The sequence below is a fragment of the Trichococcus flocculiformis genome (genome assembly GCF_900113645.1).
In the GTDB taxonomy this organism is placed as follows: Bacteria; Bacillota; Bacilli; order Lactobacillales; family Aerococcaceae; genus Trichococcus; species Trichococcus flocculiformis.
The window spans coordinates 1-55,660 of the sequence record NZ_FOQC01000010.1 but is presented as its reverse complement, the minus strand read 5'-3'; the positions used below and the strand labels follow the sequence as shown (position 1 = coordinate 55,660).

Annotated in this window: 68 protein-coding genes and 1 pseudogene; 64 read left to right on the top strand and 5 right to left on the bottom strand. The window is 45.1% G+C overall.

Annotated elements, in window-relative coordinates; translation table 11 throughout:
• The first annotated feature begins 84 nt into the window (after positions 1-84).
• From dapD to BMZ71_RS05910, 10 genes and pseudogenes are all read left to right on the top strand, one after another.
• Positions 85-798 (top strand): 2,3,4,5-tetrahydropyridine-2,6-dicarboxylate N-acetyltransferase, encoded by a 714-nt coding sequence (gene dapD, locus BMZ71_RS05960; protein WP_068561102.1) that lies wholly within the window; start codon positions 85-87, stop codon positions 796-798.
• A gap of 31 nt (positions 799-829) precedes the next feature.
• Positions 830-1,972 (top strand): M20 metallopeptidase family protein, encoded by a 1,143-nt coding sequence (locus tag BMZ71_RS05955; RefSeq protein ID WP_086988265.1) that lies wholly within the window; start codon positions 830-832, stop codon positions 1,970-1,972.
• 394 nt (positions 1,973-2,366) lie between these two features.
• On the top strand, positions 2,367-2,885 hold the full coding sequence (locus BMZ71_RS05950; RefSeq protein WP_086988167.1) for a hypothetical protein: 519 nt from the start codon (positions 2,367-2,369) through the stop codon (positions 2,883-2,885).
• A 34-nt stretch (positions 2,886-2,919) separates the two neighbouring features.
• Positions 2,920-3,450 (top strand): DUF2179 domain-containing protein, encoded by a 531-nt coding sequence (locus BMZ71_RS05945; protein WP_086988166.1) that lies wholly within the window; start codon positions 2,920-2,922, stop codon positions 3,448-3,450.
• A 15-nt stretch (positions 3,451-3,465) separates the two neighbouring features.
• Positions 3,466-4,437: pseudogene (locus tag BMZ71_RS15285) on the top strand (aldo/keto reductase).
• A 351-nt stretch (positions 4,438-4,788) separates the two neighbouring features.
• A complete protein-coding gene (locus tag BMZ71_RS05935) occupies positions 4,789-5,829 on the top strand; it encodes a branched-chain amino acid aminotransferase (RefSeq protein WP_086988264.1) in 1,041 nt (346 codons plus the stop codon).
• A 749-nt stretch (positions 5,830-6,578) separates the two neighbouring features.
• Positions 6,579-7,568 (top strand): YihY/virulence factor BrkB family protein, encoded by a 990-nt coding sequence (locus BMZ71_RS05925; protein ID WP_086988164.1) that lies wholly within the window; start codon positions 6,579-6,581, stop codon positions 7,566-7,568.
• A gap of 127 nt (positions 7,569-7,695) precedes the next feature.
• On the top strand, positions 7,696-8,892 hold the full coding sequence (locus BMZ71_RS05920; protein ID WP_086988163.1) for an FtsW/RodA/SpoVE family cell cycle protein: 1,197 nt from the start codon (positions 7,696-7,698) through the stop codon (positions 8,890-8,892).
• 24 nt (positions 8,893-8,916) lie between these two features.
• Entirely contained in the window at positions 8,917-9,270 is a 354-nt protein-coding gene (locus BMZ71_RS05915) for an arsenate reductase family protein (RefSeq protein ID WP_086988162.1), read from the top strand.
• 17 nt (positions 9,271-9,287) lie between these two features.
• Positions 9,288-9,644, top strand: a complete 357-nt coding sequence (locus BMZ71_RS05910; protein WP_086988161.1) for a glycine cleavage system H family protein — start codon at positions 9,288-9,290, stop codon at positions 9,642-9,644.
• 312 nt (positions 9,645-9,956) lie between these two features.
• Here BMZ71_RS05910 and BMZ71_RS05905 read toward each other — a convergent pair whose 3' ends face one another.
• A complete protein-coding gene (locus BMZ71_RS05905) occupies positions 9,957-10,682 on the bottom strand; it encodes a gamma-glutamyl-gamma-aminobutyrate hydrolase family protein (protein ID WP_086988160.1) in 726 nt (241 codons plus the stop codon).
• A 255-nt stretch (positions 10,683-10,937) separates the two neighbouring features.
• On the opposite strand from BMZ71_RS05905, the gene sufC reads away from it, so the two are divergent.
• From sufC to sufB, 5 genes are read left to right on the top strand one after another with little or no spacing between them, the layout of a single operon-like run.
• Positions 10,938-11,711, top strand: a complete 774-nt coding sequence (sufC, locus tag BMZ71_RS05900; RefSeq protein ID WP_068561111.1) for a Fe-S cluster assembly ATPase SufC — start codon at positions 10,938-10,940, stop codon at positions 11,709-11,711.
• Between the two features lie 11 nt (positions 11,712-11,722).
• On the top strand, positions 11,723-13,015 hold the full coding sequence (sufD, locus tag BMZ71_RS05895) for a Fe-S cluster assembly protein SufD (protein ID WP_086988159.1): 1,293 nt from the start codon (positions 11,723-11,725) through the stop codon (positions 13,013-13,015).
• Complete coding sequence (locus BMZ71_RS05890; protein WP_086988158.1) at positions 13,012-14,247, top strand: cysteine desulfurase; 1,236 nt, start codon at positions 13,012-13,014, stop codon at positions 14,245-14,247. Before sufD ends, BMZ71_RS05890 begins: the two co-directional genes overlap by 4 nt.
• Positions 14,234-14,719, top strand: coding sequence for a Fe-S cluster assembly sulfur transfer protein SufU (gene sufU, locus BMZ71_RS05885; protein WP_086988157.1), 486 nt, complete (start codon positions 14,234-14,236; stop codon positions 14,717-14,719). Before BMZ71_RS05890 ends, sufU begins: the two co-directional genes overlap by 14 nt.
• The gene (gene sufB, locus BMZ71_RS05880) at positions 14,716-16,110 is read left to right on the top strand and encodes a Fe-S cluster assembly protein SufB (RefSeq protein ID WP_086988156.1); all 1,395 of its coding nucleotides are present in this window, start codon (positions 14,716-14,718) and stop codon (positions 16,108-16,110) included. The genes sufU and sufB overlap by 4 nt, the downstream gene beginning before the upstream one ends.
• A 106-nt stretch (positions 16,111-16,216) precedes the next feature.
• Here sufB and BMZ71_RS05875 read toward each other — a convergent pair whose 3' ends face one another.
• The 3 genes from BMZ71_RS05875 to BMZ71_RS05865 form a co-directional block, all read right to left on the bottom strand.
• Positions 16,217-17,365 carry a tyrosine-type recombinase/integrase gene (locus tag BMZ71_RS05875; protein WP_143071395.1) on the bottom strand — a complete coding sequence of 383 codons (1,149 nt, stop codon included), beginning with the start codon at positions 17,363-17,365 and terminating at the stop codon, positions 16,217-16,219.
• Positions 17,366-17,525: 160 nt separating this feature from the next.
• Entirely contained in the window at positions 17,526-18,140 is a 615-nt protein-coding gene (locus tag BMZ71_RS05870) for a lipoprotein (protein WP_086988154.1), read from the bottom strand.
• Between the two features lie 50 nt (positions 18,141-18,190).
• Positions 18,191-18,826 (bottom strand): LexA family protein, encoded by a 636-nt coding sequence (locus BMZ71_RS05865; RefSeq protein WP_086988153.1) that lies wholly within the window; start codon positions 18,824-18,826, stop codon positions 18,191-18,193.
• A 141-nt stretch (positions 18,827-18,967) separates the two neighbouring features.
• Between BMZ71_RS05865 and BMZ71_RS05860 the strand changes: the two genes are divergently transcribed.
• The 43 genes from BMZ71_RS05860 (at position 18,968) to BMZ71_RS05650 (ending at position 48,286) form a co-directional block, all read left to right on the top strand.
• Positions 18,968-19,198 (top strand): helix-turn-helix transcriptional regulator, encoded by a 231-nt coding sequence (locus BMZ71_RS05860; protein ID WP_086988152.1) that lies wholly within the window; start codon positions 18,968-18,970, stop codon positions 19,196-19,198.
• Positions 19,199-19,909 carry a BRO family protein gene (locus tag BMZ71_RS05855; protein ID WP_086988151.1) on the top strand — a complete coding sequence of 237 codons (711 nt, stop codon included), beginning with the start codon at positions 19,199-19,201 and terminating at the stop codon, positions 19,907-19,909.
• 3 nt (positions 19,910-19,912) lie between these two features.
• Complete coding sequence (locus BMZ71_RS05850; RefSeq protein ID WP_086988150.1) at positions 19,913-20,194, top strand: hypothetical protein; 282 nt, start codon at positions 19,913-19,915, stop codon at positions 20,192-20,194.
• Positions 20,195-20,364: 170 nt separating this feature from the next.
• A complete protein-coding gene (locus BMZ71_RS05845) occupies positions 20,365-20,631 on the top strand; it encodes a hypothetical protein (protein WP_086988149.1) in 267 nt (88 codons plus the stop codon).
• Positions 20,624-20,857, top strand: coding sequence for a hypothetical protein (locus tag BMZ71_RS05840; protein ID WP_086988148.1), 234 nt, complete (start codon positions 20,624-20,626; stop codon positions 20,855-20,857). Before BMZ71_RS05845 ends, BMZ71_RS05840 begins: the two co-directional genes overlap by 8 nt.
• Entirely contained in the window at positions 20,854-21,123 is a 270-nt protein-coding gene (locus BMZ71_RS05835; protein WP_086988147.1) for a hypothetical protein, read from the top strand. Before BMZ71_RS05840 ends, BMZ71_RS05835 begins: the two co-directional genes overlap by 4 nt.
• On the top strand, positions 21,120-21,377 hold the full coding sequence (locus BMZ71_RS05830) for a hypothetical protein (RefSeq protein WP_086988146.1): 258 nt from the start codon (positions 21,120-21,122) through the stop codon (positions 21,375-21,377). The genes BMZ71_RS05835 and BMZ71_RS05830 overlap by 4 nt, the downstream gene beginning before the upstream one ends.
• 70 nt (positions 21,378-21,447) lie before the next feature.
• Positions 21,448-22,407, top strand: a complete 960-nt coding sequence (locus tag BMZ71_RS05825; protein WP_177187514.1) for a phage replisome organizer N-terminal domain-containing protein — start codon at positions 21,448-21,450, stop codon at positions 22,405-22,407.
• Positions 22,404-23,198: a putative HNHc nuclease gene (locus BMZ71_RS05820; RefSeq protein ID WP_086988144.1), complete on the top strand. Its 795-nt coding sequence runs from the start codon at positions 22,404-22,406 to the stop codon at positions 23,196-23,198. The genes BMZ71_RS05825 and BMZ71_RS05820 overlap by 4 nt, the downstream gene beginning before the upstream one ends.
• A 6-nt stretch (positions 23,199-23,204) precedes the next feature.
• Positions 23,205-23,336 (top strand): hypothetical protein, encoded by a 132-nt coding sequence (locus BMZ71_RS15430; RefSeq protein WP_256957848.1) that lies wholly within the window; start codon positions 23,205-23,207, stop codon positions 23,334-23,336.
• A gap of 4 nt (positions 23,337-23,340) precedes the next feature.
• Positions 23,341-23,904, top strand: coding sequence for an HNH endonuclease signature motif containing protein (locus BMZ71_RS05815; RefSeq protein WP_086988143.1), 564 nt, complete (start codon positions 23,341-23,343; stop codon positions 23,902-23,904).
• Complete coding sequence (locus tag BMZ71_RS05810; protein ID WP_086988142.1) at positions 23,888-24,574, top strand: DNA methyltransferase family protein; 687 nt, start codon at positions 23,888-23,890, stop codon at positions 24,572-24,574. The genes BMZ71_RS05815 and BMZ71_RS05810 overlap by 17 nt, the downstream gene beginning before the upstream one ends.
• A gap of 14 nt (positions 24,575-24,588) precedes the next feature.
• Positions 24,589-25,539 carry a tyrosine-type recombinase/integrase gene (locus BMZ71_RS05805; RefSeq protein WP_086988141.1) on the top strand — a complete coding sequence of 317 codons (951 nt, stop codon included), beginning with the start codon at positions 24,589-24,591 and terminating at the stop codon, positions 25,537-25,539.
• A gap of 9 nt (positions 25,540-25,548) precedes the next feature.
• A complete protein-coding gene (locus BMZ71_RS05800; RefSeq protein WP_086988140.1) occupies positions 25,549-25,806 on the top strand; it encodes a hypothetical protein in 258 nt (85 codons plus the stop codon).
• A 104-nt stretch (positions 25,807-25,910) separates the two neighbouring features.
• Entirely contained in the window at positions 25,911-26,309 is a 399-nt protein-coding gene (locus tag BMZ71_RS05795) for a YopX family protein (RefSeq protein ID WP_086988139.1), read from the top strand.
• Entirely contained in the window at positions 26,306-26,584 is a 279-nt protein-coding gene (locus BMZ71_RS05790) for a hypothetical protein (RefSeq protein ID WP_086988138.1), read from the top strand. The genes BMZ71_RS05795 and BMZ71_RS05790 overlap by 4 nt, the downstream gene beginning before the upstream one ends.
• Complete coding sequence (locus BMZ71_RS05785; protein WP_086988137.1) at positions 26,571-26,783, top strand: hypothetical protein; 213 nt, start codon at positions 26,571-26,573, stop codon at positions 26,781-26,783. The genes BMZ71_RS05790 and BMZ71_RS05785 overlap by 14 nt, the downstream gene beginning before the upstream one ends.
• Positions 26,780-27,082 (top strand): hypothetical protein, encoded by a 303-nt coding sequence (locus BMZ71_RS05780; RefSeq protein WP_086988136.1) that lies wholly within the window; start codon positions 26,780-26,782, stop codon positions 27,080-27,082. The genes BMZ71_RS05785 and BMZ71_RS05780 overlap by 4 nt, the downstream gene beginning before the upstream one ends.
• A gap of 1 nt (position 27,083) precedes the next feature.
• Positions 27,084-27,539, top strand: coding sequence for a single-stranded DNA-binding protein (ssb, locus tag BMZ71_RS05775; protein ID WP_086988135.1), 456 nt, complete (start codon positions 27,084-27,086; stop codon positions 27,537-27,539).
• Positions 27,540-27,550: 11 nt separating this feature from the next.
• A complete protein-coding gene (locus BMZ71_RS05770) occupies positions 27,551-27,961 on the top strand; it encodes a hypothetical protein (RefSeq protein WP_086988134.1) in 411 nt (136 codons plus the stop codon).
• Between the two features lie 17 nt (positions 27,962-27,978).
• Complete coding sequence (locus tag BMZ71_RS05765) at positions 27,979-28,731, top strand: hypothetical protein (protein WP_086988133.1); 753 nt, start codon at positions 27,979-27,981, stop codon at positions 28,729-28,731.
• Between the two features lie 509 nt (positions 28,732-29,240).
• The gene (locus BMZ71_RS05760) at positions 29,241-29,486 is read left to right on the top strand and encodes a hypothetical protein (protein WP_086988132.1); all 246 of its coding nucleotides are present in this window, start codon (positions 29,241-29,243) and stop codon (positions 29,484-29,486) included.
• Positions 29,483-29,785 (top strand): MazG-like family protein, encoded by a 303-nt coding sequence (locus BMZ71_RS05755; RefSeq protein ID WP_086988131.1) that lies wholly within the window; start codon positions 29,483-29,485, stop codon positions 29,783-29,785. The genes BMZ71_RS05760 and BMZ71_RS05755 overlap by 4 nt, the downstream gene beginning before the upstream one ends.
• 350 nt (positions 29,786-30,135) lie before the next feature.
• A complete protein-coding gene (locus tag BMZ71_RS05745) occupies positions 30,136-30,447 on the top strand; it encodes a hypothetical protein (RefSeq protein ID WP_218142770.1) in 312 nt (103 codons plus the stop codon).
• Positions 30,448-30,595: 148 nt separating this feature from the next.
• A complete protein-coding gene (locus tag BMZ71_RS05740) occupies positions 30,596-30,925 on the top strand; it encodes an HNH endonuclease (protein WP_086988129.1) in 330 nt (109 codons plus the stop codon).
• Between the two features lie 125 nt (positions 30,926-31,050).
• Positions 31,051-32,292: a phage portal protein gene (locus BMZ71_RS05735; protein ID WP_086988128.1), complete on the top strand. Its 1,242-nt coding sequence runs from the start codon at positions 31,051-31,053 to the stop codon at positions 32,290-32,292.
• Positions 32,285-33,031, top strand: a complete 747-nt coding sequence (locus BMZ71_RS05730) for a hypothetical protein (RefSeq protein ID WP_086988127.1) — start codon at positions 32,285-32,287, stop codon at positions 33,029-33,031. Before BMZ71_RS05735 ends, BMZ71_RS05730 begins: the two co-directional genes overlap by 8 nt.
• A 197-nt stretch (positions 33,032-33,228) precedes the next feature.
• Positions 33,229-34,638, top strand: a complete 1,410-nt coding sequence (locus BMZ71_RS05725; RefSeq protein ID WP_086988126.1) for a DEAD/DEAH box helicase family protein — start codon at positions 33,229-33,231, stop codon at positions 34,636-34,638.
• A gap of 83 nt (positions 34,639-34,721) precedes the next feature.
• Positions 34,722-35,198: a capsid assembly scaffolding protein Gp46 family protein gene (locus BMZ71_RS05720; RefSeq protein ID WP_086988125.1), complete on the top strand. Its 477-nt coding sequence runs from the start codon at positions 34,722-34,724 to the stop codon at positions 35,196-35,198.
• Between the two features lie 4 nt (positions 35,199-35,202).
• Positions 35,203-36,081: a phage major capsid family protein gene (locus BMZ71_RS05715; protein ID WP_086988124.1), complete on the top strand. Its 879-nt coding sequence runs from the start codon at positions 35,203-35,205 to the stop codon at positions 36,079-36,081.
• A gap of 2 nt (positions 36,082-36,083) precedes the next feature.
• Positions 36,084-36,434 carry a hypothetical protein gene (locus tag BMZ71_RS05710; protein WP_086988123.1) on the top strand — a complete coding sequence of 117 codons (351 nt, stop codon included), beginning with the start codon at positions 36,084-36,086 and terminating at the stop codon, positions 36,432-36,434.
• 5 nt (positions 36,435-36,439) lie between these two features.
• Positions 36,440-36,835 carry a phage Gp19/Gp15/Gp42 family protein gene (locus BMZ71_RS05705; RefSeq protein WP_086988122.1) on the top strand — a complete coding sequence of 132 codons (396 nt, stop codon included), beginning with the start codon at positions 36,440-36,442 and terminating at the stop codon, positions 36,833-36,835.
• Entirely contained in the window at positions 36,822-37,160 is a 339-nt protein-coding gene (locus BMZ71_RS05700; protein WP_086988121.1) for a hypothetical protein, read from the top strand. The genes BMZ71_RS05705 and BMZ71_RS05700 overlap by 14 nt, the downstream gene beginning before the upstream one ends.
• Positions 37,153-37,386, top strand: a complete 234-nt coding sequence (locus tag BMZ71_RS05695) for a hypothetical protein (RefSeq protein WP_370684623.1) — start codon at positions 37,153-37,155, stop codon at positions 37,384-37,386. The genes BMZ71_RS05700 and BMZ71_RS05695 overlap by 8 nt, the downstream gene beginning before the upstream one ends.
• The gene (locus tag BMZ71_RS05690; RefSeq protein ID WP_086988120.1) at positions 37,387-37,722 is read left to right on the top strand and encodes a hypothetical protein; all 336 of its coding nucleotides are present in this window, start codon (positions 37,387-37,389) and stop codon (positions 37,720-37,722) included.
• Between the two features lie 11 nt (positions 37,723-37,733).
• Complete coding sequence (locus tag BMZ71_RS05685; protein ID WP_086988119.1) at positions 37,734-38,294, top strand: phage tail tube protein; 561 nt, start codon at positions 37,734-37,736, stop codon at positions 38,292-38,294.
• A gap of 3 nt (positions 38,295-38,297) precedes the next feature.
• Entirely contained in the window at positions 38,298-38,561 is a 264-nt protein-coding gene (locus BMZ71_RS05680) for a hypothetical protein (protein ID WP_086988118.1), read from the top strand.
• An 11-nt stretch (positions 38,562-38,572) separates the two neighbouring features.
• Positions 38,573-38,971 carry a DUF5361 domain-containing protein gene (locus tag BMZ71_RS05675; RefSeq protein WP_086988117.1) on the top strand — a complete coding sequence of 133 codons (399 nt, stop codon included), beginning with the start codon at positions 38,573-38,575 and terminating at the stop codon, positions 38,969-38,971.
• Entirely contained in the window at positions 38,956-41,409 is a 2,454-nt protein-coding gene (locus tag BMZ71_RS05670) for a phage tail protein (protein ID WP_177187513.1), read from the top strand. The genes BMZ71_RS05675 and BMZ71_RS05670 overlap by 16 nt, the downstream gene beginning before the upstream one ends.
• Complete coding sequence (locus tag BMZ71_RS05665) at positions 41,406-42,053, top strand: hypothetical protein (protein WP_086988116.1); 648 nt, start codon at positions 41,406-41,408, stop codon at positions 42,051-42,053. Before BMZ71_RS05670 ends, BMZ71_RS05665 begins: the two co-directional genes overlap by 4 nt.
• Positions 42,053-43,654, top strand: a complete 1,602-nt coding sequence (locus BMZ71_RS05660; protein ID WP_086988115.1) for a phage tail spike protein — start codon at positions 42,053-42,055, stop codon at positions 43,652-43,654. Before BMZ71_RS05665 ends, BMZ71_RS05660 begins: the two co-directional genes overlap by 1 nt.
• A gap of 2 nt (positions 43,655-43,656) precedes the next feature.
• The gene (locus BMZ71_RS05655) at positions 43,657-45,591 is read left to right on the top strand and encodes a DUF859 family phage minor structural protein (RefSeq protein WP_086988114.1); all 1,935 of its coding nucleotides are present in this window, start codon (positions 43,657-43,659) and stop codon (positions 45,589-45,591) included.
• A 19-nt stretch (positions 45,592-45,610) separates the two neighbouring features.
• Positions 45,611-48,286 carry an SGNH/GDSL hydrolase family protein gene (locus tag BMZ71_RS05650; protein ID WP_086988113.1) on the top strand — a complete coding sequence of 892 codons (2,676 nt, stop codon included), beginning with the start codon at positions 45,611-45,613 and terminating at the stop codon, positions 48,284-48,286.
• A gap of 114 nt (positions 48,287-48,400) precedes the next feature.
• Here the strand turns inward: BMZ71_RS05650 and BMZ71_RS14830 are convergent, their stop codons facing one another.
• On the bottom strand, positions 48,401-48,571 hold the full coding sequence (locus BMZ71_RS14830) for a hypothetical protein (protein ID WP_177187512.1): 171 nt from the start codon (positions 48,569-48,571) through the stop codon (positions 48,401-48,403).
• A 129-nt stretch (positions 48,572-48,700) separates the two neighbouring features.
• Between BMZ71_RS14830 and BMZ71_RS05645 the strand changes: the two genes are divergently transcribed.
• The 6 genes from BMZ71_RS05645 (at position 48,701) to BMZ71_RS05620 (ending at position 55,325) form a co-directional block, all read left to right on the top strand.
• Entirely contained in the window at positions 48,701-49,702 is a 1,002-nt protein-coding gene (locus BMZ71_RS05645) for a tyrosine-type recombinase/integrase (protein ID WP_086988112.1), read from the top strand.
• A gap of 55 nt (positions 49,703-49,757) precedes the next feature.
• The gene (locus BMZ71_RS05640) at positions 49,758-50,096 is read left to right on the top strand and encodes a hypothetical protein (RefSeq protein ID WP_086988111.1); all 339 of its coding nucleotides are present in this window, start codon (positions 49,758-49,760) and stop codon (positions 50,094-50,096) included.
• Positions 50,086-50,328, top strand: a complete 243-nt coding sequence (locus BMZ71_RS05635) for a holin (RefSeq protein WP_086988110.1) — start codon at positions 50,086-50,088, stop codon at positions 50,326-50,328. The genes BMZ71_RS05640 and BMZ71_RS05635 overlap by 11 nt, the downstream gene beginning before the upstream one ends.
• Positions 50,329-50,330: 2 nt before the next feature.
• Complete coding sequence (locus tag BMZ71_RS05630) at positions 50,331-51,116, top strand: N-acetylmuramoyl-L-alanine amidase (RefSeq protein ID WP_086988109.1); 786 nt, start codon at positions 50,331-50,333, stop codon at positions 51,114-51,116.
• 1,367 nt (positions 51,117-52,483) lie between these two features.
• Positions 52,484-54,580, top strand: coding sequence for a DEAD/DEAH box helicase (locus BMZ71_RS05625; RefSeq protein ID WP_177187511.1), 2,097 nt, complete (start codon positions 52,484-52,486; stop codon positions 54,578-54,580).
• A complete protein-coding gene (locus BMZ71_RS05620; RefSeq protein ID WP_086988107.1) occupies positions 54,573-55,325 on the top strand; it encodes a DUF2290 domain-containing protein in 753 nt (250 codons plus the stop codon). Before BMZ71_RS05625 ends, BMZ71_RS05620 begins: the two co-directional genes overlap by 8 nt.
• The last annotated feature ends 335 nt before the right edge of the window (positions 55,326-55,660 follow it).

The window sequence follows — 55,660 nt, the reverse complement described above, 5'->3', positions numbered from 1 at the left end:
CGTCCGCCGCATAGGGCAAAAACAGGTTGGCATGCTATAATGGGCATGTTGGAACAGAAAAAAATGATCGGGAGGAAACATAAAATGAGCGAACTATTATTGACAGATGCTTATGAAATCGCTGCTTACATCAAAGCTGCCGAAAAGCAAACACCCATAAAACTTTACATCAAAGGGGATTTTGAAAATCCTGCCTACGAAGGCTTGAAATTCTTCGGAAGCGGAGACAGCTACACAGTCTTCGGAGACGCTTCAGCGATTTATCCTTTCTTGGAAGCAAACAAAGACAAGATCAAGGATCAAGTCATGGAATACGACAGACGCAATTCTGCGATTCCGCTGTTGGACACTACCAAAATTGATGCACGCATCGAGCCTGGCTCATTCATCCGTGATCATGTAACAATCGGCAAGAGCGCTGTCATCATGATGGGTGCGGTCATCAACATCGGCGCAGTCATCGGCGAAGGCACAATGATCGACATGGGCGCGGTAGTCGGCGCACGCGGCACGATCGGCAAAAACTGCCACATTGGAGCAGGCGCAGTGGTTGCAGGTGTTCTTGAGCCACCATCGAAATCACCAGTCATCATCGAAGACGGTGTTTTGGTCGGCGCGAACGCTGTCATCATCGAAGGCGTGCACATCGGCGAAGGCGCTGTTGTCGCAGCTGGCGCGATCGTATTGGAAGACGTACCGGCTAACGCGGTAGTTGCGGGATCCCCTGCAAAAATCGTGAAGATGAAGGACGAAAAGACAAGCGAAAAAACTCAATTGTTGGCTGACTTAAGAGACTAATAACTACACGCGGAGGGACCAGGTGAACAGCATGCAGATTGCAGAATTATACGATACGGTGAAAACGATCAGAAGGGAACTCCATCAGATTCCGGAGATCGGTTTCGATCTGCCGCTGACTTCGGAATACGTCCGCCAGAAGCTGGTGGCGTTCGGTTATGAACCGATCAGCACCGCCGAAACGGGCTGGGTAGCAGTTCTGGAGGGTAAGTCCCCGGTAGCGGTTGCTTTCCGTGCGGATATGGATGCCCTTGAGGTAACCGAGGAAACTGGAGCGGATTTCGCTTCCCTTCACCCTGGAAAAATGCATGCGTGCGGACACGATGGGCATATGGCCCTGTTGTTGGGTTTCGCGAAATACCTGAAGTCCCTGCCGATGCTGGAAAAATCACTCGTTTTGGTCTTCCAGCCCGCTGAGGAAGGGCCAGGCGGTGCGAAATGGATCATGGATTCCGGGATCCTGCAGGAGTTGCAGGTCGAAAAAATCTACGGTTACCACCTGTATCCGAGCCTGCCGGAAGGTATTCTCGGCTTGGCCAAGGGTCCATTGATGGCGCGCAACGGTGAATTCGACATCACGCTTGAAGGCGTCAGCTCGCATGCCGGGCAGCCGCACTTCGGCAAGGATGCCTTGATCGCCGCCGCGCAGATCCTGCTTTCGGTCCAGAACATTCTGGCCCGCGATCTCGATCCGCTGCAACCAGCTGTCGTGAACATCGGTACGCTGCATGCCGGGGAAGCCCGCAATATCGTGGCCGGAAAGGCTGAATTGACAGGGACGATCCGGAGTTACGACAAGGCGGTCTATGCTTCCATCAAGGAACGCCTTGCCGACATCTGCGCCGGCATCGAGCGTTTGAGCGGTGTCATCTGCACGTTGGATATCCGCGATTTCTATCCGGAAGTCACAAACGATGCGGACATGATCGGCACCTTGATGGACGCTTTGCCGGTCGATGCCTACGAGGTCGTCAAACCATTGATGCTGGCCGAGGACTTCGCTTTCTACCAAGAAAGCATCCGCGGCGCCTTCATCCTGCTCGGTACCGGCCGTCCCGACATGGGTTGGACGCATCCGCTCCACAGCAGCCGCTTCAACTTCGATGAGAAGGTGTTGCTGAAAGGGATCGCATGTTACGACCTGATCCTGGAAAAGGAAGGGCTGAAGGGCTGAAAGCCAACAGCAAATCACCGAACACATAATAAGACCAAAAAGCACCCTCACTGGGGTGCTTTTTGCTTTCGAGGCGGATGATGATTGCCGTCCTCCGGTGAGGGGGGTTCGCCGGAGGACAGGACCGCATTCAGACGTGCTCCTCCGACTAGCATAAGCCTCCTCGGAGGAGTGGCCGGTATTACCGGTCAGCTTGCATCGCCGTCCTACGATGAAGGCGTTCTTCACCGGAGTTCCAGGTGGCAACATAATCTTTCTGCCCTGATGAACTGCTGCAATATTGCGCCACATCCAATAAAATTGTAAAGGTTCGATTAAGTTGATGGATCGCAAAAGCAATTTCTCCGCAAAAAAGGTACAATAGAAACATATACTGTATGAAAGAAGGGGAATTATGCAAAAGAAGAGATTATCCGCATTTCTTTTAGGATCAACCGCGTGGCTGCTTGTCGCTTGCCAAAATCCAGCAACAGATACATCAGCTACCGAGAAGGCGACAAGCAGCTCACAAGTTCAATCCGATACACAAGCAGCCAGCGAAGCGAGCGATCAAGCAGCTTCCAGAGCCAGCATTTCGGAAAAATCCGAGAGTGTCCAGACTCAAACACCGTCGGCAAGCAGCCTTACTGCAGATTCCGCAACCAGCGTTGGCACTGACCAAACCGCTGAGCAGGCTACGCTGATCACTGAAGCAAAACAGACAATCACGCAATTGACAGGTTATGTCGAAAGCGAAGTGTACTTGTTCATTGTCGAATCAGTCGAGGGGAATGAAGTCACCATCAACGTCCGCGAAAATGGGGCCGAAGTGTCCAGTTCCGTCGGTTTTTACCGCTATAACGGCGAAACCGGGGAATTGTTGGAAATGGATATCGTCACCGGCGAATACGTCCGCCATCCTGCACAATACTGATGGGTCGAACGGTAGAGAATAATAAGGAGTGATGATGATTTTCGATTTAGGATTATTGGCAAAAATATTTGCAATCAATTTGAGTTATGTGACGCTGAATACGATCCGCTTCATGCTGACGATGAAGGGTTACCGCATCTTGGCTCCGCTCTTGAGCATGGTGGAGATCGTCATTTATGTATTGGGTCTGTCGATGGTCATGAACAGTCTGGACAATCCGCTCAACCTGGCGGCCTATGCACTCGGCTATGGCGCCGGCATCGGTATCGGCATCAAAATCGAGGATTGGCTCGCACTCGGTTATACGATGATTACGGTCATGACACAAGATGTAAGCAGTACGATGCCGAATCAACTGCGCGATCTCGGCTACGGGGTCTCCAGCTACCGAGCCAACGGAAGAGACGGCGAGCGCCTTGTGCTCGAAATCCTGCTGACACGCAAGGCCGAACGCCACCTGCAAAATAAAGTGTTGGAAATCGATCCGAAAGCTTTCATGGTATCATACGATCCGAAGTACATCCATGGAGGTTTCTGGTCCAAGCGCGTCCACCTCGGCAAATAATGAATGAATAAATGAATGGACAAGGAAAGGGGAAACGACATGGCAGAACTTGTGAAACTGGGAAGAACCGACCTGCTGATCCATCCGATCGGGCTGGGTGCGAACAAAATCGCCGCAGCCGATCCGGAAACGAACACCGAATACGGCGGTGACGTGCTTTTGAGCGCGATCAATAAAGGGCTTAACTTCATCGACACGGCGTTTATGTATGGAATGGGCACTTCCGAAACGATCATCGGCAAGACATTGAAGGAACACAACCTGCGCAATAACGTGGTCATCGCCACAAAAGGTGCACACGAGGTGACTGAAGCGGGAATGGTCCTGAACAACAATCCGGGTTTTCTGACGGAGCAGGTCGAAAACAGTCTGAGACGTCTGCAGACCGATCATATCGATCTTTACTACATCCATTTTCCGGATGAAGCGACACCCAAAGCCGAAGCTGTCGGCGCGCTGCAGCGATTGAAGGAACAAGGAAAGATCCGTGCCATCGGCGTCTCCAATTTCAATCTGGAGCAGCTGAAGGAAGGCAATGCTAACGGCTACATCGACGTTGTCTAGGATGAATACAACCTCCTGAACCAGTCGGCCGAAGAAAATCTATTTCCTTACTGCCGCGAACAGGGCATCTCCTTTATCCCGTACTTCCCGTTCGCATCCGGGCTATTGGCCGGCAAGTACACGGAAACTTCGGTTCTGTCGGAGAAACAACAGCAGCGTCCGCAGTTCCAAGGTGATACTTATCTGGATATCCTAAAACGCGTGGATCTGATTCGGCCGCTCGCTGTGAAGCACCACACTGGTCTGCAGAATATCGTTCTGGCCTATTATTTGACCAAAGACGTCGTCGACGCCGTCATTCCTGGCGCACGCAACCGGCAGCAAGTGCTTGAGAATTTCGAAGCCGCTGAAGTCCGTCTGGATGCAGCGGACATTGCTTTGATCCAGCAGGCTTTCCCGGCATCATACCGCTTGCCGAAATGATTTTCTGTTCATCAAAATGCTTACATTACAAAATGATGAAAAAAGCATTTGACATTCATTAGTATCAGGCATAGAATTACATCATAATCTAACAAACAAAAGGGGGAGAATGAGAATGGATGCGACTTGCGGAATGTGCACACTACAGAACAAAAAGAGAGCGTTGTTCTCATTCGATGCCCTAGTCATTCTAGAAGTGAATTAGCCCAGGGTTCTTACTTATTACAAGTAGAGTCCTCTTTCCGTTTCATTGGGCTCTCATAAAGAATGAGCCTAATCACAGAGGCTCATTCTTTTTTTTTCAGTATGACAGGTAAATAATAGAGATATGGAGTGGTTTGGATGACAGAAATGACACAGACAGAAGAACAAAAAGCGTTGAACATCGATTGGAAAAATCTAGGATTCAGTTACATCAAGACGGATTACCGCTTCATTTCTTATTGGAAAGACGGCAAATGGGACGACGGCAAAATGACGACCGACAACAAAGTCCACATCAGCGAAGGCTCTCCGGTACTGCACTACGGCCAATCCTGCTTCGAGGGGATGAAGGCGTACCGCACAAAAGATGGCAGCATTAACCTGTTCCGCCCTGAAGAAAACGCCAAGCGGATGATCAACAGCTGCCAACGACTGTTGATGCCAGAGTTTCCGGTTGAAAAATTTGTCGAAGCGGCTAAAGCGGTCGTAAAGGCGAATGAGAAATGGGTTCCGCCGTACAACACAGGCAGCACACTTTATCTGCGTCCATACCTGATGGGAGTCGGCGACAACATCGGCGTCAGCCCGGCGACCGAATACATCTTCTCCATCTTCGCGATGCCGGTAGGCCCTTACTTCAAAGGCGGCTTGACGCCTACGAACTTCATCGTGTCCGACTACGACCGCGCCGCACCGCATGGTACGGGTGCAGCGAAAGTCGGCGGTAACTACGCAAGCAGCTTGCTGCCCGGTAAAGAAGCGCATGATCGCAACTTCAGCGACTGCATCTATCTTGATCCGGCAACGCACACGAAAATCGAAGAAGTTGGCTCCGCAAACTTCTTCGGCATCACGAAGGACAACCGCTTTGTGACACCGAAATCGCCCTCGATCCTGCCGAGCATCACCAAGTACTCTTTGTTGTACTTGGCCGAGCACCACTTGGGCATGCAAGTCGAAGAAGGCGATGTCTACATCGACAAGTTGGATGAATTCAGCGAAGCCGGCGCGTGCGGTACCGCGGCTGTCATCTCACCAATCGGTGGCATCCAGCATGGGGACAATTTCCATGTCTTCTATTCGGAAACGGAAGTCGGCCCGGTGACGCGCAAATTGTATGAAGAACTGACCGGCATCCAATTCGGCGACATCGAAGCGCCGGAAGGTTGGATTGTGAAAGTGGACTGATCCGATTGAACGAAATGCAGCTCTCCCAAAGCTTTTATGCTGGCGGAGGGCTGTTTTTTTGGTTCTGGCTGCCGGAACAGGTCGTCAGCTCCGGCAAGGGAGCGCTAGCCGGAGAACAGCGAGCGTGCCGGCGACCAGCTCCGGCGAGCGAATGTTGGCCGGAGGAGAGTCGTTATCCGGGGGCCGACCTCCGGCGAAGCCGAGCAGGCCGGAGGTGACATTTTCCTGGGATTGCCAGCTCCGGCAAGGGCCGTCTTCGCCGGCGGAAAACGCTAGCGCCGGTGAGCGGGTCGCTCCGCGGAGAACAGCGTGCGTGCTGGCGACCAGCTTCGGCGAGCGAATGATGGCCGGAGGAGAGTCGTTATCCGGGGGCCGACCTCCGGCGAAGCCGAGCAGGCCGGAGGTGACATTTTATCGGGATCTTCATCTCCGGCAAGGGCCGTCTTCGCCGGCGGAAAACGCTAGCGCCGGTGAGCGGGCCGCTCCGCGGAGAACAGCGTGCGTGCCGGCGACCAACTCCGGCGAGCGAATGATGGCCGGAGGAGAGTCGTTATCCGGAGGGCGAACTTCGGCGAAGCCGCGCAAGCCGGAGGTGACATTTCCCTGGGATCTTCATCTCCGGCAAGGGCCGCCTTCGCCGGCGCTGACGGAGCAACTAGGGTGAATCGAACAATCAATGCTTTTCGGTGGCATTCCTAGCTGCTTTTGTCTATGATTAAGCTATAGATCTTGGCGGGAGGAAAAAGCAAATGAACGCATTAAGAAAATACATCAAGAATCCAAAAATTCGCCAAATCATGGTCCTTTTCCAGCAACATTGGGGCCGGATGGAAATCGGGCGACAGTCGGCTGAGATGGCGTACTATGTTTTGTTGGCGCTGCTTCCTACACTGTTGTTGCTGGGGAACATCATCCCGTTATTACCGTTGCCGCGGGAGCAGGTACTCTCCTACGTGGAGATGGCCCTACCGCTTGAAGTCAGCAATACACTCACCCCGATACTGGAACAATACTTGAACAGTGGCAGCAGTGGGGTCGTTTCATTCGGACTAGTGCTGTCGATCTGGACGGCGTCGAAAGCATTCAATGTCTTCCAGAACGTTTTGAATCAAGTGTACAACACGAAGATGCGGAAAAATTTCATCGTCCACAGAATCTTTTCGTTCGTGATCGCCTTTCTGCTTGTCGCCATGATTGCGTTTGTCGCTTTCCTGTTCATGTTCGGCAGGTATATCCGGGATTTCTTCGAAGAGTTTTTGTCCATCCAGTTGGACTTCATCACAGCCTTCGAAAATTTTCGCTGGATCGTTGCCTTTTTGATCATCGCTATTATCATGACAGTCATTTATTACGTGGTGCCGAATGTGCGCTGGTCATTTAAATATTCGCTACCGGGTGCAGCGTTCGCAACGATCGGCTTCCTCTTGATTTCGCAGCTGTTCTCCTTGTATGTCGGTGTCGCCGGCAATCAGGCCATCGGTAACAGTGCAATCGGGGTCGTGATCACGTTGCTGTTGTGGTTGTATCTGATGGGAACGGTGCTGATTCTTGGTGGCTTCTTGAATGTGATGCTGTACCATTACTTCCAGCCGTTGCCGGTCGCGCTGAAGGAAGAGAGCCGCTACTTAATCCGTTATTCGAAGAACGCATTGGCGCTGAGTGTCAACGAGCAATCTCTGAAACGGCGTCTGATCCGTAAAAAACTGCGTATCCAAACGAACAAACAGGCAGACATATGATCGAATCCAGAAAGACAGGGCAAAGAGGTTTAGGTTTTTTTAAACCTCGGCGCCTTTTTTTTTGCGCGAAGTTTCTATATAATGAGAGGATAGCACGCCTATTGTTTTTGAAAGAAAGGATTTAATCATGCGAAATCAACAAACTACGCAGAATGCGGATGTTTCGAAGATCGATTACGGCATTATCCTGTCCGTATTCCTTCTGGCCATCATCAGCGTCCTGACGATTTATTCAACGACCGTCCTGCAGACGGATGGTGACATCAGTACGACCATCATGCAGATCGTCTGGTATGGTATCGGCATCATCGCCGCCGCCATCGTGATGCATTTCGATTCCGAACAACTTTGGAAAGTTGCCCCGATCGCATATGGGGCCGGCATCCTGCTTCTGTTCCTGGTCCTGATCTTCTATGACCGCAATACCTACTATCTCCAAGGGGCAAAAAGTTGGTTCCGCTTCGGTAGTGTCACTTTTCAGCCGTCCGAAGTCGTGAAAGTTGCGCTCATCATCATGTTGGCGCGGGTCATCACCGAGCACAATATGCAGATTGATGACCGGACCGAAAAAACCGACATGAACCTGCTGCTGAAGATCGCCATGTGGTCGGCGCCGCCGCTCCTTTTGGTCATCCTGCAGAACGACCTCGGTACGACACTCGTTTTTCTGGCGATCATCATCGGCATGACGTTCCTTTCCGGCGTATCCTGGAAAATCCTGTTGCCCGTATTCGGGATAATCGGGGCACTCGGATCGTTGCTCATCTACCTGGTTGTCTACAACCGCGATGTGCTCCTGAATTTCGGTTTCCAGAATTACCAATTCGCCCGGATCGATTCCTGGCTCGACCCGTTTGGGGACAGTACCGGGGACGCCTATCAATTGGCGCAAAGCATGAAAGCGATCGGATCAGGCAAACTGTTCGGCAAAGGCCTCGGCGTTTCCGAAGTCCACGTGCCGGTGCGCGTCTCCGATATGATCTTTTCCACTATCGGCGAGAATTTCGGCTTCATCGGCGGTTGTTTTCTCATTTTTATCTATTTTCTGCTGATTTACCAAATGATCCGCATCTGTTTTGACACGAAAAATGAATTTTATGCCTACATGGCGACAGGTGTCATCATGATGATCCTGTTCCACGTATTGGAAAATATTGGCATGACGATCGGGTTGTTGCCGATCACCGGTATTCCGTTGCCGTTCATCTCGCAAGGTGGCTCGGCGCTCCTCGGCAATATGCTGGGGATCGGACTGGTCATGTCGATGCGCTACCATTACCGCAGCTACATGTTCTCGGAAGAGGACGAACATTTCGGAATCTGAATCCAAACCCAAGGAGGCACTTATATGATCACAATTTACCAACATCCCCAATGCTCGACCTGCAAAAAAACGCGCGCTTGGTTCGACGAAGAAGGCATCGCCTACGAATTGAAGGACATCCGCGAAGAGCGTCCCGACCGTGAAAGCATCCGCCAAGCGATCGCATCCGGCAATTTGACGCTTCGCCGTATGTTCAACACGAGCGGGAATCTGTACAAGGAAATGCAACTGAAGGACAAACTCGACAGCATGGACCTCGAAGAAGCGCTTGACCTGCTGGAATCGGACGGCATGCTGATCCGCCGGCCATTCGTAACGGACGGCACGCAGATCACGGTCGGCCACGACGAAGAAAAATTAAGCACGACCTGGAAATAAGCGAAGGAGGGAAAAACATGACTGAAAATACAGTGAAATACAGTGAAAACGGCTTCTGGATCAAAAAGGAAGCGGACAAATACATCGTCGGCCTATCCGAAAAAGGCCAGGACGATCTGGGCGAAGTCAGCTTCATCGATCTTCCTGAAACGGGCGCAATCAAAACGACCGACACGCTGATCGGTGTCGAAGCCGCTAAAGCGATGACCGACTTGGCCTCTCCATTGGCCGGTACGGTTACGGCAGTCAACGAAGCATTGGAAAACAATCCGGAGAACCTGAACAGCACAGATGCAGCAATGAACTGGATCGTCGAGCTGACGGACGTATCTACTGAAGACTTCGTAGCTTTGCAGAATGAATCCGGACTTTAGAAGAATGTGAAAAGATGAAAAGGCAAGCATGCGGACATCGTGTCCGAGTGCTTGCCTTTTTGATTTTTAATTGTGTTCCGGCGAAGGCCGGGTCGGCCGGAGGAGCCGGCCAGGAACTGTTCTTTTCTCCTGTGAGAGGGATTTAGCCGGAGGAAAACGGATTATCCTGTGCGATCCTCCGGCGAACGTTTCCTCACCGGAGGACGCGAAACTATTCCGCCACCAACTCCGGCCAAGGTTCTCTCGCCGGAGCTGGTGACCCGAAACCCGAGACCAGAAACCCGAGACCCGAATCCGAAAACCGAAATCCTCCTAGCGCGCAGCCCGCGCGACCAGATCCTCAAAGAACAGACGCATGCTTTTAGCTTCCGGTATCATCGTCTCCGGGTGCCATTGGATGGCGAGGATGCTTTGTTCCGGATCAGTCGCTTCAACGGCTTCAACAAGACCATCAGGGCTGTATCCGACCGGCTGCAAACCTTTGGCAACAACTTTCAACGCTTGATGGTGGAAGGAATTCACCGACAGTTTTTCACCGACCAGTTCGTGGAGGTGGCTGCCTTCCATCACGATGACGGAGTGGGTCGCATATTTGAAGTCGGTCTTTTGTACATGCTGGATGCGCATATCCGGATATTCATGCGCAAGGTCCTGATATAGGCTGCCGCCCATCTGAACGTTCAGGATCTGCAAGCCGCGGCAGACGGCCAGGATCGGTTTTTTCTGTTTCAAAGCTTCCTCCACGAGCGCCATTTCGAAGTCGTCGCGCAAAGGGAAGGTCGCGCCGATGTGCAGGCTCGGTTCTTCGCCGTAAAAATTTGGCGAAACATCTTGTCCCCCAGTCAGCAGCAGTCCGTCGATTTTAGCGATATAGTCGGCTGCCGTTTCGGGGGCGCCGATGGGAATGATCAAAGGATTACCTCCTGCGGCCTGTACGCCTTTCACGAATCCGATGGGTGTGTAGGCGACGGAAATTCCTGAGAAAGCAGGGACAGCCTCCAGTAATTGGTTGCCGGTGATACCTATCAATGGTCTCATATATGATGTCTTCCTTTCTTTCTTGGCTGATTTTCATCATTTTACATCATAATCGGGAATATGGGAAAGAATCGTTCTTATGAGTGGACAAAATCGGTCGATAGTTTATAATGATTATAAATTGAAAAGAAGTATCGTTGATTAATGGGGTTTTCATAATGATTCCATTGCGAAAGGTTTTCAATTGGGTTAAAATAGTTGTAGTGTCAATAATGAAGGTTCGATTAAAATATATAGATTGTGAGGAGTTAATTTATGTCTACTTTAGAAATAATAGATCTGCATGTCTCCATTGAGGATAAACAAATTTTGAAGGGCGTCAACCTGGTGATGAACACCGGTGAAATCCACGCCATCATGGGGCCGAACGGTACAGGTAAATCGACTTTGTCACAAGCAATCATGGGTCATCCGAGCTACACAATCACAAAAGGCCAAGTTCTCTTGGACGGCGAAGATGTGACGGAAATGGAAGTCGACGAACGCGCACGCGCAGGCCTGTTCCTGGCGATGCAATATCCGAGCGAAATCGCCGGCATCACAAACGCTGAATTCATGCGCGCAGCCATCAATGCCCGCCGCCCGGAAGACGACAAAATTTCGGTCATGAACTTCATCAAGAAATTGGATGAAAAAATGGAAATCCTGAATATGCCGGAAGAAATGGCCGAACGCTATTTGAACGAAGGCTTTTCAGGTGGAGAAAAGAAACGCAACGAAATCCTGCAATTGATGATGATCGAACCGAAATTCGCGATCCTTGACGAAATCGACTCCGGTTTGGATATCGATGCTCTGAAAGTCGTTTCCAAAGGCGTCAATCTGATGTCCGGTCCTGACTTCGGCGTCCTGATCATCACCCACTACCAACGTCTCTTGAATTATGTACACCCTACATTCGTCCATGTCATGATGGACGGCCGCATCGTGAAATCCGGCGACGCCAGCTTGGCGAAACGTCTGGAAGCGGAAGGCTACCGCGGCATCCGCGACGAATTAGGTCTAGATATCCAATTGGATGAAGAATAGGAGGACGTCACATGCTGAACGAAGAAAAAACGTCCTTGTTGGATGCGGTTCGCCTGTTTTCCATTGAAAAGGAAGAACCGGAATGGATGCGCAATAAACGATTGGAATGGCTTGAAAAATATGAAGAGCTGGCTTTCCCATTGATGGAACGCATCAGCTACCACCGTTGGCCGCTCCTTGACACAACCATCTCCGCCGGTGCATACGGCGAGGAATTGGTGAACAGCCAAGGTCTCCAATACGACTTGGGCGACACACCGAAAATCGTGCAATTCGGAAACGTGACGCTGATGGAGCAATTGCCGCAGCATTTGATCGATCAAGGCGTCATTTTTACCGACTTATATACGGCCGCTCAGGATTATCCTGAACTGGTCCAGGAATACTACATGACGACAGCCGTGAAGCCGGAAGAAGACCGGTTCACCGCTTTCCACACAGCCTTCATGAACAGCGGCGTCTTCCTTTATGTGCCGAAGAACGTCGTCATCGAAGAACCGTTGGAAGCTCTGTTCATCCAGAATTCCCACGTGAAGGAAAGCTTCGTCAAACACGTACTTTTGGTCGCTGACGTGAACAGCTCCGTCAAATACGTGGAGCGCTATGAAACTGAAGGCAATGAAAAGAACAGCGCCAACATCATCGTCGAAGTCATCACGAAAACCGGCGCGCAAGTCAAATTCTCGGCAGTAGACACCATGGGCGAAAATACGTCCGTCTACATCAACCGCCGCGGCCACCTGTTGAAAGATTCCTCCATCGAGTGGGCGATCGGCGTCATGAACGATGGCAATGTCATCTCCGATTTCGATTCCGATCTGATCGGCGAAGGCTCCCACAGCGAAATCAAAGTCGTGGCTGTTTCCACAGGCAGACAAGTGCAGGGCATCGATACCCGCGTCACGAACTACGGCAAGCACTCGATCGGCCATATCCTGCAGCACGGGGTCATCATGGATCGTTCGACTTTGACTTTCAACGGCATCGGCCACATCATCAAAGGCGCGAAGGGTGCAGATGCGCAGCAAGAAAGCCGCGTGCTGATGCTGTCCGATAACGCCAGAGGGGATGCGAACCCGATCCTGTTGATCGACGAGAACGACGTCACAGCCGGCCATGCCGCCAGCGTCGGACGCGTCGATCCGGAAGAGATGTTCTATCTTCTTTCCCGCGGTATCCCTAAGGCAGAAGCAGAACGTCTGGTCATCCGCGGATTCCTGGGTACGGTCATCGCGGCCATCCCGGTCAAAGAAATCCGTGACGGTTTGGTGGAGATGATCGAAAGGAAGTTGATGAAACTTTGATCGATGCAAAGAAAATCAAACAAGACTTCCCGATCCTTTTCCAGACCGTAAACGACGAGCCGCTGATTTATCTGGACAATGCGGCCACTTCCCAAAAACCGAAACAGGTGCTGGAAGCCATCCAACACTATTACGAGCATGACAACGCCAATATCCACCGCGGCGTGCATACGTTGGCGGAACGCGCGACTTCAGCCTATGAAGCCGCCCGCGAAAAGCTGCGCCGCTTCATCAATGCCGCTTCAGAGAAGGAAGTCCTTTTCACCCGCGGCACGACAACCGGCCTGAACTGGGTTGCTGTCGGCTTCGGCGATCTGATCGTCGAAGAAGGCGACGAGATCTACATCACGCCGATGGAACACCACTCCAACGTGGTTCCTTGGCAACAGTTGGCTAAACGCAAGAAGGCCAAATTGGTCTACTTGCCGTTGACTGCAGACGGTTTCGTCGATGTCGAAAAATCGGCCGAAGTCATCACTGCAAAAGGCAAAATCCTGTCGGTCTGCCATTCCTCGAACGTGTTGGGAGTCACCAATCCGATCAAGGAACTGGCCGCATTGATCCACCAGCACAACGGCTACATCGTCGTGGACGGCGCGCAGTCGACGCCGCACATGAAAGTCGATGTGCAAGCATTGGACGCCGACTTCTACGCCTTCAGCGGCCACAAGATGCTGGGGCCTACCGGATCCGGCGTGCTTTACGGCAAGGAAGCTTTGCTTGAAAAGATGGAGCCAGTCGAATTCGGCGGCGAAATGATCGATTTCGTTTACGATCAGGAAAGCACCTGGAGCGTTCTGCCTTGGAAATTCGAAGCGGGCACACCGAACATCGCCGGCGGAATCGGCCTTGGCGCTGCCGTCGACTATCTGGAAGCGATCGGCATGGATGCCATCGAAGCCTACGAGAAGGAAATGGTGCGCTACGTGCTGCCGAAACTGCAGGCGATCGAAGGCATCACTGTCTACGGTCCGGCCGATCCTGAAAAGCATACGGGCGTGATCACCTTCAACCTGGAAGGGATCCATCCGCATGACTTGGCTACGGCTTTCGACATGGAAGGCATCGCTGTTCGCGCCGGTCACCACTGCGCGCAGCCGTTGATGCGTTATTTGGACGTATCCTCGACAGCCCGGGCGAGTTTCTATTTCTACAACACTTTCGAAGAGGCCGATCAATTCATCGCCTCCTTGCATAAAATAAAGGAGTTTTTCAAAGATGGCTTTATCTAAACTAGAAAACCTATACCGCCATGTCATTCTTGACCACTCCAGTCACCCGCACAATTACGGCACCTTGGAAAACGCCGACGAACAGATCGAGCTGAACAACCCGACCTGCGGCGATGTCATCACACTGCAATTGGCGATGGACGGCGACACGATCACGGCCGCGAAATTCTCCGGCCATGGCTGCAGCATCAGCACAGCCAGCGCCAGCATGATGACGGACGTTGTCATCGGCAAAACAAAGGCAGAAGCAGTGGCTTTGGCGGAAGAATTTTTCCTGCTGGTCCAGGACAAAATCGAGCCGAATGAAAAACACCTTGGCGAAGCGATCGTCCTGAACGGCGTCGCAAAATTCCCTGCCCGCATCAAATGCGCCACTTTGGCTTGGAAGGCTTTGGAAAGAGCAATTATCCAGGACAAAAAAGAAAAAGGGGAAGAACAAGCGGAATCCCCGCATGAAGGAGAGATTGTATGAGTGAAGTACCAGTAGTTGACGATTATAAATTTGGCTTTCATGACGACGCAAAAATCATCTATTCCACCGGTAAAGGACTGACGGAAGAAATCGTCCGGGAAGTATCCGCATCAAAGGATGAACCGGAATGGATGCTGGATTTCCGTCTGAAATCATTGGAAGCCTACAGAAAAGCAGGGTTGCCGAAATGGGGGCCGGATCTATCCACTCTCCAATTCGATGACATCACCTATTTCCAGAAAGCCACCGATAAAGTTGCCCGGACTTGGGATGATGTGCCGGACGAAATCAAGGAAACCTTCAAAAAAATAGGGATTCCTGAAGCCGAACGTGCATACTTGGCCGGCGTAACGGTCCAGTACGAGTCGGAAGCCGTCTACCACAACATGAAGGACGAGTTCGAGAAATTGGGCATCATCTTCACCGATACGGATACGGCCCTGAAGGAATATCCGGAAATTTTCAAGGAACATTTCGCCACTGTTGTACCGCCGACAGATAATTTCCAAGCAGCCTTGAATTCGGCCGTTTGGTCCGGAGGTACGTTCATCTATGTGCCGAAAGGTGTCAAATGCGATGTGCCGTTACAGACTTACTTCCGTATCAACAACGAAGGCTCCGGCCAATTCGAACGCACGTTGATCGTCGTCGACGAAGGCGCCAGCGTCCACTATGTTGAAGGTTGTACCGCTCCGACTTATTCGGCCGACAGTCTGCATGCCGCAGTTGTTGAAATCATCGTGAAGAAGGATGCTTACTGCCGCTACACGACCATCCAAAACTGGTCCGGAAACGTCTACAACTTGGTTACGAAACGTGCAGTAGCCCTGGAAAATGCGACAATGGAATGGATCGATGGCAACTTGGGTGCCAAAGTGACCATGAAATACCCAAGTATCTTCCTGAACGGCCGTGGCGCCAAAGGGACGATGCTTTCCGTAGCATTCGCAGGCAAAGGCCAACTGCAGGATACCGGCGCGAAAATGATCCACAACGCGCCGAACACGTCCAGCTCGATCGTCTCCAAGTCGATCGCCAAAGATGGCGGGGCAGTGAACTACCGCGGACAAGTGAAGTTCGGCAAGAAATCGGAAGGATCGATCTCGCATATCGAATGCGACACGATCATCATGGACGACATCTCCACTTCCGACACGATTCCGTTCAACGAAATCCACAACGGCAGAGTCTCCCTGGAGCACGAAGCGAAAGTTTCCAAAATCTCCGAAGAGCAACTGTATTACCTGATGAGCCGTGGCCTCAGCGAGTCCCAAGCGACCGAAATGATCGTCATGGGCTTCGTCGAGCCATTCACCAAAGAACTTCCGATGGAGTATGCAGTCGAGTTGAACAGACTGATTGCGTATGAGATGGAAGGGTCTGTAGGATAAAACGTAAATTATAAGCTAGAAACGGCTGTGCATAGCTGTTTCTAGCTTTTTTGTTTTTTCTGAAATGGTGCAGTGAATTCCATTTTGAATTCCATTTGTTTGAGAATCAAAAATTGAAGCGTTCCGCGAACTTTTCGGCAGCATTATCTTCCGCTTTTTTGGTTACGTGTGTATAGATGTTCATCGTCGTGTTAATGTTGCTGTGGCCAAGCCTCTCTTTGACAACCTGAATCGGGGTGCCGGCTTCGAACAAGAGCGAGCAGTGTGTGTGCCGGAAGCCGTGAATGGTGATGTGCTTCAGTTTGTACTTACGTTCAATCGTGTTCAGCCAGTCATTCACTGTCGGACCATTGTATAATTTGTTTTCCGGGTAGGTAGTGAAAACAAGTTGCTCTTTTGAACTGGTATTGATCCCGCGTTTGAAGTACAGCTTCCTTTGGGCCGATCGCCAAGCCATGAGCATGTCAGCTGTTTTATTATCAATGGATATTTCCCGATACGATTCGAACGTTTTGGGAGTCGAAACGATCGCAATGCCGTCTTCGTTGACGGTTTGCGTTTTTGAAATGGTGATTCTTTTTGACTTGAAATTAATATCATTCCAGGTCAGCGCCAACGCTTCGCCGCGTCTGCATCCAGTAAATGCCAGGAGCCGGAAGAAGGTTGTGAATTTCTCATTGCCGTAATCCTCGCAGCACTCCAGGAAATATTTCAGTTCATCCGAATCCAGGTAATTCTCCTGCTGCATAGGTTGTTCCTTTTTTTGTCGCGGAAGCTTCAGCAGCTTCATCGGGTTCGTGTCTATGATCCCCATCAGTAAAGCATAGTTCAACGTTTCGGATACAATTCGTTTCGGATACTTTGCACTTTTGAAGTGATCTGTCCATTTATTCAGGATCTTTTGGCAAAAAGCAATGTCGATTTTTTCGATAAACAGATTCTCGAAATAGGGGAGAACATGCAACTCAGCATAGCGCTTTGTCGTGCCGTATGATCCGGACTTCACTTCGCGCTCATGCTGTTGTAACCACAATTCATAAATTTCGCTGAAACGGTAACGTCGTTTTTTTTGAGTAGTATGTGTGCCGTCCGCCGAGCTTACCTTTAGCCTGGCTTCCATCACTTCCGCTTCTTTCTTCGTTGCTAAACCTCTTCTTGTCGTGCTTTTTTTCTGCCCGGTAACGGGATCGATGCCCAAATACACTTGGACTAAGTATGCTTTTGAGCCATCTTTCTTTTTATATTCCTTTATCAATTTAAAAACCTCCACACCTCTCTTGCCCGCCAGCGCGAAAGAACTATCAGTAGGTTCTCAAATATGTTAAAATGATTATATACAAATAGACCTTTAAATAAGGCTATTTTATGGCAAACACCACTTTCGTCTTGGTTGGGGAGAGTGGTGTTTTTTTTGTTTAGTTTAATTTAAAGAATACGCTGGTATTCCAGTCAGTTATTTCGACTAAAGTTTCATCGCCAACGGGAACGATCAAACCTTTCTTACCTTCGTCGGTGCCGCCTTGATATAAATCCTTGAATCCGAAGTCAGTACCGGTTTCAAATGTTGCATAGAAAGGTTGGGCCACTTCGCTGCCGTCTGATGCAACCGGAGTAATGGATAAATTGACCGTATTAAATGGATCATCAGCGCTGCCTTCGTCCAGAGTTGCTTTCAAATCGAAAATTACCCATTCAAAACCTTCAGGAGCTGGTTCGTTATACGGGTTAGCGGCAATCAGTTGGTTGTAAGCTTCTTCGCCTCTGACTACATTTGAGATCGATGCCGTTATAACCCCATCAATTCTGTTGGATTCTGCATCACTATAAATAACATCCCATGTCGCTGATTGACCAACAGCAACCGGATTGCTTCTTTTACCAGGTGCGCTGACTTCTTCGCTAACTGCGGAAGCCGCCTCTGAGGATGCGGCAGCAGTTGATGATGCCTCTTCCGAAACTTCGACGTCACTCGGTGATCCGCATGCCGCCAATACCAACGCGCTACCAAACAACAATAAATATTTCTTCATGATAATTCCTCCAATATAGTTTTTTATATAAACCGCTAAAACGGTAAATATCATAAATAAAAGCTAACTCCTACAGCTTTACCCAATATCCTGGCCGGGTTGTGTTCCGTGATGATGTATGGCGCATAGTCGGTGTTTTCGGCTACCAACATCACGATATCACCCTGTTTTTTTACACGCTTAAGAGTAGCCTCTGAATCCCCATTGACTAAAACAGCGGCTATTTCACCATCCTCAACATCATCTTGCATCCTTATTAATACATCTGATCCATCCGGAATCTTCGGCTCCATACTATCTCCTTTTGCTGTTAAATAGAAGGTCTGACCTTTTGGCAACCTGTCCTTCAGGTGGTATCGATACCCTATAATGTTTTCGTCAGCAAGTATGGGGTCACCGCACGCGATTGTTCCAATGACTGGTATTGCGACCATATTTTCTGGTGTTACTTTAATTATATTCGTTTGATCGTACAAGTTTCTTACTGGAAAAAAATCGTCTAAAGATACCTTGAAAATTGATGCTAGTTCAAACAGTAAATCTTGATTGGCCTTCCTCTCTCCATTTTCGTACCTACTTATAGACTGTCGTGTAGTATCTAATAACTCTGCAAGCTCATCCTGGGTCATGTTTCTTGATTCTCTGAATTTCTTTATTTTTGTTCCAATGAATTTATTTAGCTCCATTTCATCACCACCTTAGTATTCATTAGATGATAATAGAATACCACTAAATCACCGATTTGGAAACTTTTTTGTCTTTTTAGATAAAATTCTATTTACAAGTTACCAAAATGGTGCTAAACTTTGTTCATGGGGGTGAGATACATGCAATCGAAGTTATATGCGATGAGAAAAGACAAGTTGAAAATGACCCAAGAAGAAATAGCTGCACACCTTGGTATTTCAACATTGTCTTATCGCAATAAAGAAAAAGGTAAAAGCGAATTTACTCAAGACGAGATGTTCGCTTTGTCGAAATTATTGGGCAAAAGCATAGACTCTATTTTTTTGCCAAGGAAGCACCAAAATGGTGACAAAGTGAAGGGGGAAAATTAAATGAACGAATTGCAAATATTTAATTTTGAAAGCAATGAGGTTAGAACAATGTTGGTCAATGAAGAACCATTCTTTGTAGCAAACGACGTAGCGAAGACCCTTGGCTACTCGAATACTAGCGACGCCACTAATAAGCATTGTAAAAAAGGGTTCATGGCATGGGGTAGCGATTCGCTAGGTCGCCCTCAGCAATTCAAGTTAATTCCAGAGTCAGACGTTTATCGCTTGGTCTTCCGTTCGAAATTGCCGGAAGCCGAAAAATTTGAAAATTGGGTAACTGAAGAAGTGCTTCCATCGATCAGGAAAAAGGGTTTCTATGAAATACCGAAAGACCCAATGGATGCGCTTCGATTGATGTTCCAGGCGACGGAACACACACAAGAAAAAGTAAACCAGGTGGATGCGAGGGTTATCCATTTAGAAGAAAACGTGAAACTGGATCCCGGGGAATACACGTACATCGGAAAATCAATTTCTAGAAAGGTGTACCAGATCGGCAAGGAACGCGCCTACAGCATGAACCGGGAGCAAAAAGAGGAGCTATTTAAGGCGATCAACAAGGAGATTGCCGAAATAACCGGAGTTCGGACCAGGACTCAGCTTCGTCAGAAGGATTACAAAAAAGTGATTGAGTTCATAGACGACTGGGAGCCTTCGAAAGCGACGTCGATGCTTGTTAAAAACTATGAACAGATGGAAATGGAGGTTTAACCCATGCAGGTAGATGTTCCTATCCAGCTGCCGAGCCAATTGGAAGACGAAATAAGAAAAACAATCGCCTCCGTCATTATTGAGGGGGCGAAACAAGCGACAAATTTGTATTACGATCTGCCGCCTTATCCAAACAAGAGCCAACTGAAGGCAGCCTTAAAAGTTGGTAATGAGAAAGTGAAGCAATGGGAAGCGGAAGGCCTTCCGGTGACGCGGTTTTCTGACAATGATTATAGATACGATCGAAATGACATCATCAAGTTTTTTGACAATCGAAAAGTATAAACGCCCGCCAGCGTGAAAGAGGGGATTGGAATTGAAAATCTTTACAAATGAGTTTGAGGATAGATTGGTCAGCTTTATAGGGACCACCGTCGTAGTCAGTATTGCATTACTATTCTTCGGCATAGCCGGCGGTATTGAGCTAGGGTTGATATTTTAAGGGGGAGCAAGCCATGAGAGAGACGGTAACTGAAATAGAAAAGGCTGTCCTGGATGCAATGAGGATGGGAGCAAAAATTAATCTTTTGCTCACGAGTGACTCGCTTGAAAATGTAGATAAATATCTGGAATCATTCGAAGGTTTAAAAGCAGATCGGGAATATATCCAGGACAGATCAAGTTTTGTTTATCCTTATGTGGGTTTCTCAAAGCATTACGATCAAATCGATTTAATAGTGCAAGCAACTGTAATGCTGGAAGGCGGTGAAAAAAATGACTGAGAAAATTTACATCACATGCGCAGCATACAGGAACGAGGACGAGCAGTTAACTATGATGGAGGGCGACCCGATCGAACTCGTATTTCTTACAACGGTGATTGTCAACGCAGTCAGGAGAGAGTTCATGAAGGCTGGGTATTCAGATTTTGAATCAAAAGCACTGATAATCGGAGGAATTGAAGAATTTTGGGGGAAAAATACCCAACAGGAGGTGGAAGGAAAGTGAAAACTTATACAGCAGCATACGCTAAAAAGAAGGCCAAGGATTTCCAAAAGAAACACTTTACCTCCTGCATCAGCATTTTATTCTTGGATAAACGCACCTACCGTCTATTCGTGTTCCAAGGTGATCGCCGGGTACTTGCAGAAAGTGGCCGCTTGCCTCAGTTGGAGAAGGCGAAAAACGAGGCTCTTGACACATATCTGGATGCAGCGTTATTGGAAATGGTAGTGGAATCCGGTGATGTCTGGCTAGGTGGTGCAAATGGATGACGTTGTTTATCTTGGCGCAGGTTATGGCCCGGCGCGGTCTTACGCATAAACAAAGCAAGTCTGATCCAAACCTGGCACGTATATGGGAAATAATCGACGGCCGATCAGTTCCGGTCCTGCAGGTTAACCTTGTCGATGGCTCGTTCCTGGAAATGAAACACTACCCATTGTTGGACACAAGAACAAAGATCAAACTTGCTGATGCACAAGCGGAGTATCATCGCAGATTTAAAGCAAGACGCAAAAAAAGCTGATGCGCCAACATCAGCCCGTAAAGAAAAAACCTTACAAGGAAAGTATATCACAGAAAGAAAGGTGGATGAAATGGCCGAAATTACATGGGTCAAACTGACCATAAACATGTTTGACGATGAAAAAATCAGGCTCATAGAGGCGATGCCGGAAGCCGATGCCATCATCATCATATGGGTCCGGCTGTTGACGCTTGCGGGTAAAACGAATGATGACGGCAGAATCTACATCGATGAAGACCTGCCATATACAGACGAGATGCTATCCACGATTTTTAACAAGCCGCTAAACACTATCCGACTCGCGCTCGAAACATTCAAACGATTTAAAATGATTGATACCAGCGAGGGCGTCATCCTAATAACGAACTGGGAGAAACATCAGAACGTCGAGGCGATGTCCCGTGTGAAGCTGCAGAACGCAGAGAGGCAGAAACGCTATCGTGACAGGAAAAAAATCGAACAACTTAATATCGAAGATTTAGAAAAACGTGAGAGTAACGTTACGGACACGTTACCCGTAACGTCGCATCACGCAATAGATATAGAAGTAGATATAGAGAAAGATAAAGAAAAGAATATAAAAGATATAACGTCGACAAAATCCGGCAAGCGGATTTATGACGACACTTCTCCTTATCTTCAACTCTCGGAATATCTCTTTTCAAAAATGCTCTTGAATAACCCAGAAGCCAAAAAGCCAAACATGCAGTCCTGGGCCGATGAACTCAGGAAGATGGTGGAACTGGACGGCCGTACGATAGAGCAGGTGAAAGGCATGATCGAATGGAGCCAGGCTGACGACTTTTGGAAGATCAATGTCCTCTGCACGAAGAAGTTGCGTGAAAAGTATGATCAGATGCGTGTGGCTGCCAATGCCAATTACAAGAAACGGAAAACGGAGAAGATGCCGGAATGGGCAGAGACCCCGCGTGACGTTACGGAGACCGCTCCGGACCCTGATCAGCAGCGAGCAGTGCAGGAACGCATCGCACGGCTGAAATCTTCCGGAAAGAATAGCGAAGCCGGATGAAGAAACGGCATAGAAAAAAAGCCCTGGACAAACTTCTGGCCAAAGCAGAAAGAGAAATGGCCGAGGATGCATCCAGACTGGCTCAAATCAATGATGACGGCAGCATAAACCGGCTTGCTGAAGTTCTGGCCAGAAGGACAAACGCTTTTGGCCAAACAGAAATGATCATTCGTATGGATGCATCCATCCCCGAATATCTTTTTGACAGACTGGTGGATGCAAACGGCGACTTGTTCGGCGAGTTCCGACTCTTTGATAGCCGAGTGATTACCGCGAAGCAGCGCAAATACATAAACGCTTTATGCAGGGACATCAAGGAGTACACCGGAGACGAAAGCATAGACCAGGTGCGAGAGGACCGGAAACGGGAATTCATGGAACTGCATCAGGTCCCGTACTTCAGCACATCGGAACTGCAGGTGAACTGCTCCGTAGAAGTCGCAAGCAAGTTTATCTCTTATATCGTCGATTTTTGCCTCGACAATGATATTGGTTTGGCAGAATCTCCGCTCAATTACGTTGATGACATCAAGCACTATCTGATCAAGTGCCTCTGGACAAGGAAATGTGCACTATGCGGTAAAAAAGGGCAGGTCCATCACGTGGATGCAATTGGGGCCGGCCGCAACAGAAAGAAGATTGATCACACAAAGCATCACTTGATGTGCTTATGCATCGGCTGCCATGAAGAATCACACAAGATAGGTCAGCAAACCTTCATGCGAAAGCATCATGTTGTTGGTGTCATCATGAATCAAGAGCAGTATGAAAAATTGAATTACAGGGGGTAATACGGGATGGCTAAAGTAATTATGACTGACTGCATTCGGAATAAAGTGGTGGGTGTATTTGAAAATACTTCCGATGCTCTGAAATACGCAAAGCAGGAAGGTATCCAAGTCGTAAGCTTTGAGACCCATAAGGAGTGATGATGTGCCAAGAAAGAGTATATTTTCCGAAGAGGAAGCCGCTTTCATAGTCGAAAATATCGACGGCCGACGCAATGCTGAAATGATTCAGCTACTCAAAGAGGAGTTCGGAAAAGAAGTTAGCGTGAAACAATTTCAAAACTGGCGCACGAATCATGGCGTAAAGAGCAAGACTGAGCTTCCGGGATGGAAGAAAGGGCTTAAGGCCGGTGTTGATTTCAAGATTAAAAAGCAACAGAGGAACTTCCTGCCAATCGGAACAGAGAGAATAAGCGTTCGTGGTATAGCCGAAGTGAAGACCGGCCCGCTAACCTGGAAGCAAAAGCATCGGATCATCTGGGAAGAAGTAAACGGCCCGCTGCCGGATGACTGCTGCATCCTGTTCGCCAACGATGATAAGACGGATTTCGCGATAGAAAACCTGGTATGCATCACGCGGAGAGAGCTGGCTGTACTGAATAAACGGAAATTTGATTATTACGACAAAGAAACAAAAGAAACCGCCTTATTGCTGACAAAAATCGCAATAAAAAGGAGTGACCTGAAAAAAGATGCTGACAAACGCTAAAATTGACGAACTATTCGGCATAAAGGAGTCGTACCAGGCGCCTGATGTGCTGATGAAGGTGCTTTTCGATAAAAGAAAACGCGAAGAACTATTCAAGAAATTCCTGGAACACGAGGTGAATCTAGATAACGATTGGTTTCACATCTATTTCGAGGAAGAGCATTCAAACAAAGCTAAATTGAATCAAGATTTTACACCGATGGCGGTCGCGAGTGTCCTATCGCAATTGGCCGGCAATGGCCCGGGAATGAACCTGGATGTAGCGGCCGGAAGCGGAGGCATCACAATTAAAAAGTGGGTGGATGATAAGATGGCAATCGGATTTTTCGAGTATCGGCCATCTCTATGCTTCTACCAATGCGAGGAACTATCTGACAGGGCGCTTCCGTTCCTGTTGTTCAATCTGGCCATAAGAGGAATGAACGCAGCTGTGCTTCACGGTGACACGCTGACAAGGAAGTTCAAACAGGTCTATTTCCTCCAAAATGATGAGGATGGCTATACGACATTTAGCAGTATCAATATCATGCCGCACTCTGATGCATGCAAAAACTATTTCAACGTGAACGAATGGCTGGAAGAACCTATCCAGCACATTGAAAGCGTCGGATCAGAAACGCGCTATCTTTACCAGGGTCCGGAAGAGGAAGAGCAGTTAAGCCTGTTCTGAAAGGGGATTAAGAATTGGCAAGAAAAAAGAAAAATGAACAGCTGTTCGCCGATTATTTCGAAGAGTGGATCGATACATATAAGGTCGGGGCTGTTAGGGATGTGACGCTGAAGAAATATCGAATGACAAACCGGACGCTGAGGCAGCTTGCTCCAACGTTAAAAATCAGCCAACTGGATCGGAGGACCTATCAGCGCATCATCAATGAATATGCATTAACCCACGAGAAGCAGACGACGATGGACTTTCATCATCAGGTTAAGGGATGCATCATGGATTTGTTCCACGAAGGACAAATAGAAAGGGATCCGACTTATAAAGCCGTGATAAAAGGGAAGACGCCTGCTCCGAAGAAAAAGAAATGGCTCAATGTGGATGAGGCGAAGCGACTGGTGAACAGTTTGAATTTCAGCCAGGAAATAAACATGGACTGGTTCGTGGTCATCGCTTTAAAAACGGGTTTGAGATTCTCCGAGTTACTCGCTCTGACGCCGAATGATTTTGATTTCCGATCGAACACACTGAACGTAAACAAGACCTGGTCTTATAAAACATCGAACGGTTGTTTCGATCTCACGAAGAACAAGTCATCGATTCGGAAAATCGCCATCGACTGGCAGATAGTCGGGCAGTTTGCGCCGGTAATCAAGGACCTTCCGCCGGATGAACCGATATTTGTGGAAAAATTCGAAAACGGCCAATACAAGCGGGTTTTTAATTCAACGGTGAATTATTTTTTGAAAAGGAAATGCGAAGAAGCCGGAGTAACGGTGATAACCGTCCACGCCCTGCGTCACACGCATGCATCCATCCTTTTGAATGCAGGAGTGACAATCCACTCAATAGCGGACAGGTTGGGGCATTCGAGTGTTTCCACTACCCAAGAAACCTATACGCATATCATCGATGAGCTGGCATCGAAGGACAATCAAGTGATGATCGGCGCACTTACGGCGATAGGATAGGAGGAAAACATGAAAAGACAGAATCTGGGGGATTTGAACGGCTATTTGTTTGAACAACTGGAAAGGCTGAATGAGCCTGACATGTCAGAAGCTGAGTTAAGGCTTGAATTTGAACGGTCTGTGAGGGTCGAAGGTGTAGCGAGTGAAATAGTTAAAGTAGGACGGCTCGCGCTGGATGCGCAAAAAGCCATGAGCAGCATGTCAGATGTGATTAATCCTACTCTTCCGCCGATGCTTGAAGCTGACACGGCTGACACTATTAATTGAGGTTGTGGATGAGATGGTACAGCAATATAAAGTGATTGGAATGGAATCTGGAAAGATCCTATTCAGCTGTTTGCCGATGCGCTGAGAACAGGGGGACGGGAAGAATGAGCAGAGAGATTAAGTTTCGCGGTAAAACAAAAGATGGCCGATGGGTGCAAGGCGTTCCAATAAAAAATGGTTTCGGAAAATTGACGTTCATTTGCTTTGCGACGTCTGACCTACTTAGTTGCCCGATGGAGCAAATATATAAATTTTGCGTAGAGGTAGTTCCGGAAACAGTAACGCAGTACACCGGACTATATGACTCCACTGCCACAGAATTTTGTGAAGGTGATATTTTGGAAGACGACGGCGAGTATTGGAAAGTTGAGTTTTATGATGGCGCCTTTTGGGTAGTCGCTATAGGTGGCACTGCGGTAGCGGAACTTTTAATTGATAACGATTATATGGATTTAGTTGGGAACATTTACGAAAATCCGGAACTATTGGAGGATGCAGAATGAAAGATGCAATACTAGCCATATTAGCGGCTTTGCTTATTGTGACCAACTTAGAAAATTTGTTTTTGGATCAAGAAATAGAAAAACAGGCCGAATGGTATGAAACACGGCTCGAAGTCCAGGGAATGGAATACCGCGATGAATTGATCGACGTCCGGCAAGAACTGGCAAAGGTGCGGTTGGAGTTGAGTGGGAAACAATTCGAGTTTGACATGGCAACCAATCGGGTGGAGCAGTTGAATAAGGAAATCGGAGGTACCGCATATGAATCTGAATGAGGCTCTGCAGTTTATAAACAGCCTTGGCTACAAAATTAAAAAGCCCGAACGAATAGGTTTCTTCAAAAAAAGCTATTACATAATAGCTGAGCATGGTGGCAAAAAATATAGGTTCATGCTGGACAAAGGGAAGTTGCATAAGGAGATTCCGCTGAAGTCGGGAAACAGCTTTTGGGCCGAGTTGGAGGAAATCGGATGAGTGATACGTTCTTCCAAGAGAAAACTCGCGAACAGGTCCTTGAATGGCTCAGAGTTAAGTACGATAAAGGGTTCCGATATGTAGTCCGAGACTGCGTTAATGATACATGGCTTGTTATTTATTCCATGAAGCCAAAAAGATATATGGATGATGGATGCTGGGGATACCGGGAGAAAGATTTTGACAACATCGAATCAATGCCGGCTGAAATTATCCGAAATAGCGATATGCATGAAATCAGCTGGAACAATAGATCTCCAACTGATTTGGAAAAACTATTAAAGATTGGAGTGAAGTGATTTGATCAATAACGTCACCTTGGTAGGCCGTCTTACAAAAGATGTCGATTTACGCTATACATCCACCGGCACGGCAGTAGGAACATTCTCTCTTGCTGTAAACAGACAGTTTACGAACCAGGCAGGAGAAAGAGAAGCCGACTTCATCAGCTGTGTCATTTGGAGAAAATCTGCAGAGAATTTCGCGAATTTCACTCGTAAAGGCTCTTTAGTCGGCATAACCGGAAGGATCCAAACAAGAAATTATGATAATCAACAAGGGCAGCGCGTATACGTTACTGAAGTTGTTGCAGATAGCTTCACTCTCCTGGAGCCGAAGCAAACAACGGAGCAGCGGCCGCGGGAAAATACTTATAGGCAAGATCAGCCAAAAGAATCAAACGGGATGGATGCATCCAGCGATCCAGGATTTAATTACACGAACTTCGACAACTACGAGCCGGAGAATCCATTTTAGGAGGAAGAAGCATGAACAACATAGACTTTAATATCAGCGACCTTGCTGGTGGAGCAGTGCAGGAAAAGATAGACCAGGAAGTCCGAAAGATTGTGGCCAACATCCTGGATGTGAATACGGCATTCAAACCAAGCCGAAAATTGATCATCGACGTTGAGTTTTCTTCCGATTCCACTCGGCAAGTCATCGAGACAAATGTAACGGTCAAGAGTAAGCTTCAGCCATCGGAAAGTGTCTCCGCGCTTATGATGGCCGGTAGGGATGATTCAGGTTACATCCATGCAGCGGAACTAAAATCATCCGCACCTGGTCAAATGTTCTTCGATGCAAACGACAGCACGCTCAAGACGGATGTGGGAATCCCTGTAGAAGAAATCGAAGATGGCGGCATTATCGACTTTAATTCAAGAAAAATCAAATAAGGGACAGGTGAATAAAAATGGAAAACTTAAAAGACGCTTTGAAATATGTGGTTGATTTAAAAGATAACGAAGAGAAAATCGTGAGAAGTTACGAGGACAAGGAATATTTCGATGCAAAAGCACACGACTTGCGAGAATTGGATCCGCGTCGTTATCCGAAGCCTTTGGAACTTTCATCACTAACGAGCCTGGTTGAGTATATCCGTAAACAGCTGGATGAAACTGGAGAATATGCCAATCTGATCGTACATGTCACGGATCATGATGCTGTTGAAGTCAAGACGGAGCTGGATGATGAAAGCAGACGTCGGGTGTTGGCGGTGGTAAAAGCTATCACGCCTGAAATAAGATACAAGCACTTTATGGATGTGGAATCATTCAACATCATGATGCAGTCGAATTTCATTCCCGATGGCGATTATGACGTGGTGTTAAACTATGCATCGGCAATTAAGATTGATAAAGGGGCTGAGATAGCCGATAACGGCGTGTCTCAAGTAACGACCATAAAAACAGGTGTTTCTACACTGCAGCTTGCAAAAGCGCCAAACCCTGTAACTCTTAAGCCATATAGAACGTTCCATGAAGTCGATCAGCCGGAAAGTAAGTTCGTATTTAGAATCAACGATGCCCCTGGATGCGCCTTGTTTGAGGCTGACGGATGCATTTGGAGAGCGGCTGCCAAAGCAAGTATTGCCGAGTATCTGCATAATAACTTGATTGTTGAGCAGGGCGATAAAGCTGTCGATAATATCACGATTTTGGCATAGGGTGGGTTAACTATGAGAGAGAGCCGCGAATCCATCATGAAGATGAACATGGAAATAACTGATGATAGTACACAAAGTGCGCTTTAGACAATCAAACGTCGCGTGTACCAGGAGGACAGAGCATCATTCAATCACTTAAAAACGAAACACCCACGAGACTTCAGCATAACCGAAATACAGCTGCTTATGGCTATCGCTTACGACGGGCTAGAACTCAGGGAACGGTTAGAAAGAAAGATTGTCGGATCCATTCTTGAGTTGACAAGACTTGGATCACAAAGAAGTCCGAGAGCATCGTTCTTGAAAGAAATGAACGGTGTGTTAAAAGATGTGCGAGGGGACTATTCCAAGTAATTTAAAATAACGTCTATATTTCCATTCTGACGACTTTTAATGTCAGGATGGATAATCGGCCGGAAACATTCGGAATGTCCAAGACAGGAAAGAAAGCGAGTGTTTCAACTGGATATGGCAACGGATTAACACAGGACACTAAGGGGGGCTAAAGTATGACACAAGAGGAAGCAATCGAACATTTGAAAAGTGAAGGTTATGACCTTTTTTACATAGAGGATCGTCCGACAAAGATCATCATTTGTGGATGCACTGATAGACCTATCGGAAAGCAGTACAAGTTGGAAGACGGGAAACTCTACAAGCGGTCAGGCTATATGGGCCTGGAAGAAAAATGGGATGAAGAGCAAGAAATCAATGAAAAATTAAATAGTGTTAGAGAAAAGGAGAATAGCAAATGATTACAGCGCTAACGGCATTAATCGAAGAATGGGCAAGAGAAAGAGGTTTGGATGCAGCTGACCCAGCAAAGCAGATGCTTAAGCTAGGTGAGGAGTACGGGGAACTATGCCAGGGATTGGCAAAAGACAAGCCAGAGCAAGTAAAAGACTCCATAGGGGACATGTATGTTGTCCTCACGATCCTATCGCTGCAGTTAGGGCTAAGCGTTGGAGAGTGCATAGCAGGAGCTTATGCAGAAATCAAAGACCGTAAAGGGAAAATGATTGACGGCATTTTCGTCAAGGAAGCCGACTTATAAACTAAAGAAAAGATGGTGCTGCAGATGGATGAAGTGCTGTATTGGTTCGAAACCTTAAGTGGGAAGCATCCGGCAAAGCCTATTTACTCTATTAACTTCCGGTGGTTTGGGATGGATAGAGATGCAGAGCCGTGGGAAATAGACGCTATGAGCCTTGTGTTCATTGGTTATATGTCAAGGTCCGAATTCGATAAATGGATCTTAACTGAAGGGGCTAAGGGCTGATGGTTATCATTTATAGTCCGGACATTTAAAGGGTGGTGGTCGTCATCAGGTATCAATGGTTACAGGAGTACCAAAAGCTTGAAGAAGAAATTGAAATATTGAAATGGAAAATAAGGAAGTCAGAGATGGAACTGGAGAGATGGTACGACCCTAGAGACTTGGGGAAAGTCAAAATAACCAATGAATCCACTGCTGCCCACCTGGAAGAGTATATAAAACGAGACAGAGCCTTTCTCGGTGAGAAAGAATTGGCAATGGAAGCCTTGATGATTATGATTGAACGCTTCAAGGGTCTGGACAATCAGATACTGAAGATGAAATACATGGATGGTATGACTTTGAGGGAAATCGCTGAGGAGCTTAATTACAGTTATTCTTACATCATGGCGAAGCATGCATCTATGGTTAAGACGATTAAATTCGTAGAGGATTTGTAATCTACTATGATTCCATGGTGGAATCAAACTATGTAACTATTGTATTAAAAGAGTTATCTTAATAGCATAACAAATCGACGAAAGAGCAGCTGCTGATGTGGTTGCTCTTTTTCTATGCTCGTTGGCCAGTAAAAGAAAGGAGTGGGACATGGTAAGGCAAGACAAACAAGGACCCCATCGCGTTGCTTATGAGAAGAACAAGAAGGTGATATTCAAGACTCAGAACGTTTGTGGTATTTGCGGGAAGCAAGTGGACTTCTCCATCAAAGCTCCGGAGCCACTCAGCCCAGTCGTTGACCACATCATTCCAGTCTCAAAAGGCGGACATCCATCTGCCATGGAGAACCTGCAGCTTGCCCATTGGACGTGCAACAGACAGAAATCTGACAAAATGTTTTTAGCAAAGCAAGAAGCGCCTCAAGTGCTGGGAAATAGAAACCTTCCACAGAGCACAAATTGGGCCACTTATAAAGGCTGAGAATCAATGTGAAAGCAATTGAAGGCCTGCAGAAGAGGGGGGGTTGGTCCCTCCCGCCCTCTGCGCTCGCCATTCACGCCGTCACTGTACATATTTTCTCGCGCGAAATCGAAAGGAGGAAAATAATGAGCGAAAAAGGCATTGATTATTTAAGAAATAAGCTCAATGCACACAAAATCCGTGTGGATATGCGCTATAAGCAATACGCTATGCAGCACACCGAGCAAATGGTTGGGATTACAATTCCTCCAGAAATTCGCAGACGCTATCGATCGGTTATAGGTTGGTGTGCAAAGGGTGTTGACAGTTTAGCAGATCGATTGGTATTCCGGGAATTCGAAAATGATGATTTTGAAGTAAATGAAATTTTTAAAGTTAACAATCCGGATGTTTTTTTTGATAGCGTTGTATTATCGGCGTTAATTGCATCTTGTTCATTTGTTTATATTTCAAAAGGTGTGGACGATGAACCTCGCTTGCAAGTTGTCGGTGCAGGCGATGCAACAGGCGTTATCGATCCGATCACAGGGCTTTTAACTGAAGGTTATGCAGTGCTTGAAAGGGATGAAAATGGAGTTGCCACACTAGAAGCGCATTTTTTACCAGGACAAACGAACTATTACTACAAAGACAAAAATATTGAAGATATTTCTTTTTCACATAACTTTCCTCATCCTTTGCTGGTGCCGGTTATCCATCGACCAGACGAAGCGAGACCGTTTGGGCGTTCACGGATTTCAAGGGCAGGGATGTATTTCCAGCGGTACGCCAAAAGGACGCTTGAACGTGCAGATATAACAGCGGAATTTTATTCGTTCCCTCAAAAATATGTTACTGGCTTAAGTAATGATGCCGAACCTATGGAGAGTTGGAAGGCCACGGTTTCTTCGATGCTTCAGTTTACTAAAGACGACGACGGGGATAAACCGATACTTGGGCAGTTCACAACATCATCGATGTCACCTTTTACCGAACAGCTACGAACAGCAGCTGCAGGATTCGCCGGCGAAATGGGATTAACTTTGGATGATTTAGGGTTTGTCTCAGACAATCCATCAAGCGTTGAGGCGATTAAAGCAAGTCATGAAAATTTGAGGCTTGCAGGTCGCAAAGCGCAACGCAGTTTAGGGTCAGGTTTGTTAAACGTTGCATACATCGCAGCTTGTTTACGAGATGATTTCCCATACACTAGAAGCCAATTCATAAACACTACCCCAATGTGGGAGCCTCTATTCGAAGCGGATGCTAATACGCTGACCCTCGTCGGTGATGGCGTTATTAAAATAAATCAGGCGATTCCGGGATATATCGACGGAAAAGCGATCAGAAACTTAACCGGATTAAAAGGAGCCAATGCAAATGGATGATATAGTCCCTGGGCTACTGGAGAAAATCCAATCGCAATTTGACGAACGGACATATAACAGCGATAAGCTAAAAAAAGCGTTAAAGCTTATGAAGGTCAAAAAAGCTACTTATCTAGATGTGAATGACTTTGCTGTTGAGGTTGGTGAAATACTCGCAGATGTTCTTGGCCAAAATATAACGGCCAGCGTTTTGCCGAACGGCAACATGTATTTTAACATCGCTGATAGATTGTTAAATCCGACTATGCAAAAGAATTTTGAATTGATCACTGGCTTTGCTGGGGATGTGCAAACGGATCTAAATCGTGCTGCTGGCATAAAGTTAAAGGCTCAGATTCCTGGTATTAGCCAAGATCGGATTGATGGAATTGTGAACCGTATATCATCTGATCCTGATTTTGAAAAAGTGAAGTGGCTATTGGATGAACCGATTGTCAATTTTAGCCAAAGCATTGTGGATGATGCGATTCGCGCCAACGCCACCTTTCATGCAAAGGCGGGACTAAGGCCGAAAATCACGCGCAGAGTTTCTGGTCGTGCTTGTGATTGGTGCCAAAAGCTAGCGGGAACATATGATTATGGAGGGGAGCCGAAAGATGTGTACCGCAGGCATGAAAGATGCAGATGCACCGTCGATTACAACCCGGGTGAAGGAAAGCGACAAAATGTCTGGACAAAAGCGTGGGTAGATCCTGAAAAAGACGCAAAGCTAAAAGCAAGGATGCAAATCGGAAAATGAAGGAGGTGATGGGTATGTTTGAGTTTGTCAAGAACTTCTTGTGGGGCACTTTTAATTGTCGCAATAAAGGAATTCCCATAATGCGATGGCATAGGGTTGGCTATTTTTATGCCATAGAATGCGCAAAATTAGAAAGGATGTAATCCAACATCCCAGCGACAGGGTTATCATGCGATCAAGATTGAGAGGGGATTCATATGACTACTAAAGCAAGATTTGGTAATCAATTTCCTACTCAATCGGTAATTTTGCCATATGTCAAAAGCCTCTATCAAGAAGCGATAGATTTTTATCACAAAACCAAGTGTAAATGCTATGAGTGGCAGCTGAATATGCTGAAGGCGATTATGGCCGTTGAAGATGATGGTTTGTGGGTGCACCAAAAATTCGGCTATTCGATTCCGCGACGAAATGGTAAGACTGAAGTTGTTTATATTATGGAACTTTGGGCGCTCGAAAACGGATTGAGCACTTTACATACCGCGCATCGCATCAGCACGTCGCATTCGTCTTTCGAAAAGTTAAAAAAATACTTGGAAGATTCTGGTTACGTTGAAGGTGAGGATTTCAATTCCATCAAAGCCAAGGGCCAAGAGCGGTTGGAGCTTTATAAATCAGGCGGAGTGATCCAATTCAGAACGAGAACATCCAGTGGTGGACTTGGTGAAGGTTTTGATCTTTTAGTGATTGACGAAGCGCAAGAATACACAACCGAACAAGAGTCAGCCTTGAAATACACCGTCACCGACAGTCACAATCCGATGACAATCATGTGCGGAACTCCTCCAACGCCTGTTTCAAGCGGCACCGTCTTTACTGATTACCGGGAAAAAACCTTGTTTGGCCAATCGAAATATGCAGGCTGGGCAGAATGGTCTGTTGAAGATATGACTAAAATTGACGATGTAGAAGCCTGGTACAATTCAAATCCTTCGATGGGCTACCACTTAAACGAGCGAAAAATCGAGGCGGAACTCGGGGAAGATGAGTTGGACCACAACATTCAGCGTCTGGGTTATTGGCCTAAATATAACCAAAAGTCGGCTATCTCAGCAAAAGAGTGGCAATACTTGAAGGTTAAGATGCTGCCGATTTTAAGAGGGCCGCTTTTTGTTGGTGTCAAATACGGAAACGATGGCGCAAACGTAGCGATGAGCGTCGCTGTTAAGACGCTTTCTGGAAAAATCTTCGTGGAAACGTTGGACTGTCAATCCATTCGAAACGGCAACCAATGGCTCATTAATTTCTTCAAGGAAGCGAACATCGAAAGTGTTGTAATCGACGGCCAAAGCGGGCAGAGTATTTTAACGAACGAAATGAAAGACTTCAGACTTAAAGCACCTGTTTTGCCAACGGTGAAAGAAATCATTAACGCCAACGCTTCTTGGGAACAAGGGATATATCAGAAAAACATTTGTCATGCTGGCCAACCCTCCTTGGAAAAAGTCGTAACTAACTGTGACAAGCGAAACATAGGCACAAGCGGTGGTTTTGGATATAAATCACAATTCGACGATATGGATATTTGTCTAATGGACAGCGCCCTATTAGCGCATTGGGCTTGCCATAACGCGAAGCCGAAGAAAAAACAACAAATCAGGTATTAAGCGACGCCATTCTCTATGGTCGTTGCTTTTTTAATACAAAATTACCGATACCGCCGGGTTAAGCGGGAGAAAGGAAGATAAAAATGGCAGACTTTACACCAATTACAACACAAGAGGAATTTGACAAGGCGGTACAAGCTAGAGTTTTAAGAGAGCAAGAGACTTTAGGCAAAAAGTATGCCGACTATGATCAAGTAAAGGCGCGAAATGCAGAACTAGAAACAGAAGTCGGGGCTTTGCAGGCAACCATAGAAGAGACGAACAATTCGGCTAAAACGCATGAGCAAACATTAGCTGATCTGAATGCAAAAATAGCAGGCTATGAAACTGCGAATTTGCGCACAAGAATCGCCTTGCAGAACGGATTGCCGTTTGATTTAGCCGACAGATTGGTTGGAACTGATGAGGATAGCATTAAGGCTGACGCGGAACGGTTAGCTGCATTTGTAGGCAAACAAACAACTCCACCACCTTTAAAAAATGCGGAACCTCCAATCGGCGAAGGAAAAGATGCAGCATACAAATCACTATTAGAAAACTTAAATTTAGAAGGAGAGTAAAACAATGACAACATTATCAAAAGGGAATTTATTTGATCCGGAATTAGTATCAGATTTAATTAACAAGGTGAAAGGAAAAAGTTCGCTGGCTGTTCTTTCTCAGCAGGTCCCAATACCTTTCAATGGGCAGAAAGAATTCACGTTTACTATGGATTCCGAAATCGACGTTGTTGCTGAAAATGGCAAAAAAACACACGGCGGCGTATCAATTGAACCATTAACAATCATTCCAATCAAAGTGGAATACGGCGCGCGCGTGTCCGACGAGTTCTTATTGGCTTCGGATGAAGAAAAGATCAGTATCATCAAATCTTTCAATGATGGATATGCTAAAAAACTAGCAAAAGGTTTAGATTTGATGGCAATGCATGGTGTTAACCCGCGGTCAGGTTTAGCATCTGCTGTTATTGGCACAAATCATTTCGATAACCGCGTAACACAAAATGTCACCTATACTTCAGCTACCCCAGACGATAATATCGAAGCGGCGGTTGCAATGATCCAAGCATCTGGCGGAGTAATTTCCGGTATGGCCATGTCTCCAACGTTCTCTGCCGCTTTGGCAGCGTATAAGGTAAATAACGTCAAGCAGTTCCCTGAGTTAGCCTGGGGAGCCAATCCAGGATCAATTAATGGCATTAAAAACGACATCAATGCCACGGTTTCGGCGTATAATAACGACCTTGTAATTTTAGGGGATTTCGCTGACAGCTTCAAATGGGGTTATGCAAAACAAATTCCGCTCGAAGTTATTAAATACGGTGATCCGGATAACTCTGGCCAAGACTTGAAAGGTTACAACCAAGTCTACCTGCGTTCTGAGACATACTTAGGATGGGGAATTATGGATGCCGAGAGCTTTGCGATTGTCAAAGGAGTGTAATTATGAAATATAAAAACACACGAACAGGGGCTGTAATTGACAGCCTCTGTAATATTTCTGGTAAATATTGGGTAAAAGTCGAAGAACGTACCAGCGACGAAGAAAAAGTAAAAATCGAAGATAATGGCAGCGGCGAAGGGAAAGTAAACACTGATGAACCTGATAAAGTAACGGATATCCCGGATGTGAAGCAAAATGTTGATGAGGTCGTTGAAGAAATTGACGACAGCGCAGATGGGATTGACGGGATCACAGTTAAGCAAATCAAACAAGAGCTTGATGCTTTTGGCATTAAGTACGATCCTAGGTTGAAGAAACAAGAGTTGTATGAATTAATGCTTAATGGGAAGTGATCATTATGTCATCTTTTGCAAAAATCAGTGACGTAGAGACATTATGGCGCTATTTAAAGCAGGATGAAACGGACAGGGCAAGCTTTCTGCTTGAGGTAGTGTCCGACTCATTGCGTGTTGAAGCGGAAAAGGTCGGCAAGGACTTGGATGCGATGGTATTAAAGAGTGCTGCATATGCAAATGTAGTTAAGTCTGTCGCTGTCGATATCGTTGCCAGAACATTAATGACGTCCACAGATCAAGAGCCTATGACACAATTTAACCAGACCGCCCTGGGCTATTCTGCCTCAGGGTCTTTTCTGGTACCTGGTGGCGGCTTATTTATAAAAAAATCTGAATTAGCTAGATTGGGTTTACGCAGACAGAGATATGGGGTGATTAACCTTTATGGCGATAATTAAAGGTATAACGGTGACTCTGATCGGGAAGGAATTTGCCGGTACAGATCCATTCGGAGCGCCTATTTTTGAAGACAAGGAAATACTAGTGAATAACGTCCTGCTCAGCCCGACATCCGCTGAAGATGTCATTAACCAACTCACTATCACCGGTAAAAGAGCGGTCTATACGCTTGCCATTCCTAAGGGCGATGAAAATGCGTGGGAAGATCAAGAAGTACATTTCTTCGGTGAAAAATGGCGTGTTTTTGGCATTCCTTTGCAAGGCATCGATGAACTTATCCCTCTTGCTTGGAATAAGAAAGTGATGGTGGAACGATATGATTAGTAAATTTGAGCTAAACCGAAAAGGTGTGGCAGAATTAATGAAATCCGACGGGATGCAAGCGGTTCTGAATGATCGTGCATCCGCAATTCGCAAGCGCTGCGGAGACGGATATGAGCAAGATATTTACGTCGGAAAAAACAGGGCAAACGCAAGGGTAAGCGCAGGAACTGCCAAAGCTAAAAAAGATAATTTGAATAACAACACATTACTAAAGGCGGTAAAATAAATGATTGAGACAATTATTAAAAACCGTCTAGCCTCAGAGCTGAATGTCGAAGTTTTTCTTGAAAAACCGAGTTCAAAAATCGAAAGTTATGTTGTTTTGGAAAAAACAAGCAGCGGCAAGAGAAATCATTTGCCGACTGCTGTTTTTGCGTTCCAAAGCTACGCGAAGAGCCTATATGCTGCAGCGGAACTGAACGAAAGAGTAAAAATGGCAGTAGAAAGCTTAATTTTGCTGGATGAAATTAGAGGAGTCAGCTTAAACAGTGACTATAATTTCACCGATACAACAACAAAAGAATACCGGTATCAAGCTGTATTTGATATCGGACATTATTAGGGGGAAAACATATGTCAAAGACAGAGAACGTTTCGACGGCAAAGCCTAAGGTTGGCGGAGCGATTTATTCCGCACCGTTAGGAACAGTTTTGCCAACGAGTGCGCTAACAGCTGTTGGGGTAGAATTTAAAAGCTTGGGCTATATCTCAGAGGACGGAATGAGCAACGCAAATTCGCCGTCTACAGAAACAATAAAAGCGTGGGGCGGCGACATTGTCGATATGGTGCAAACGGAAAAAGGGGACACGTTTAGTTATACATTAATCGAAGCGACCAACGTCGAAGTCCTGAAGGAGGTCTACGGATCTGCCAACGTGACAGGCACACTTGAAGCAGGAATTACAATCAAAGCGAACTCAAAAACATTAGAGGCGCACTGCCTGGTGGTTGACATGATCCTGAAGGGCGGCGTTTTGAAACGAATCGTTGTCCCTAATGGACAAGTAGCGGAAATTGGAGAAATCGTATATGGTGATGCTGAGGCTATCGGATACGAGACTACTATTCAGGCGTTACCTGACGAAGAAGGAAACACGCATTATGAGTATATCCAGAAACCGGCGGAGGGGTAATCAATGATTAAAGGAAAAACTAAATCAGGATTTTCATACGAACTAGATAAGGAACGTTTGAACAACTATGAATTACTGGAAGCAATCGAAGAATTGGAAGAAAATCCGCTGGTCCTTTCTCGTGTAGTCAATTTGTTATTGGGAAAAGAACAAACCAAAAAACTGAAAGACCATCTCAGAACCGAAAACGGGATTGTTCCGACTGAAAAAATGTCAGAAGAAATCACGGAAATTTTCCAAAATCAAGGTGAAACAAAAAACTCCTAGTCCTCGCTGGAATGATCAATCTAGACGAGGAATCCTTAATTTGTGACCTTGCAGAAACATATCAAATATACGATTACAAACGGCTGCCACTTCAAACGGTTGCCGTTTTTTCTTGTGGTTTGAGAGAAAATTCCAGAATAAAAATGAAACTCAGCCAACAAACAGCTTCGATCGAAACTATGTTATTGGCCGGAATTAGCGACAAATTGGGTATTCTTCTTTGGGCGCAGACAAAAGATGGTCAGAATGGTAAAAATCGCCCAATCTCTATCCTGGAAAAAGTGCTTAATCTGCCGAAAAAAAGTAAAGAAGAAGTCGCGTTTGCTTCAGCAGAAGAATTTGAATCCACAAGGAATCAATTATTGCTAAATCTAAAAGCGGGAGGTGATTTAGATTGGCAACAGAATTAGGGCAAGCCTATGTGCAGATCATGCCGTCCGCAAAAGGGATAGCAGGAATAATCGAAAAAGAGTTAGGCATGGAAATTCCGGAGGCCGGAAAAAGAGCAGGGAGTCAACTTAGCACGAGTTTAAAATTGGCTGCAGCAGCAGGACTAGCAGCCGCGGGGGCGGCACTTGGTAAAATCATCTCTTCATCTTTGTCTGAAGGGGCGAATCTACAACAATCATTAGGCGGTATTGAAACGCTATTTAAAGGTAGCGCGGATAAAGTAAAGCAATACGCAAACGACGCGTATAAAACAGCCGGATTATCTGCTAATGAATATATGGAGAGTGTCACCGGATTTAGTGCGAGTTTGTTGCAGTCGATGGGCGGAGACACAGAGAAGGCTGCCGAAACTGCAAACATGGCCTTGATTGATATGTCTGACAATGCAAACAAGATGGGAACTAGCATGGAATCCATCCAATATGCATATCAAGGGTTTGCGAAACAGAATTACACGATGCTGGATAACCTTAAGCTTGGATACGGCGGTACCAAAGCCGAGATGGAACGCCTGCTTGCTGATGCGACTAAGTTAACAGGCGTGGAATACGATATTAACAACCTGAATGATGTGTATAACGCCATTCACGCTGTACAAGAAGAATTGGGCATTACCGGCACGACCGCAAGAGAATCCGCAGAAACTTTTAGTGGTTCGCTCGCTTCGATGAAGTCGGCTTTTTCTAATGTTTTGGGCGGCTTGTCACTTGGCCAGGACATACAACCTGCACTTCAAGCTTTGGCAGAAACAACTTCTACTTTCTTTTTCGGAAACTTTTTGCCGATGGTATCAAACATTTTGAAATCTTTACCAAGTGCGATTGCCACCTTCTTTCAATCGGCCGCACCTCTATTCACGCAAGCCGGAACAGACTTCTTAAATAATTTAGGGATAGGCATTTCCGGTGGAATGGGAGGGCTTCTTTCAACGGTCATGAGTACCATTTCGCCGATTGTAAATGCCTTTCAAACCGTTTTTGGACAATTACCGGTATTATTCCAAACCGTTGTGGATGCAATCGCTCCGATCATCACGAAGATTGCCACGGCATTTACTCAGCTGGATTTCAGCGGAATCCAAGCACTAATAACCGCCATCGTTACGGCAATAACGAACGCATTTAGCGTGATGATGGCTATTGTCAGCCCAGCGATAGATATGGTCGTTAACTCGTTTGTCAAGATGTGGAACGCGATTCAGCCGCTAATAGCAATTTTGGCGGATGCATTGATGCCAGTCCTTCAGGTAGTCGGTGCATTCTTGGGCGGTGTTATAAAAGGGGTTCTGATTGGCGTATCTGCCGCGTTTGATTTCATCAGGACGGTTGTCGAGCTTTTAACACCGGCAATTTCTTGGCTTGTAGAAGCTTTTAAATCATGTGTACCAGCGCTAACAGTAGTAGCGGAATGGGTAGGTGTAGCGATTGGGATGTTCACCAACTTGAGCAGCTCTGGAAACTCGTTGAAGACCATCATAAGCAATGCATGGACCAACATCAAAACAGCAATCTCTACGGCCGGAAGCCTGATATCAAGTGTAATTAACACGATTAAAACGGTTTTCAGCTCCTTAAGTTCTGCCGGAAGTGTGCTGAGCGGCGGGTTGGGTTCTGTTTGGAATTTAATCAAGTCAGCTATTTCGGTGGCCGGTAGTGCGATCACCGGCGTGATCAATGGTGTTAAATCTGTTTTCAGCGGATTAGGAACGGCTGGAGGTTCTTTGCAGAGCACCATGAGCAGCGCTTGGAATGGTATGAAAAATGCGATATCCGGGGTAGCATCAGGAATTACCGGAATCGTAGACGGAATTAAAAATACTTTCAACGGATTAAAAAACATTAGTTTAAGCGGCGCCGGGTCCGCAATCATGAACGGATTCTTGAACGGTCTGAAATCCGCATATGGGGCCGTAAAGGATTTTGTGGGCGGCATTGCAGGATGGATTGCCAAGAATAAAGGGCCGATCTCGTATGACAAAAAACTGTTAATACCAGCAGGTAATGCAATTATGCACGGATTGAACAAAGGGCTTCAAGATCAATTCGAAACAGTGAAGAAAACCGTTAGTGGAGTGGCCGGAAGTCTGCAAGATGAAATGGGCATAACATCATTGTCGAGCATGATGTCTGATGAGTTGGATGGTTTTAAAAACAGGGACATAGAAGCCGATTTTTCTAAAAATTTATTATCTGGGAATCAAATTTATTCTCAGGATTTTGAGATGGCAAGCGTCCAAAATAGGCTGGATGCGATTATTGATCTTATCGCTGCGTTTTTCGCGGATTATGATCCAAATAGGCAGATGGTTATGGACACTGGCGCACTGGTCGGAGAAATCCGGTCCGAAATGGACAAACAACTAGGTAATGATTACAGATTGAGGGGGCGAGGTAGGTGAATGAAGTATTTTTCGATGGAATAGCATCATTCAGCGACTGGGGGCTTTACCTAACCGCGCTCTCTATCGATGCTCCGAAACCGAAAGAAATCTATGTGGAAATACCGAACGGAGACGGTGCTCTGGATCTGACAGAAGCGCTGACCGGAGAAGTGCATTACGAAAGTCGGCCGTTCGAAGCTGTTTTCACAATTAAACCGGAAACCTATTCCGTTGAACTGGAGAGGTGGATGATTGGATATTTAAACGGCAAACAGCGGACCATCCGAACGAAAAATGAACCTGGTTATTACTTGATAGGCAGATGCGCTACATCGTTTAAAAATGATGGCGTTCTAACTGTTTTGACCGTGAAGGCAACCTGTCAGCCGTGGAAGTATAAAAACGACGTCACAGCGATAAATACGACCATTGGAGCGAGTGGGACGAACACACTGAACTTGATGAACGAACGCAAACGAGTAATACCGACGATCACGGCAAGCGCGGCAGTAACAATCGCATTCAACGGCAAGACGATCAGTGTGAACGCTGGAACACAACGGCTGACGAATATCGCATTAATCTATGGCAATAACGCGCTGACAATCACAGGCGCGGCAGGCACGACCGTATTGTTTGAATATCAAGAGGGGGCGTTATAGTGGTTTATACAGTCTATTGTGATGGCAAATTACTATTCGACCCCCGTGTTGACGAACTAGCTATCTTTGATAAAAAAATAGCGTTGGAAGTAAATAAAACGGGATCATTTGATTTTAAAATATATCCGTCACATCCGATGTACGACCTAATTAAGCCGCTGAAATCATCGATCGAAGTGTACCAGGATGCTTACATGGTATTCCGTGGACGCGTGCTGGGTGACAAGCTTGATTTTAACAATGCGAAGGACGTCATCTGTGAAGGAGATCTTGCTTTTTTGAACGATGGCATCATTCGGCCGTACACCTACTCCGGTAGCGTGTCCGGCTTTTTAACCTATATCCTGAATGAATATAACGCGCAGGTGGAAGTAGCTAAGCGTTTTGTTTTGGGAAACGTGACCGTGACCGATCCAAACGACTACATCACGCGGTCCAGCATCACAGCATCGAGCGCGTGGGATGTGGTCAACGACAAATTGATCAAGTTGCTGGGCGGCTATATCAGGACTCGCAGGTCGGGCGGCATCAACTACTTGGATTACCTGGAAGATTCCACCATGCAGAGCCTCCAGGAAATAGAGCTAGGCGAAAACCTTCTGGACCTGAACAAGGAAATCAAAGGGCAGGACATCGTAACGGCACTTATCCCTTATGGAGCAAAGCTTGGGAACGACACAGACGAACGCCTGACCATTGCAGCCGTGAACGGCGGTATTGATTACGTGTTTAATCAGGAGGCCGTCGATGCTTATGGCTGGATTTTTGATACAAAAACATGGGATGACGTGACAATCGGAAGCAACCTGCTCACAAAAGCGGCTGCCGAACTTGCGAGCCGCATCAATCTGAACGTATCGCTTGATGTTTCCGCGATCGATTTGTCCATGACGGATGATCAGATAGATAAACTTCGTTTCTTTGAATACGTAAAAATAAACAGCCCGGCCCATCAGCTGAATGAATTCATGCTGGTGCAGAAGCTGACCATCGACATGGACAAACCACAGAACAACAAGCTGGCGCTGGGAACAAACTACGCGACTTTTTCGGAAAGTCAGCTGAACACAGAAAAAGCGATCGAAAACGTATCGAATAACCTCAGCGAAACGAACACAAAAACTCAAAATTATGTCACAGATCAAGTTACCACGCTGAATTCGAATATCGAACAATCTGCATCAGCGATTCGAATGGACGTATCCGAGACCTACACATCCAAATCAGAATTGGAGCAATACAAACTTGATGTATCCACGACATTTACTCAAACAAATGATTCTTTTAGGTTTGATTTCGGCACATTGGAGCAGTTTATTACTGATTTAGGTGGCGAAACTTCCGCATCCTTCACAGAAATCCGTAAATTCATCCAATTTCTGGATGGAGACATCATTCTGGGTGAGGTAGGCAATCCGCTGAAGTTGAAAATAGAAAATGATCGTATTGCGTTTGTTCTGAACGGATTGGAAGTCGCCTATTGGAGCGACAGCAATTTCTACATCACAGAGGCGCGGATACTGACTAGCATCCGCATCGGGAATTATGCTTTTATACCGCGATCAAACGGCAATCTGTCATTTAAATGGGTAGGTGAGTAAACATGGCATTATCAGGCAGCTTTACACAGGGATTCTCTAATAATGGCGCGTTCCGCCTGCGCGTTGAGTGGAGCGCCACACAGAACATCAATGAAAATTATTCGGTCGTTACTGCTCACCTATACATCGACTCGTTACAGTCATGGGCGAGCGTATATGATGCGACATCATCCATCACGAGCCTGTCAATCAACGGGAACACGAAATACTTTTCGAATAATTCCACTATCAATGCATGGCAATCGAAATGGATGGGTTCGCACACAGTAACGGTTTATCACACGAATGACGGTTCCAAATGGTTCGATATATACGCTACTCATAATTTTGACATCACCTGGAACGGTTCATATATCGGCGTTGTTGATGTTTACGGTTCGGCCTGGTTGAATACCATCCCTCGCGCATCGGTTCCAACTGTGGCGACGAACGGCATTCAGTACGGCGATAGCATTCATGTTAATTTGAATCGAGCGAGTGAGGATTTTACACACTATGTTTCGATTGACATTGGGAATGTGAAAACCGATATAGGCGCCATGGATCGGCACACGAATAGTTTTGATTTTGTTTTGCCCTTGGATTGGTGCGCGCGGATTCCTACTCGAAATGCGAATTCCGGAAAATTCACGGTTCACACGTATAACGGAAACGGGGGCTACATCGGAACCAATGAAGTATGGTTCACTGCAAACGTTCCGGCATCAGTTGTTCCAACGGTTTCCGCTGAACAAGTCACTCATGTTGAGGCAGTGGAGGGACTTGCGTCGAAATTCAATGCTTATGTGCAATCAAAATCCAAAATACGAGCAACGGCGGCCGGCACAGGCGCGTTTGTTGGCGGGGTGCAATGTTCATCTATCGTGGGTCATAAAATCGAAATGAACGGGCAAATTTTCAATTCCAACGATGCGACGAGCGAGGTCCTGAATGTTGCTGGAAGCCAAACCATCAAATATACCGTAACAGATTCGCGAGGGCGGACCGCATCCAGGACTGTGACGATATCAGCGCTGCCTTATTCACCTCCCGTCCTATCTTTGCTCAAAGCAAGTCGATGCGATGCAGATGGAACCCCGAACGATGAAGGAGAATACGCAAAAGTCACAATCGGAGCCGCTGTTTCGGCCGTGAATAATCTGAATGACAAGATATTCACGATTTCAAAAAAAACCGTTACAAGTGAAATATGGACGAATCAGAATGTAACAAGCGCAGCGTACATAATTGAAACCGATGTGATAATTTCGGATATCAGCGGGAATAATGCCTGGGATATTAAATTCACGGTGAATGATTATTTCAGCACCGATGACAAGGTTTCGAAAACGATGCAACTATCCACCGCCTTTTCATTGATTGATTATTTCGCAGGAGGGAAAGGGATAGCATTCGGGAAGGTTGCAGAAAAGGATGGTATGCAGATTGCACTGGCTGCGGAATTCATTGAAGCGCCAACCATCATCGCTCCGGTTTCTGATGCCGCAGACGGAGCCTTTGCGAGATTGCGTCGGAAAGATGAAACTCTACTGGCCTTTATCGGAACCGGTGCGGATGGAACCGGGTTGAACATCCATCTGTATGACGGAGTAGGATTGTCAGGAACGGTTTCGATCGGAGAAAATGGCGACATTTATACGACCGGGAAATTGAAAGTAGATGGATCGATTGAATCCAGCGGGATGGTATCGAAAGAGTTGGTCGATAATTCTGATCTTAACGCCGTGCAAACGCCAGGGCTTTATTATTGCCCAACGAACGCGCGAGCGGGAACCATATCCAATGTGGCGGGAGCGGCAGCGTTCAGTTTGTTTGTCGAAAGGCATGCCGGAATCAAACAAACATTCACGCGATACGAAACCGGGAACCCGGCGACATACATCCGGAACTACTACGATGGTACATGGGGAGCATGGAGACAAGTCGCATTTATTTAAAAAGGAGTGATTGAATAGAATGGCTAAAAAAATTGTTAAATACGATGTTTTAATTAAGTCTACAAAGCAGACCAGGCAATGGGATGTCCCGAAAATTTTTACAAACGATTTGAATTCAGTTGTATTCCAATTCGTCGTATCAGACTTAACGGTAGAAGAGCAGGCGACAGCGACGGCTATAACGATGATTTACATGAGAGACGGTTCTTTCTCTCAAAATCCTTCGACAGACGTCGATAAAGTAGGCAATACTTTTTCCTATACGCTGAAAGAAAATGAAGGGAATCACGCCGGAATCGCAAAAATTCAGTTGGTTGTAACCGTGCCGGGAACGCCAATTGTCGAATATGCTTCGCAGTTGTATGAATTCGAAATTTTGAATGGGCTAGAAACAAAAGTAGCACAAGAGGTCATGATTTACGACTGGACCACACTCACAAGAGAAGCGCGGGCATACCTCGATGAGTTCGCGGCGAACGAGATACTTCGAGAGGCTGAGTTTGACAATGCTCAAGTTGATCGCACGGCTGCCTTTAACGTTGCGCAAACAGACAGGACAAACCAGTTTAACGAACTAGCCGGCGAACTGAGCGCCACATTAGAGGCAGCCGATGCCAATATTGCCGAATTCGATATCGCTTTGCAAAACGGAATAGTGGCAGCTAACCTTGCTGAGAAGTTGGAAGATTTTGAGTCAACAAACAACAGCCGGCTACTTTCAGCCGAGCGACAGTTGGAACAAGCCGCCACTAAAGCGGAACTATCCGCAATCGCTACACCAAAAGCTGTATCGTTAGTTGCTCAAATGACAGATGTTGCTAAGATTTATGTCTATACAGGTGCAGAAGGTGGCTATACTGCTGGAAACTGGTACTACCATAACGGTACTGCGTGGACGAGCGGTGGCGTTTATCAAGCAACAGGTTTGAGTGACGGAACTGTTAAATTTAAAACCCTATTTAAAGGCATTAAAAAAATAGCGCAACTGACAAACCTCGTATTAGATAGCGCCTTTAATACTGGTGTCACCTATGGTAGTTCTGACGGTGCAGGAAAAATAACAAACTCGGTAACGGGAGCCGCATCTGTACGCGGTGGTTACAAATTGTATATGTTGGCGAGCAAATCCTATCTTGTGATCGCCACGGTTAAAAATACATCTGCCATCGCCCTCGGTTGTAGCCGCGTGCTTTATAAAGCAGACGCTACTATCCTAAACAACACGCAAATATCGACAGGCATTTCTTCCGGAGCGTCCTTTACCGATATTTTTACTTATGTTCCATCCGCTGACACATCCGTCTTGTGGGATTATGTTTTACAGGGCGCGAGCGGTAATCACTCAATCGAAGTGACTTATAACATTTTTGAAATCACCGATAATATCAATGTGTCCACATCTGATATTGCTGCTGCAATTGTCTATGGTGCAGACGTTTTAAAAGCCTACAAAGCTAGTTATAGCGACATCAGCGGCAAAGCAAAAACGGTTGAGCCGTTGTCTATTAACGCAAACTCGTTTAGCGATGCTTTGCAAACGTCTGTTGTCAACAATAAGATTGATGGAAGCACGGCATATAATTATAATCTGACCGCTACGCAAGACGTGACTATACCAACGAAGACTAATCTGGTAAATAATACTGCCGGAAATGCTTATTTTGGATACACGTTTACACCAAAAGCAAATCACAAATATCTGTTTGTGAGCATCATTAAAAATAACACGGCAAACCCTATTCAAAATCTGTATAAATCATTTATCAAAAACAACGCTACTTTTTTATCCCTCGCTTTGACTAATCAGACTTTAGCGGCGAACTCGGAAAAAATGATACTGCAAACTCTAACCGTCGATGGCACGTATACAAAAATCGGTAGTGCAATCGGGCTGACTGTACTCAATCAAAACATTGATTTAACGCAGTACGTTGTGGATGTGACTGGCATAGCGGACACCTACCTTGATTTGTTATGCGACAAGTTGATTGAGCCGTTTAACGTTTTTAATCATCTTAATACGGTGGCGATAAAATCCGTTTTTGCTGACCGAGTTAAAACCGGATGGGAAAACAAGGTGCTTGACACGCTTGGCGATAGCATCACCGCACAAGGAAAGTGGAAGTCATATCTTCAAAACCATTTTAATTTTTCAAATATCTTAAATCACGGTATCGGTGGCACATCTGTAGGCGGTACAGGCGCAAATGCCTTTTGGCAAGATGCTAGGATCAATGCTTTGTCTGCTGTTTCGGACGTTTTGACTGTATTAGGTGGCACAAACGATTGGGGAGAGAGCAGAGCATTAGGCGATTTATCTTTGACAAATGTTGATACTGCAAACTTTACAGGCGCTTATAATGTTATGCTAACTAAAATTTTGACGTTATATCCGATGCTTACAATATTACTTGTCGGCTGTCCTTATGGTGAGATGCTTAACTTTGCCAGTTTAGGCTGGACAGACAAGACGCATAACACATTAGGTTTAAAATCATCCGACTACGCTGACAGAGTTGGAGAGATTGCTAAGATGTGGGGGATCCCATTTGTAAATCTGCAAGATGCCGGCATCAACGCTTTAAATATCGGTAGCTACTTCATCGAGTCGGATCATATTCATGTGGTCAATGGCGAGCCCTACGCTAAAGTATTTAAAGTTGGTTTGTCAAGATTAGCACCAATGACAAAATAACGGCTGAACCATAACGTTGCTAGTCTGAAATGAAATGAAAACAAAAAACGGCCTATTTTTTGAAAATAGAAACCGCGTTTTCATATCTTAAAACAAAAAAAGAGAGCTTGCTGATTATTCAGCAGGCTCTTCTTTCTTAGATGCTTCCAGTCCCTTTTGAATCAACTCGATCACAGCTGCAGAAAAGTTTGGCAATCTGTTCTCATACCGATAGTCTTCTACCTGTTCGACAATATAATCTGGGTAATTGATAAGCTTCTTTACAAGTTTGGCATCTTCTACCATGTTGGCATCCCCTTAACCTTTACTTAATATATATAGTATATACGATATAGTTGACATATGCAAACAATGGCTGTATTATGTTACATATACGATATATACGATATATGTTGAGAAGGGAATGAAATTGCAATGGCAGCGAATGACACGGCGAGATTGTTAATGGAATTAGAAACTATGGCCTCCACTCTTGTATCAGATGCTGATGTAGTAAAACTCAAATTACGATTTGAGGAAGTCGCGAACAATTACACTGTAAACAGAAGAACCGTCGAGGAAATGGAAAATGACTTTGCGGAAAAAATAGATTATTACTTGAATGCATTACGCTTGGAAGGCTACAGCGAGCAAACTTTATACGGAAACAGGCTTGATCTAAATAAATTTAGCCAGTACGTTAACAAAGCTGTGGTACAGGTTAATACGGCGGATGTCCGCAGTTACCTGGCATCAAGGCCGGATTGGTCAAATGGGACCGTAGCTAAAAAGTTATCAACCTTGAAGGCTTTTTATAAATGGATGGTAGCCGAAGAGTTCGTTCTGCGCGATCCAACCGCAAAAATAAGAACGCCAAAACAGGAAAAACGCCTGCCGAAAGCCATGAGTCAAAACGAATTGGAAATGATTCGCGATGCCTGCGAGAACTCAAAGGAACGCGCGCTTGTAGAAGTCTTTTATTCTACTGGGTGCCGGATCAGCGAGCTGGCCGGAATGACAAAAGCAAGCATCGATTGGCGAAATGGTAGCTTATCAGTCATCGGAAAAGGAAACAAGGAAAGGGTAGTTTACCTGAATGGTAAAGCTATTTTCTACCTGAAGAAATACCTTGAAGATCGGGCTGAGGAAGAAGACGATTGCGAATATCTTTTCGCTACAACATTGCGGCCGTATCGAAAAATGAGTAACGCGGCAATTCGAAAAATCATCAACAAAGTGGCGAGCCGCGTTGAAACCAGCAAGAAGGTTACTCCTCACGTGTTTCGTCACAGCATGGCTACAATCGCAATCGACAATGGCATAGAGTTGGGCGACCTGCAGCAACTGCTAGGACATAGTAACCCGTCAACGACGCTCAGATATGTGATTGTCAGCGAGGAACGAAAGAAAAACGCACATAAACGATATGTGCAATAAATAAGAAGGTTGTCCATGCGGGCAGCCTTTTTAATATGCAAAAGGAGCGTGGACAATGGAATGGATATCCGCATTAATCGCAAGTGCCATCACTGGGGCGGTGACGTTTTCTGTTGCTAACAAACAGACAAACGGATCAATTGAGCAAGAATACACTAAAAATATCACTAATCTATTTACGATTTATAAAGATCAGGTGGATGCGATGCAAAAAGAAGTTAATCAGCTGAAATCACAGATAAAAGAAATCGAGAGCAAATACATCAAGGATATCAATGGCTATAAAGTTATCGTCGAAAAACTGGAGGACGAAAACGAAGCGCTGCGTGACGATAACGAGAAATTGAAGATTGAGAATGCGGTATTGAAAGGGGATCAAGAGAATGGAATTTAATATTTTCATCGCACCAATCACGATGATTGCCGTGGAAATGGCCAAGCGCGCAGGGATGGAAAGCAAGTACCTGGCATTTGTGGCCGTAGTTTTTGGGGCGCTATTCGGCGCTCTATATGGCTTTATCTACAAAGGCGACATCTTTGTCAATGCGTTCGAGGGATTGCTGTATGGGGCATCTGCATCAGGTATGTGGGATGCAGCAACAAAAACATTGAAGGAGGGTAAATAATCATGGCGTACACAATTATCGACAGACGCGCAGACGCGCTAGGCGGTCAACGCAAAGACCGGGCGCTATCTGCAATCACGACAATCGGATGGCACTACACCGCAGTATTGCGCAAGAACAGAGCGTTTATCACCAACCATGAGGCTTATTGGCGTGACACGCTTGGATGGAACCGCGGCGGCTATCACTTTTACATTGACGCGGATGGAAATATTTACCAGAATTACGACTATGAACGCATTACCTGGGGTGTAAAGGACAACAATTGGTACGTGGTCCATATCAGCGTTGAGGCCGGAAATGGTAACGATTATTCGCAAGCGCAAATCGATGCGCGCGAATGGCTGACACGTAAAATTATGGCTGATCTAAATATCCCGGCAAGCAAGGTAAAAGGCCATTGGGAGATTTACAACAACACAAGCTGCCCTGGTTACACCAAAGCGCAGATGGATGCCTTCCGCGCAAAATTGGCACAACCTGCAGGTTCAGCAGCAGCGGCCGCTCCGGTAGCGCCTGTTCAGGTAGCTCCTGCGCCAACGCCTGCACCGGCCAGCAAGTGGGTTTCTGAGAGCGGCACATTCGCGCCTGATTTCGCGATCAATGTCCGCAGCGCTCCGAATACATCCGGCGCGATTGTAGCTACTTACAACAAGGGCCAATCCGTGCGATATGACAGCTATTACAACGATGGCCATTATGTCTGGATCCATTACAAATCTTATAGCGGGTATGATCGTTATATGGTTTGTAGAGAAAACGGAAGAGCATGGGGAAGGTTTTATTAGCTTCTCTCGCGCTGACGGGCAAAAAAGTGAATTCCATTTTGAGTTCCATTTGCAAGTAGACACAGCCTGTTTTGGGTTGTACATAATTTTGATTAATCTGAAATATGGTAACGCAAGATTAAGTAGGTTAACCCAGAATGTTTCTATATGAAATGGAAGGGTCAGTGGGTTAATTTTTAAATAGAAGTTCGAAACGTTGATAATAAAGCGTTTCGAGCTTTTTTATTTGGTCTATTAAAGCCATGGCTGCGTCTTTGGGGGAATGATTGACTTAAAATTATGTCATGGAGTGTTTCTTTTTCCACAATCGTTAAGTGCCTATTTAACTAATAGATCATTTTAAAAAGTAAGAGCGTTAAGGAATAATCTCTAATCGTTCTTGTTAGCTATGAGTAATTTTAAATTAATATCAAGTATTAGTGAATTCTGTTTGGCTGAAATTTTTTTCTTCTCGTAGAATTTTAATGTAGTTAATAAAATATATAGTCAAAGTATAGGTTCTACGTTTAAATGTTTTCCTATTTTACATATTCATTATCTTTTTATAAGCACACAGAAACTCCTGTGATTTTTAAATAAACAATTATGATATAATTAAAAGAAAAAATGATTTGATAAAAGCTAATGAGAGCTTTTAAAAATCAGATTATTATATGTTTGAAACGTGTGTAAAGCTAGACAGATTTGTACAAAAAATTGCTGATATTCAAAGAATCGTTCATGAGTATCATTTAAACGATAGTAGTAAATAAAAGAAAAAGATCTCCGAGATAGATCAAAAGATAATCTTCTTGAATTATAATTTGAGCTATCAAAATCTTTGAGGTAAAAAGTAGTTACAATGTTGAATCTCATTTTATATTTTTGCGAATTTTATTAGTGAGTATACACCTGTAACCATTGATCTACCAAATTCAAATTTAATAAATCAATATTTTTATAATGAATAGGGTAATATATTTAGAAATTTGAAAAGTATTCGGAAACTAATATTTACTTCATATAATTCGACAATTGTTGTGAATAGCTCAACGGGGCAAGTGTATGTTGTGGATTCGGGCACTCACCATGGGTGAATAGAGAGGAAAGGCTTTTTAAAGAGCCAAAGATTCTAGATGAAACTATAAACAAACTTGAGGGTGAACTAAATGCCTTTGAAAAAATACAATAGCTGAATAATGATATTATTAGATGATGGAATTTATTAAAGTGTGCGAAGAGATTGTTGTCTCTCTGACTATTTATTTTTTATACTACTCAAATAGAGGAGTTCAGTATTTAAGAAATGTATACTTAATTGTAATAACAATTTTTGAAAGAAAAGTGTTTGTTTATGTAAAATTAATAATATGATAGGGGATAGATATATGGATATTGTTCGAGGTTCAACTAAAAACCCAGTAGCGTCAAACGAGTTAATTGATAATTTACAAAAGTTAGATATAGTAGGCACTCTGTATTTAGGATATCCACTTCTTGCACAAGATGATGTTAAAACAAGTATAGATGCTTTATTAGTCTCACGAAATTATGGTCTGATTGCATTTTCTTTTGAGACTGAAAACATTCAGGACGATCAAGATGAGCTATATTATAAATTAGAGTTTACATTACGAAAGTACGGAAATTTGAGACAAGGTAGAAGGTTAGCTGTAAATCCTATTGTTGTTAATTATGTGACTAATAGCCCTATAGAAGTAAATGATGATTATCTAGTATTTGGGAATGATAATATATCTGAAGAATTGGCTAAGAATGCAATCTCAATCGAAGACAATCTTTATTCTTATTTAGTAGAATCACTTCAAAAAATAGCTTCAATGAAACCCAAGAAAAAAAGAAAAAATGTAAGAAATTTAAATTCTTTGGGTTCAAAAATAAAGAAGATTGAGAAAGAAGTAGCTAATCTAGATGAATGGCAAAAGAAAGCAGCTTTTGAAATACCAGAGGGTATTCAAAGAATTCGGGGGCTTGCGGGATCAGGAAAAACAGTTGTTTTGGCTCTTAAAGCTGCATATTTACATTTCCAAAACCCAGAATGGGATATTGCGGTTACTTTTTATACAAGAAGTTTAGGTCAACAATTCAAAGAAATGATAAATAATTTTTATAGAGAGTATTCTGATGAAGATATAGATGAGGACAAATTACATATTCTTCATTCTTGGGGAGCTACGTATGAGGAGGGGATCTACTCCAAAGTATGTTCTAATTTAAATATTACACCAATGAACTATCAAAATGCGCAAGTAAGATACGGTAGAAAAGATGCATTTTCAGGAATTGTTAATGAGGTCTTACCTTTGATAAATAAATCGTATGAAGATAAATATGATATAATTTTAATTGATGAAGCTCAAGATATGCCAGCTAATTTTTTTCAATTATGCTATAAAATTACTCGCTCGCCTAAACGAATTGTTTACGCGTATGATGAACTGCAAAATTTAAACGAAGAACAAATGCCCACTCTGAGAGAAATGTTTGGTACAAATGTTTTTGGTCAAGCTGAAATCGAATTAATAAATGAAGATAATAAGCCAAGAAAAGATATTGTATTGCCAATTTGTTATCGTAATACAAAATGGGCGTTAACCGCGGCACATGCTTTGGGGTTCGGGATTTATAGAAATGGTGGAGAAGATTTAGTTCAGTTTTTTAATGATTTATCACTATGGAAAGATATAGGTTATAAAATTACAGATGGTGAATTGCAAAATGGATGCCGAGTTATTTTAGAGAGAGCTTCAGAGGCTTCACCAAACTATTTTGATGAATTAATGAGTCCGGAGGAGGCAGTGATTTTTCAGCCCGCTTTTAACTCCAAAGTAGATCAATATAATTGGGTTGCTGAGAGTATAAGGAAAAATATTGAAGAAGATGAACTTGATGCCGATGATATATTGGTTATTTTTCCAGATGCTTTAACTTCTAAAAGTGAATATACGGAATTTAGGCAACATCTTCTTAGAAGAAACATAAGCAGTAATTTGGCTGGAGTAACTACATCCAGAGATGTTTTCAGATCAGATAATTATGTTACTTGTTCAAGTATTTATAGAGCCAAGGGGAATGAGGCACCAATGGTATATGTAATCAATGCGGATTATTGTGCTGAAGGCTCTGAACTAATTAAACTGAGAAATATTCTATTCACTGCTATCACGCGTTCGAGAGGTTGGGTTAGAGTAAGTGGAGTGGGCTTAGGAATGGAGAAGATTGAACAAGAATTTACAATGTGTGTTTCTAAGGAATTTAAATTAGATTTCCATATTCCAACAGCTGAACAAATACAACATTTAAGAAAAGTCCATAGAGAACTCTCTGCTGAAGAAAAACGACTAAATCTTAAAGCTAATAAAGCCATAGAAGAATTACAAGAACTAGATACAATGGGAGCGATAGACGAGGGGTTACTTCTAAAATTAAAAGACATAATTAGCAGAAGTGATAATAATGACTAAGTACAGAATACCATTGATGGTTCAACAACATTTTGATCAAATGATAAATACTATGGAAATGCTTGAGAGCGCAAAATTTGCAACATTAATAATAATTCCCAAGATATTAGTACAAAAAGAAAAACAATTTACAATTTCTTGGAGTAACCAGATTTTTCAAGAAGGAGTAAATGCAAAAAATTTTTCAGCTATTGATTCATATCAAAAAGTTTTAACAAACAGAAGTTTTCAAATATTGTTATTTGATAACAGTGTAATTAGATGTTCTCTTCAATTTAAAGATGATATACTTGTAACTCAAAACTTTTCTTGGATTCCTTGTCCATTGAGTTTCGATTCATATCAAAATTCTATCGAATTTGAACCGGAATTAATTTCTGAAGAAATCATGGATGAAAAATATGATAAGAATAGGATATTAATGAGATCTACAGTGCGATTTGACTATGATTCATCACATGATGCCCCAGATCATCCAAGTTCGCACATGCATTTTCAAAATTCTGAGACTAGGATAAATACTGATCAACCAATGTGTTTTAATACTTTTGTTAAACATGTAATTGAAACTTATTATCCTAAATCATATTATGTGAAAAAAAATATAGTTCCCGAAGAAGTGTATGATTTGTTATCACTTGATAAATGGCAAGGATTATCATTTAAAACATTTACTGATCGAAAGAAAAAAATCCAATATTTGAGTGGAAATAAATATTCATTAGATATTTTAGTTATGGGATAGTTGTAGAATTAGTACAAAATAATACCTGAATTATTCATACTACCCGAAACTTTGACATGAATAACCCTATTTCATCTGCAGTATTGGATTTTTGGCAGAGTTGTTATTTTTTCCCTTTCAAAATGTCTCTTAGAGACGAAAAGAAGCACGGAGTGCGATTGTTATTGTGTTTTTGGGCATACTAATCCCTTTGTTCGAACGATTTTTTTAAATTAGCGGGATCTCACCAAGACAAGGATTGAATTTGCCGTAAGATATGAAAAAATTCGTCTTGATAGACATGATGGGTACTGAGTTTTAGCATCATGCGTCTTCCGCTGTGGATCAGTTTCCCG

What these genes read in the sequence shown, in the direction of transcription:
- dapD (WP_068561102.1), top strand. Translation starts at nt 85, where the DNA reads ATGAGCGAACTATTATTGACAGATGCTTATGAAATCGCTGCTTACATC.
- BMZ71_RS05955 (WP_086988265.1), top strand. Translation starts at nt 830, where the DNA reads ATGCAGATTGCAGAATTATACGATACGGTGAAAACGATCAGAAGGGAA.
- BMZ71_RS05950 (WP_086988167.1), top strand. Translation starts at nt 2,367, where the DNA reads ATGCAAAAGAAGAGATTATCCGCATTTCTTTTAGGATCAACCGCGTGG.
- BMZ71_RS05945 (WP_086988166.1), top strand. Translation starts at nt 2,920, where the DNA reads ATGATTTTCGATTTAGGATTATTGGCAAAAATATTTGCAATCAATTTG.
- BMZ71_RS05935 (WP_086988264.1), top strand. Translation starts at nt 4,789, where the DNA reads ATGACACAGACAGAAGAACAAAAAGCGTTGAACATCGATTGGAAAAAT.
- BMZ71_RS05925 (WP_086988164.1), top strand. Translation starts at nt 6,579, where the DNA reads ATGAACGCATTAAGAAAATACATCAAGAATCCAAAAATTCGCCAAATC.
- BMZ71_RS05920 (WP_086988163.1), top strand. Translation starts at nt 7,696, where the DNA reads ATGCGAAATCAACAAACTACGCAGAATGCGGATGTTTCGAAGATCGAT.
- BMZ71_RS05915 (WP_086988162.1), top strand. Translation starts at nt 8,917, where the DNA reads ATGATCACAATTTACCAACATCCCCAATGCTCGACCTGCAAAAAAACG.
- BMZ71_RS05910 (WP_086988161.1), top strand. Translation starts at nt 9,288, where the DNA reads ATGACTGAAAATACAGTGAAATACAGTGAAAACGGCTTCTGGATCAAA.
- BMZ71_RS05905 (WP_086988160.1), bottom strand. Translation starts at nt 10,682, where the DNA reads ATGAGACCATTGATAGGTATCACCGGCAACCAATTACTGGAGGCTGTC.
- sufC (WP_068561111.1), top strand. Translation starts at nt 10,938, where the DNA reads ATGTCTACTTTAGAAATAATAGATCTGCATGTCTCCATTGAGGATAAA.
- sufD (WP_086988159.1), top strand. Translation starts at nt 11,723, where the DNA reads ATGCTGAACGAAGAAAAAACGTCCTTGTTGGATGCGGTTCGCCTGTTT.
- sufU (WP_086988157.1), top strand. Translation starts at nt 14,234, where the DNA reads ATGGCTTTATCTAAACTAGAAAACCTATACCGCCATGTCATTCTTGAC.
- sufB (WP_086988156.1), top strand. Translation starts at nt 14,716, where the DNA reads ATGAGTGAAGTACCAGTAGTTGACGATTATAAATTTGGCTTTCATGAC.
- BMZ71_RS05870 (WP_086988154.1), bottom strand. Translation starts at nt 18,140, where the DNA reads ATGAAGAAATATTTATTGTTGTTTGGTAGCGCGTTGGTATTGGCGGCA.
- BMZ71_RS05865 (WP_086988153.1), bottom strand. Translation starts at nt 18,826, where the DNA reads ATGGAGCTAAATAAATTCATTGGAACAAAAATAAAGAAATTCAGAGAA.
- BMZ71_RS05860 (WP_086988152.1), top strand. Translation starts at nt 18,968, where the DNA reads ATGCAATCGAAGTTATATGCGATGAGAAAAGACAAGTTGAAAATGACC.
- BMZ71_RS05855 (WP_086988151.1), top strand. Translation starts at nt 19,199, where the DNA reads ATGAACGAATTGCAAATATTTAATTTTGAAAGCAATGAGGTTAGAACA.
- BMZ71_RS05850 (WP_086988150.1), top strand. Translation starts at nt 19,913, where the DNA reads ATGCAGGTAGATGTTCCTATCCAGCTGCCGAGCCAATTGGAAGACGAA.
- BMZ71_RS05845 (WP_086988149.1), top strand. Translation starts at nt 20,365, where the DNA reads ATGAGAGAGACGGTAACTGAAATAGAAAAGGCTGTCCTGGATGCAATG.
- BMZ71_RS05840 (WP_086988148.1), top strand. Translation starts at nt 20,624, where the DNA reads ATGACTGAGAAAATTTACATCACATGCGCAGCATACAGGAACGAGGAC.
- BMZ71_RS05830 (WP_086988146.1), top strand. Translation starts at nt 21,120, where the DNA reads ATGACGTTGTTTATCTTGGCGCAGGTTATGGCCCGGCGCGGTCTTACG.
- BMZ71_RS05825 (WP_177187514.1), top strand. Translation starts at nt 21,448, where the DNA reads ATGGCCGAAATTACATGGGTCAAACTGACCATAAACATGTTTGACGAT.
- BMZ71_RS05820 (WP_086988144.1), top strand. Translation starts at nt 22,404, where the DNA reads ATGAAGAAACGGCATAGAAAAAAAGCCCTGGACAAACTTCTGGCCAAA.
- BMZ71_RS15430 (WP_256957848.1), top strand. Translation starts at nt 23,205, where the DNA reads ATGGCTAAAGTAATTATGACTGACTGCATTCGGAATAAAGTGGTGGGT.
- BMZ71_RS05810 (WP_086988142.1), top strand. Translation starts at nt 23,888, where the DNA reads ATGCTGACAAACGCTAAAATTGACGAACTATTCGGCATAAAGGAGTCG.
- BMZ71_RS05800 (WP_086988140.1), top strand. Translation starts at nt 25,549, where the DNA reads ATGAAAAGACAGAATCTGGGGGATTTGAACGGCTATTTGTTTGAACAA.
- BMZ71_RS05795 (WP_086988139.1), top strand. Translation starts at nt 25,911, where the DNA reads ATGAGCAGAGAGATTAAGTTTCGCGGTAAAACAAAAGATGGCCGATGG.
- BMZ71_RS05790 (WP_086988138.1), top strand. Translation starts at nt 26,306, where the DNA reads ATGAAAGATGCAATACTAGCCATATTAGCGGCTTTGCTTATTGTGACC.
- BMZ71_RS05785 (WP_086988137.1), top strand. Translation starts at nt 26,571, where the DNA reads ATGAATCTGAATGAGGCTCTGCAGTTTATAAACAGCCTTGGCTACAAA.
- BMZ71_RS05780 (WP_086988136.1), top strand. Translation starts at nt 26,780, where the DNA reads ATGAGTGATACGTTCTTCCAAGAGAAAACTCGCGAACAGGTCCTTGAA.
- BMZ71_RS05770 (WP_086988134.1), top strand. Translation starts at nt 27,551, where the DNA reads ATGAACAACATAGACTTTAATATCAGCGACCTTGCTGGTGGAGCAGTG.
- BMZ71_RS05765 (WP_086988133.1), top strand. Translation starts at nt 27,979, where the DNA reads ATGGAAAACTTAAAAGACGCTTTGAAATATGTGGTTGATTTAAAAGAT.
- BMZ71_RS05760 (WP_086988132.1), top strand. Translation starts at nt 29,241, where the DNA reads ATGACACAAGAGGAAGCAATCGAACATTTGAAAAGTGAAGGTTATGAC.
- BMZ71_RS05755 (WP_086988131.1), top strand. Translation starts at nt 29,483, where the DNA reads ATGATTACAGCGCTAACGGCATTAATCGAAGAATGGGCAAGAGAAAGA.
- BMZ71_RS05745 (WP_218142770.1), top strand. Translation starts at nt 30,136, where the DNA reads ATGGAACTGGAGAGATGGTACGACCCTAGAGACTTGGGGAAAGTCAAA.
- BMZ71_RS05740 (WP_086988129.1), top strand. Translation starts at nt 30,596, where the DNA reads ATGGTAAGGCAAGACAAACAAGGACCCCATCGCGTTGCTTATGAGAAG.
- BMZ71_RS05735 (WP_086988128.1), top strand. Translation starts at nt 31,051, where the DNA reads ATGAGCGAAAAAGGCATTGATTATTTAAGAAATAAGCTCAATGCACAC.
- BMZ71_RS05730 (WP_086988127.1), top strand. Translation starts at nt 32,285, where the DNA reads ATGGATGATATAGTCCCTGGGCTACTGGAGAAAATCCAATCGCAATTT.
- BMZ71_RS05725 (WP_086988126.1), top strand. Translation starts at nt 33,229, where the DNA reads ATGACTACTAAAGCAAGATTTGGTAATCAATTTCCTACTCAATCGGTA.
- BMZ71_RS05720 (WP_086988125.1), top strand. Translation starts at nt 34,722, where the DNA reads ATGGCAGACTTTACACCAATTACAACACAAGAGGAATTTGACAAGGCG.
- BMZ71_RS05715 (WP_086988124.1), top strand. Translation starts at nt 35,203, where the DNA reads ATGACAACATTATCAAAAGGGAATTTATTTGATCCGGAATTAGTATCA.
- BMZ71_RS05710 (WP_086988123.1), top strand. Translation starts at nt 36,084, where the DNA reads ATGAAATATAAAAACACACGAACAGGGGCTGTAATTGACAGCCTCTGT.
- BMZ71_RS05705 (WP_086988122.1), top strand. Translation starts at nt 36,440, where the DNA reads ATGTCATCTTTTGCAAAAATCAGTGACGTAGAGACATTATGGCGCTAT.
- BMZ71_RS05700 (WP_086988121.1), top strand. Translation starts at nt 36,822, where the DNA reads ATGGCGATAATTAAAGGTATAACGGTGACTCTGATCGGGAAGGAATTT.
- BMZ71_RS05695 (WP_370684623.1), top strand. Translation starts at nt 37,153, where the DNA reads ATGATTAGTAAATTTGAGCTAAACCGAAAAGGTGTGGCAGAATTAATG.
- BMZ71_RS05690 (WP_086988120.1), top strand. Translation starts at nt 37,387, where the DNA reads ATGATTGAGACAATTATTAAAAACCGTCTAGCCTCAGAGCTGAATGTC.
- BMZ71_RS05685 (WP_086988119.1), top strand. Translation starts at nt 37,734, where the DNA reads ATGTCAAAGACAGAGAACGTTTCGACGGCAAAGCCTAAGGTTGGCGGA.
- BMZ71_RS05680 (WP_086988118.1), top strand. Translation starts at nt 38,298, where the DNA reads ATGATTAAAGGAAAAACTAAATCAGGATTTTCATACGAACTAGATAAG.
- BMZ71_RS05675 (WP_086988117.1), top strand. Translation starts at nt 38,573, where the DNA reads ATGATCAATCTAGACGAGGAATCCTTAATTTGTGACCTTGCAGAAACA.
- BMZ71_RS05655 (WP_086988114.1), top strand. Translation starts at nt 43,657, where the DNA reads ATGGCATTATCAGGCAGCTTTACACAGGGATTCTCTAATAATGGCGCG.
- BMZ71_RS05650 (WP_086988113.1), top strand. Translation starts at nt 45,611, where the DNA reads ATGGCTAAAAAAATTGTTAAATACGATGTTTTAATTAAGTCTACAAAG.
- BMZ71_RS14830 (WP_177187512.1), bottom strand. Translation starts at nt 48,571, where the DNA reads ATGGTAGAAGATGCCAAACTTGTAAAGAAGCTTATCAATTACCCAGAT.
- BMZ71_RS05645 (WP_086988112.1), top strand. Translation starts at nt 48,701, where the DNA reads ATGGCAGCGAATGACACGGCGAGATTGTTAATGGAATTAGAAACTATG.
- BMZ71_RS05640 (WP_086988111.1), top strand. Translation starts at nt 49,758, where the DNA reads ATGGAATGGATATCCGCATTAATCGCAAGTGCCATCACTGGGGCGGTG.
- BMZ71_RS05635 (WP_086988110.1), top strand. Translation starts at nt 50,086, where the DNA reads ATGGAATTTAATATTTTCATCGCACCAATCACGATGATTGCCGTGGAA.
- BMZ71_RS05630 (WP_086988109.1), top strand. Translation starts at nt 50,331, where the DNA reads ATGGCGTACACAATTATCGACAGACGCGCAGACGCGCTAGGCGGTCAA.
- BMZ71_RS05625 (WP_177187511.1), top strand. Translation starts at nt 52,484, where the DNA reads ATGGATATTGTTCGAGGTTCAACTAAAAACCCAGTAGCGTCAAACGAG.
- BMZ71_RS05620 (WP_086988107.1), top strand. Translation starts at nt 54,573, where the DNA reads ATGACTAAGTACAGAATACCATTGATGGTTCAACAACATTTTGATCAA.